The organism is uncultured Xanthomarina sp. (genome assembly GCF_963971605.1).
GTDB classification, from domain to species: domain Bacteria; phylum Bacteroidota; class Bacteroidia; order Flavobacteriales; family Flavobacteriaceae; genus Xanthomarina; species Xanthomarina gelatinilytica.
In genome coordinates this window covers 1-57,671 of record NZ_CAXATZ010000014.1, presented here as the reverse complement: position 1 = coordinate 57,671, position 57,671 = coordinate 1, and the positions used below count along the sequence as shown (strand labels likewise).

Sequence of the window (57,671 nt, the reverse complement as noted above, 5' to 3'; positions counted from 1 at the left end):
AAATAGGCATGGTGCCTGAACTCAAATCAATAATACTCAACCTCACACTACCCAAGCCCACGTAATCTGAAACATAAACACCACTTTGGTCTGGACCACGATGTTTAATTCTTGTAAGCATGTGTTTTAAGGTAGAAACAGATTGCTTTTTATTTATATCTCCATAAAATCCAGCGATACCACACATATTAAATTAGTTGTTGCTTGCTGAAAGGGTTAAACTTTTACAGAAAGTTTATTGGATACAAAAGAGACAATATTATTAATGGATTCGAAGTTTTTTGGGTTTAACTCATCATCACTTACTTCTACCTGAAAGGCTTCTCCCAAAAACTCAATAAGAAACAACAATCCCATAGAATCCAGCAAACCGTTTTCAAAAATCAGGGCATCATCATCAACATCTTTCACATCAGACAAAGAGGCTTCCAGGATGTACTTTTTAATTTCGGCTTTTACTTCGTTTGTATTTTTCATTTTTTTATAATAACATTTAATACTTAAATCAATTCCAATAGCCATTGAAATTTTATCTATACTATTAATATGTTTAGGGAGAAAATTAAATAGTTAGAGATAATAGCAAGTTAATGAGACTAATATATTCTATTTTTAGTAAACTATAAAACAGCTTTTTAAACTATTCGTTTAAGTTATAAAAAATCAGATTAAAGTTACAAAAAACCAAAACAATGCTACTTTGTGGATTGCTTAGTTTTTGTTAGTATCTTTAAAATCATTTAAAAACATGTTATATGAAAAAAGTCCTTGTTTTAACGCTTTTTATGTTTTCTGTTTTTGGTATGATGGCACAATCTTCCAAAAACTCTGAAAAAGAAGCTATTTTAAACGTTATGAAATTACAGGAAAAAGCCTGGAACAAACATGACCTGGAAGGTTACATGGAAGGTTATTGGAAAAATGATTCGCTTAAATTTTATGGCAGAAGTGGTTTAACCAAGGGATGGCAAAACACGTTGAACAATTATAAAAAAGGTTATCCCACACAAGCTGAAAGTGGCATTTTAAATTTTGTGATCAAGGATATATCAAGAATTGAAAGCCATACCTATTGGGTTATGGGAGAATATCATTTAACCAGGGATGCTGGTGATGCCAAAGGTGTTTTTATGGTTATTTTCAAAAAAATTGAAGGTGAATGGAAAATAATAGCAGACATGTCTTGTTGATTAAGCTGCGTCGTTGGATTTAAAATGATCGTATAAATCTTTGCAACCAAATCCGATAATGGATAACTGTTTGTTTAAGGCCAAAGACTCGTTATGCAGTTTGGCCAAGGCATTTACACCATCCCTATCAATACTTTGAAGTCCTTCAATACTAATGGTTACAGATTGGAGTTTTTTAAATACATCTTGAAATTCTTGCTGAAATACTCCAACAGACTGTTTGTTTAAAACGCCTGTAACTTTAAAGAAATTATTGTAGTGAGTAATGGTAAGGTTCATAATAACATAAATTAAGTTAATCAATCTGTTTATGCTATTAATCAGGTTCGATACTGTAAATATATAGTGAATAGCTATTTACATATAAAAAATTCGATAAAAACCCTAAGAATTAGATAAATGAAACATTGGTGTTTTTTTATCCGATTAACGACCTAATTTCTTACATTAATCTCTTAATTACTTGTATTTAAGAATTTTACATCTTAAGTTTTCTTGACAAATTTAGTAATTATCACAATATTTTGACCATCAACCTTCCCTTCAATATACTCGGCATTTTCATGATCTAAACGAATGTTTCTTACAGCAGTTCCTTGTTTGGCAACCATACTGGATCCTTTTACTTTAAGGTCTTTTATCAATACAACAGAATCTCCTGCTTCCAAAACAACTCCATTGGAATCCCTATGGATTATTTTATTGGCTTCATCTTCATGTTCGCCAGTTGCTCTTGCCAAAGCCAATGCGTCATCATCCAGATACATCATGTCCAATAAATCTTTTGGCCAACCTTCATGACGTAGTCTTTGCAACATTCTCCAAGACAGTATCTGTACAGCCACATGTTCGTTCCACATGCTGTCATTTAAACATCTCCAATGGTTTACATCCATCTCCACATGACCTTCTATTTGGCCCAGACAGGTCTTACATACCAAGATACTGTTATCTACATTTTCGTTTAATGAAGGAGGCAGGATATATTGGGTTAAACCTTCGGTAGAAGCACATAATTCGCAAGTGTTCTTGCTTCGTTCTTGTAGTGTTTGCAATACAGACATAATGACATTTTATTTGTTTTTGCAAACATACTGTTTTTATTGAAGAGATTCCCTCATTTTTTTGGGCATGCCTTTTACAACCATATCATACGAATGATCTATTAGTGCACAAATAAATTTGGGAGATAATTCCCCTTCTTGGATATAAAGGGTGTTCCAATGTTTTTTACTCATATGGTAACCAGCACGAATACTGCTGTATTCTGCTCGAAGTTCTTGGGCATATTCAGGATCGCATTTTAAATTAATGGCTTTTTCGCCAGCTTCCCATTTTTTCAATCCTACCAATGCAAACATTTTCCCCAAGACTTTAAAGACCAAAGTATCTATATCAAACGGAAAGTCTTCGGTAACACCTTTTTTTGAAATACAATATTTGCGAAGTTCTTCAATGTTCATAAAAAAAACACATTCAAGATTAACATTTTGAATGTGTTTAAAATTACACAATAAATTAAAGATTTTTAAACCATTCGGCATATTTATTTCCCAAAATCGGCACTACTTTTTCGGTTCCATTTATGGCATTTAACAGTCCCATAATCCACATGTAAACCAAAACAAAGATTCCAATTATATTAATAAGCCATCCTATTATAGGGATAATGCCTATAATTCCCAATGCAAATCCGGTTAAAGCCAAGCCCAAAGATTGTTTGATATGAAAAGCTGCAAATGGGTTTTTCTTGTCGTTATTCATCACAAAAGCAATAATTAGTCCTATAACAGTTATGTAAGCAATAATTGCTATGTTTTTTCCTTCGGTTACAGTTGTAGTGTTTTTAATAGATTCCATAGTTTCGTATTTGATGTTAATGAATATTTTCTCTTTTATGGAAGAAAACCCTCATTGGTTAACAACATAACAAGGAATTTTTCTGTAAACTGAATGAAAAAGAACTTCAGAACAACTTATGAAATCAAACCAAAAACCACCAAGCATAGTCCAATTGGGCAAAAGCTAAAATACCCATTATAAACATGAAGGGTTCCTCTATCTTTAAAGAGGTTTTATGATCAATCTAAAATATTATATAAAACAGGTTTGCTGGGAGTTGCATCATTTTCAAATGGAGCGATTTGTAAATTTAAAAAGTAAGTGCCATCTAAAACGGTATTTGGCACAAAAATAAATTCGGTAATCGTGGCATCCATTCTGGTTCTTCCTGCTGTATTCCAAAAGGCGTTATGTGCCAATAATTCGCCATTGTCCTGCTCTTTATCTACACTTGGCAAATCTATCAACAAGTGTTTCACACCTTTATCACGCAAATATATGGCAGCTTCGGACAGTAAATAAGGTGGATTGGTATGCGAATAGTGCTGGCTCAATTTCTCGATGGTATTGGGAATGGTCCTTATTACAACTGCATCGCGTTTTTTGTTCCCCAAGGCAAACTGAAGTTGTTTTTTTGAAATAACAAAATCTTTCCCTTTCTTTTCGGGAGCAACAGTAATGACTTCTGCCAAGAAGAAAAATTGCTTTAATTGCTGATTGATGGAGTGCACCTTTTTGGTAATGTGCCCAACACATTCTGTATGTGTACCATGAGCATGAGGATTGAACCAAATATTATTAAAATTCACATCGGCTCCATCTGCCACACTTGCAACCCATTCACCATCTTTAACTGGCTCTATTCTGGGTTGGTCAAGATACCAAGCATTTACGTTGTTTGTTGAAGCCCTTAATGGTATGGAAATATCTAAAGGTTTAGATAAATCAATTTGAAGTTTCTTTGAATTGTACTGTATGGTTGCAATCACTTTTATACTAATTTATATGATAAATAACTTATGAATTCTCTGTAAAGGGCTGTAATTCCTACAAAAGCAAGAAGTATTACCAAGGCTTTAAAAAACACCATTGCCTGTTTGCTTTTATATACATGCTTAAGAGCAAAAAATAAATATATAAAATTAACCAATACAATAAAAACCTGAACGGCTCTATTGCCTAAGCTTACAACTGATATGGCCAAAAGACAACTTATGAAAAAAAACGACAGGTAATGCATGGCAAAAATTAAATGCATCCCAAAGAGAAAGTGGTTTTTATAAAACAATATCCAAAACACCAATGCCAATACTGGTACAATTATAATTACTATAGATTTTGACAAGTTGGCTGAAAGTCCATCATACGCCTGAATTAATTCTGCTTGTGTACTTTCTGTCTGTAACAATTTTGTTTCAATATTTAAATCTCTCCCACTATTAAAATAATACTTTGCAGGAATCCTTAATATATCTGCTTGGGTAAGCAATAAAAAAAACAAGACGTTGGAAATTAAAAATACTTGAATGGGTTTCATAAAAGGTTTTCTTATTCCATCAAGATAATTGGTAGTTAACTTACCAGGTTTAAATAATAAATAGATGAAGGTTTGATATACTTTGGAATCGATATTAAATAGGCCATCAACCAACTGGTGAAATAATGTTTTTAAAGAAAAATCTGTTTTCTCTACCACTTTTTCACCACAGTTATGACAAAATTTGCCAATTAATGGTTGGTTGCAATTTTTACAAGACGCACTATTCATTTTTAATCCAACTTAAATAAATCTGAAGCAATCCCATCACTTAAAAACTTTCCTTTTTCAGTGACTGTTAATTTGCCTCCATCAAGATACAATAATTGTTGGTTTATATGCTTTTTGGATTGCTCTAAAAGATAGGTTTTAAACACAGTACCAAAATCCGTTTCAACTTTATCCAAAGAAACTCCCCAAATGGTGCGTAACCCTGTCATTACGTATTCGTTATATTGCTCTTGGACTGTTAAGGTTTCCATGGTGTGTGGCAGTTTATTTTCTTGGATACCCTTAATGTATTTGGTATTATTGGCCACATTCCAACTTCTTGTATTTCCATGGAATGAATGTGCCGAAGGCCCAATGCCCAAATAAGGTGTTCCTTGCCAATAACTGGTATTGTGTTTTGAGAAAAACCCTGGTTTTCCAAAATTGGAAATCTCATAATGGACAAAACCTTGTTTTTGGGTCTCTGCTATTAAATGCTTAAAGTGAAGTTGCGCCAAAGCATCATCCATGGGTGGATATTGTCCCTTTTTTATAAAAGTATCCAACGCTGTTTTTGGCTCTACCGTTAAGGCATAACTGGAAATATGGTTCACCCCAAAACCAAATGCCATTTCAAGGTTTTTGTTCCATTTTTCCAAACTCATGTTTGGAATGCCATAAATTAAATCGATGGTAATATTATTGAAATGACGAGTGGCCTCAGACAGACATTCTTTTGCTTCCAAGGATGAATGCGCACGATTCATGGCTATTAAATCGTCTTCAAAAAACGATTGAATCCCTATGGAAAGTCTGTTTATCCCTATATTTTTATAGTCTTCAAAAATAGTTCCCGACTGGTCACGAACAGACAACAGATCGTCTGGATTGGCCTCCAAGGTAATTTCCGGATTTTCTATTACTTGATAATTTTTATAGACCTTGGCTATTAAAAACCGTAGTTCTTCTATAGTCAATAAGGATGGTGTTCCTCCTCCAAAATAGATGGTTTCAATGGTATGGTTTTTTAGTTCGTCTTGTCGCAACTCAAGCTCCTTTCCCAAAGCTTGAACCAATTCGTCTTTTTTCTTTAAAGAGGTGGAAAAATGAAAATCGCAATAGTAGCAGGCTTGTTTACAAAAAGGTATGTGAATGTAAATTCCTGCAGTACTTTGCCTCTCCTCTGTTGGGTTTGAGATATTGCTTAAATGGTTATAATCCAAATCCTTTTTCATATTATTCCAACACAGATCAAACTGCTTACTATCATTAAATCCTGGCTACTTTTTTACACGTTCTTCGTTCTGTTTCACAAAACTTGCCCAACCAGAATAACTTTTGCCTATTTCTATTCTACCATCATTATAGAAATGACAAACAGCAGCACCCAAACCATCCATGGAGTCCAGATTTTTTGGAAGGGTTTTAATCCCCAACAGGCTTTGAAGCATTTTGGCCACTTGCTCCTTACTGGCATTTCCATTTCCGGTAATGGCCATTTTTATTTTTTTTGGCGAATATTCGGTAATGGGAATTTCCCTGCTCAAACCTGCTGCCATGGCCACTCCTTGAGCTCTACCTAACTTAAGCATACTTTGAACGTTTTTTCCAAAAAATGGTGCTTCAATGGCTATTTCATCTGGATGATGGGTTTCTATAAGCTCAATGGTTCGCTCAAAAATAAGTTTCAACTTTAAATAATGATCGTCGTATTTTTTTAAATCGAGTTCATTTAACTGCATAAACTGCATGGTTTTTCCAACCACTTTTATAAGACCAAATCCCATAATGGTTGTTCCTGGATCAATTCCTAAGATGATTTTTTCTTTGCTCATTAATCGCAATAATAACAACCACTTAAAGAGTAAGACACTCCAATGGTTGCAGTTAGTAAATTTCCGTTAAATGACCCATAGCCTTCTGTAACAGGGTCAAAATCGCCACTAAGTCCATATATATAAGAAGTATCCAAATAAATGGTTAACACATCTGTAATGCTGTAATGAAATTCAATGCCTGCCATGACATTTACAAACGAGGTTTTGTTTGCACCATATGTTCCCAAAGGTTTTATTATGCTAAAACCTGGTCCTGTATGAGCCACAATCCCCATGCCAATAGGTAAGAATCCCAAAACTGGTGTAGGATCGTAAACAAACTGGGCATTGATCCTGGAGTAATTTACCTTAAAGTATGGAGAATCTGCCTCATGAGCAATCCTATTGTAACCAAAATCCAATTTTGCCCCAAACTGTCTTTTGAACATGTGCTGAATCCCTAAATTAATAGTTGGAAAGTTTATAGGCTTGGCTACAAATCCTGTAACAAAACCATTATCACTTGGACTGTTAACACCTATGGCAAGCTGGGCTTTCCATTTGCTGGTTTCGGCTTGACCAAATCCAGAAAAAGCAATAAACAAAAAAATAATAAAAACCGAAGTTTGTTTGATGTTTATAAAATGTGTGTTCATAAAAGGATATTGTTTAATTTGCGGCTTAAAAAGTAGGTATTCCAAAAAAATGCTCAGAACCTTACCATACAAAACTAAACAATTCTTTTTTGTGCTTCTTAAAATAAGCTTGGTAGTTGGTGCTTTTTATTTTATTTATTACAAATTGACATCAAATAACCAATTGGATTTTCAGGTTTTTAATGGTTTTTTACAGGAAAATAAGGTTTTTAGCCTTAAAAACATCGGTTTATTGATGATTTTAAGTGTTTTTAACTGGTTTTTGGAAATTTTAAAATGGAAACAACTTGTCTCCATATTTAAGAAAATTTCTTTTAAAAAAGCAGTGCAACAAAGTTTAGGTTCTTTAACAGCATCTTTATTCACTCCAAACCGAATAGGGGAATATGGCGCCAAAGCTATTTTTTTTACCTCAGAATTTAGAAAAAAAATAGTCCTGCTCAATTTTCTTGGAAACATGATACAAATGCTTGTTACAACAGTTTTTGGAATTATTGGCTTATATTATTTTATTTCAAAATATCCTGTGGATATCGACTATCATAAAACAGTTAGGTTTTTAGGGATTATTTTAATCATCACTAGCATGGCTTTCTTAGGATGGAAGAAAAAAGAAGTCACTATAAAAGGAATTTCCATTGAAAAGATTATAAACTTCTTTAAAAACATATCTTTAAGACATTATCTCACTTGTTTGATTCTTTCCACAGGCAGATATCTTGTTTTTTCATTTCAGTTTTATTTGTTGTTGCATTTTTTTGGTGTGGAAGTGTCTTATAAAAATGCCATGATTGTTATTAGCTCCATGTATTTATTGGCTTCTGTTATACCATCCATTTTTATTTTTGATGTGGTTATAAAAGGCAGTGTAGCGGTCTATTTGTTTTCCATTGTTGGCGTAAACGAACTCACCACCTTAAGTGTTGTTACCTGTATGTGGTTGTTAAATTTTGTGTTTCCAAGTATAGTTGGCAGTGTGTTTGTGTTAAAATTTAAACTTCCTAAACCTGTGGAACCATGATTGTTTTTATTATTTTCATCACATGTTGTTACCTGTTTTTAATAGGATGTTTTATCTATGGGTTTGATAAGGTTCCCTACTTTTATTACTATGAAGAATCCCTAAAAAACAAATTTTCGGCAGTGATCCCTTTTAGGAACGAAGCCGAACATTTACCAGCATTGTTGAATACCATATTAAACTTAAAGTATCCTGTTTCACACTTTGAGCTCATTTTTGTAAATGATAACTCTGAAGATGCTTCAGTTGAAATTATTGAAAAATATTTATACAACACATCCATTGATTACAAAATCCTTCAGAATAAACAATGTTCAAAATCCCCAAAAAAAGAAGCCATTAAAATGGCCATTGAAAAAGCTCAATATGAATGGATCTTAACTACAGATGCCGATTGTTTGCTCCCTAAATTCTGGTTGGAATGTTATAATGGCTTTATCACAAAAACCTCTTGCCATATGGTTTGTGGCCCTGTTGCCTATACACACATCCATAAGTTTTTGGATCGTTTTCAAGCTTTCGATTTTTTAAGTTTGATTGGAGCGACCATTGGTGGTTTTGGATTAAAGAAACCCTTTTTAAGCAATGGTGCCAATATGGCTTACCGAAAAACATTTTTTTTTCACCTAAATGGTTTTGAAGGAAACGCAAACATAGCCAGTGGCGATGATGTGTTTTTATTGCAAAAAGCCATAGAAAAACAACCCAATGCTGTGGTGTTTTTAAAAGCCAAGGAAGCCATTGTGTTAACCAAACCACAACCCAATTTTGCGAGTTTAAAATCGCAACGGGTTCGTTGGGCTTCCAAAACCACAAACTATAAAAACACCTTTGGGAAATTAACGGGTTTGCTGGTTTTACTTATGAACGCTACTTTATTAGCCACATTGGTTTTCACTGGTATTGGTTCCATGGATGCCTACACGTTGGTATTGGCTTTTGGCTTAAAACTAACTATCGATTTTGTACTGCTTTTTAAAACAGCCTCTTTCTTTAAACAGAAACAGCTTTTTGGATCCTATCTCATTTGCGCTTTTTTGTATCCATTTTTTAGTGTATACATAGCAACCTTATCCCTTTTTTCAAACTATAAATGGAAAGACAGAGCCTATGAAAAATAGTGGATGAATCATTTATTTTTGTTAGATTTACAAGAATTGAAATCCTAAATCTAATGAAAAAGCTCATCTTAATTTTATGTTTATCTTTTAGCTTTGTTTCTTTAAAAGCACAAGAAACTTATACTGTTAATGGTGAAACCTTGGAACTTAAAACAGAAGTAGAAGGGAACCTGGATTTACTCTGGAACATTATTGATGGTCAATACAGGTATTTTGTTAGAACAGAAGATGGTTCCATAAAAGAATTGGTAAACACTAAAAATCCGGACACCAAAAAATATCAAAAAGAATACAGACACACTTTAAATGCCCTAACACAAGATTATGGCCTCTCGGCAGGGAAAGTAAACCTAACACTTGCCAGTTTAAAAGATTATATTAACATGTACAATTCTACCAGTGATTTGAGTTACAATTACGAACCAAGAAACAAGATCCAAGCCAGGTTGGGCGTTTTTGGAGGCCTTACCAATCAACCGTTTGTAAACAATCCCAACAATACATCTGTACCATTTTTTGGGGCAGAATTTGAAGTTTATAGCAACACACGATTAACACGTCATGCAGGATATGTAAATTTGAGAACTGCTTTGGAAGCAGATGATTTTGAATATTCGGCTACCCAATTGGGTTTAGGCTATAGATTTCGAGCCATCAATAAAGAAACTTTTAGTGTGTATGGAAATGTCACGCTTGTAACCTATACATTTCATAATGAAACCCTAAGCTACGAAGACCCTTTAAATCCTGGTACATATATTTCAGAAGAAAACTCAGATTCTGAGTTGGAAGTCCCTTTTATTTTTGGTTTGGGAAGTGATATAAAAGTCACTAAAAATGGATACGTCACTTTAGCTTATAACAATCTGTTTGCCTTATTTATTGATAATCAAGGAAATTTCCCGATAGATTTTGCTGTTGGCTTTAAATTGAACCTATAATACATGCGCTTAGACAAAACCTCCAATCCAGCTTTTAACGATTATTTTTGGGAAAATGATCCAACTGCTTCCAAAAAAATGAGCGTAACAGGCATCCTTTTAAAATCCTTGTTTTCATTACTCATTGTTGCGGCCATTGTTGTATATGTATGGAATTTATATATTTCTGGTACAGACATAAAATGGTTTGTAACAGGAGGCATGATTGCTGCCATTGTACTAAGCATTGTTATTTCAGTAAAAAACCAATGGGCTAAGTTTTTAGTGCCACTTTACGCCATTGCCAAAGGGTTTTTTCTTGGTGGCATTACCAGTTATGCGCATGCTAAATTTCCCAATTTACCTTTTCAAGCCATAGGAGTGACCATTATGACGTTTTTTGTGATGCTGCTGTTATACCAAACCCGAATTATTGTGGTCACGAAAAAATTGAGAAGCGTTATCATTACAGCTTGTGCCAGCATTTTTATAATATATCTTATGTCCTGGATCCTTAGCTTTTTTGGGATTGAAACCTTTATTTGGGGAACGTCCTGGCTTGCCATACTTTTTAATGTCTTGGCAGCTATTTTTGCCTCTTTGGCATTGCTTTTGGATTTTGATTATATAGAAAAACACAAAAACAAGGCTCCAAAAGAAAAAGAATGGTTGGCCACTTGGGGACTTTTGGTGACACTTATTTGGTTGTATGTTGAAATATTGAGGCTCATGAAAAAACTGGCCATTAGGTTTTAAACCTTAATCCACTTGAATGATTACAGGCAAAGTAAACGCTGTTTTTACTTGCTGTCCACGTTTAATGGCTGGATAAATCTCTGGCAAAGAGTCCAAACTGTTTTTGAGAAGCTCTTTGATGTTTGGGATTTCGTGAAGCGTTACCGAGTCTATTTTGGCTTCCATTAAGGATAGAATTCCAGTTTCAGAAATTTGAAATTTCATAAAAATGGTATCGTTAATATCTTGCGAAACCACAATGGTATCCCTTTGAATTTTATTGGTAATAATAGCTATTAAAGTGTTTTGGAAACAATGTTTTTTTTCTTCTTTGGAAACATCATCGTTGCAGGATGCAAAAGAAGGATATTCATCCACGTCGCTCCAATTAAATGTCTTTAATTCTTCGTTTAAAATAGCATCAGAGGTTGTCTTCTTGACATCAAAATAATTGCAAGAAACAAGCAATAAAAAACCAAAAGAAAGGTACAAATGTTTCATCTATCTAAATTTTATCAGATAGCTGTTGCTTAGCTATGTTATTACTTTGATTGGTAATCTCCATTTTTTTGCCCATTTGGGCTTTCATACAGATCTGAAACCGAAAAGTACAATTTTTTTAGATTTTAATCTGTATTCATAAACTTTTCTTGTTTCAATTGAGATAATTGGGCTGCTGCTACAGTCTTGAGAACACTGTCTGGAAATTCTTTTATAAACTTTTGGTACAGATTTATTTTTGTGTCGAAATCTTCATAATACGCGTTTTTTGATTGAAGCAAGTAAAATGCTGCAGTGTCGTTTTTAGGATTTTCTTGTCGTGCTTTATTTAAAACCTGTATGGCCTCTGCATATTTTTTTTGGTAATTTAAAACTCTTCCCAACTGTGTGTATTGAGCATCCAAAGGAGCATCTTCAATTTCCAATGCTTTGGTATAATAACTTTCTGCTTTGTCAAATTCCTTGCTTTTTTCGTAAAGGCGACCTTGTATAAATAAATTCTTAGTATTATTTGGTTCAAATTTCAAGGCTATCAATCCTTCCTCTATAGCTTTAGAAAGTTGATATGTTTTGTCATAACACAAACTTAGTTGTTCATGAATAAATTTTGATGACTCCCCTAAGGCCACTAATTTTTCAAACCATAGAATGGCTTGATGATAATCTTGTGTCCAAAAATAATTTTGAGCTTTTAAACTTATCAATTCCACATTAAATTGGTTTGTTTGCAAACCTATGTCCACTAATTTTTCTACTTTATCAAACTGCCTTTTTTGCAACTTATATTTTGCCACTTTATAAATGGCTTTTTGGTGTAAACTATCTAATGAAAATGCTGTTATATACTCTTCAATTGCTGTGGAATCATTCTGTTTTTCTAAAATCAATCCAAACTCAAAATGATAATTTGGGTTTAAGGAATCTAAAGTGATTAATTTATTAAATTGTGAAGCAACCGATTGAATATTGTTTGTTCTTGATAACAGTTTAGCATATTCGTACTTAAGCAACGTGTTGTTTGGATGTGCTTTAATGCTCTCTTGATAATTTAAAAGCGCTTGGTTGTAGTTCCCAATAGCAATAGATGCTTTGGCTATTTTTTCATAAACTTCCGAAGGCTTGTTGTAAACTTCATATTGTGCTATGGCTTTAGAGTAATAACCGTTTGCGTACAAACTATCTGCAAGCATTAAAACCGAAGTTTGCGCTTCGGTTTTAATAAAGGTTATTATGAAAAAAAGCACTATATATCTACTCATTAATTTCAAACTTAATAGGTAAATAATAAGGTACATTAACAGCTTTCCCTTCGTGCATTCCAGGAATCATATTTGGCAATAAATTGATTACGCGTTCTGCCTCTGCTTCCAATTCTGGATGTGGAGCTCTTGCTTTTGCTTCTAAAATTTTTCCTTGAAAACCGATTATAAAGAAAACAGAAATTTTGACAGTACCATTTAAGCCTATGGTTTTAGCTAAATCTGAATTAAAATTTTCAACAATAAAAGTACTAATCTCTTTGTTGAAACAGGCTTTTTTACCTGCTTCATTTGCTTGAGATTCACAACCTGGAAATACTGGAACTTCATCTAAATTTTCAAATGGAATTCCTTCTCTATCATTAAAACCAAATGGCTTAATCTGCTTTGTTGAAACATCCTGACCTTCAACATTAGCTTTAATAGCATCTAAAAAATAAGTTGTTAGCTCTTCCTTTTCAGAGTTGTTTAATTTCCCTTCTTTATCTAATGATTCGATTATCATTTTTAATTGTTCTTCCTGAGAAAGTTGATTTTCAACCATACTATCTTGGCTTGTATCACTACAGGAGGAATAAACAAGCATCCCAAATACCATAGGAATCAATAGGGCATACTTTACCAGTTGAACTTGTTTTGATTTTGATTTTTGTAACATAACGATTCGTTTTTTGATTAATGATTGTTTAAAAAATGGATTGATGAATGATACCTGTTTGGCATTGAAAACTTGCGACAACAGGTTTTGATAATATTGTGCTTTATTGTGTTTAACGGCTTCGGCATCTGCTAGAAATTCATGTACGACCGAAATCCTGTTTTGATACATATAGATGAATGGATTGAACCAAAAAAAGATACGTAGGATTTCGAAAAACAACATATCCAGACTGTGCTTTTGTTTAACATGGACCCATTCGTGTTTTAAAATGGTTTCCCGTTCTTCCTTTACCAATTGCTTTCCTATAAAAATGTAATTGAAAAAAGAAAAAGCATCCCGACTGTTTTCCAAGTTCACGATCTGCAAATTAGATTCATGATGTTTTGGGTTGCCATAAATTAATCGAATAATATTAGTCAGTTTATAGGCAAAAATGGAAAAAGCGATGGCAGAACCCAGATAAAACAGATACATCCAAGACCATGAAAAACTAGATGCCTGGTTGATACCTTCAATAAAAACTTCGTCTAAAACAATTGGGTTTTGCTTGCCAATTACAACTTCTGGAAGTGTGATGATATATTGCTGTGGCACGATATCCTTAAACCTGTCTATTTTAATAACAGGTAACATAAAAGACAATGCTGCAGTTATTAAAAGATAGGCTCTGTTCCAGTTAAAAAAAGTTTCTTTTTTTAAAAACACATCGTAAACCACTAAAAAGAAAAGCTGAAATGCGATGACTTGAATAACATAGTGTGCCATGATCAATCTTTTTTATTAATATCTTTTAAAACCGATTCCAGTTCTTTTAAGCTAATGTCATTTTTCTTCACAAAAAATGAGACCATGCTTTTAAAAGAGCCTTGAAAATAATTGTCTACCAAGGAATTTAAACTTTGATTGCTATAATCCTGTTTTTTTATAAGTGGAAAATACACATGTCCTTTGCCTTGCTTTTCATAATCCACAAAACCTTTGCTTTCCAAGATTCTTACTATGGTTGAAACTGTGTTGTAGGCTGGTTTTGGTTCTGGTAATTGCTCAATAATTTGTTTCACGTTGGCTTTTTCAAGTTGCCATAACACATGCATGATTTCTTCTTCGGCTTTGGTAAGTTGTTTCATAATATATTTTGTTTAAAACAATAATTTTATAATTGAGACTCTTCGGCAAGCTCAGAGTGACAAATAACTATGTCTTTAGGCGACTTAATTTAATGTGATTCTGAAATAAGTTCAGAATGGCGAAAACATGTAACTAAAAACTTAGTTGAACACAAATATAACTAAAAAATTAGTTTAAACTAATTTTTTAGTTATAAAGTTTTGTAACTTTCATTTAATATCTTCGTCTTATAAATAAAATTCTATGGATATACTATTGACCATACTTGGCTTCCTGTTCATGTTGCTTGGCATTTTAGGCAGTTTTTTACCTATACTTCCTGGTCCTCCTTTAAGTTGGATTGGTTTGTTGCTACTGTATTTAACCCATGCAGTACCCAACAATTGGCTATTTTTAGGCATCACCTTAGCTGTAGCACTTATAGTATTTGCCTTGGATTATATTATTCCTGCTTTGGGAACAAAAAAATTTGGAGGCAGTAAATATGGGGTTTTAGGGACTACCATTGGTTTATTGGTTGCTATTATTTTTCCTGTTTTGGGAGTTTTTGGTATCATTATCTGGCCTTTTGTAGGGGCTTTTATTGGTGAATTGTTAAACAGAACAGACTCCAAAACAGCTGTTAAGGCTGCCTTTGGTTCTTTTTTAGGCTTTTTAACAGGCACCTTTATAAAATTTTTGGTAGCAGTAATTTACTTAGGTTTTTTTATTATGAAAGCTTGGGAATATAAAGGCAGTATCTTTAGTTTTTAAAAAGAAGAAACCTCATGACTCTTATAAAAATATAAAAAGTCACGAGGTTAGTGTAAATGCTATTATCAACGAAATACTTCTGAGGGATTAATTAATATGCTGTTGATACTTCAAATATAAAGCGAACATTTAAGTTACAGTTACGGTAAAACCACAAATTAATTACGGAAAAACCGTAATATCCAATAAGAGCCTTATGTTAGAGCCTGTTTAGCAAACAGATTTTTTATGAATTTTAACAATTATTGATCCTTTTTTAAATAAACCCTTTGTTTCTTGCTTCAAATAATAAGGTTTCATCACTTCCATCTTCAATCTCAAAAACTTCCTTTAAATACTTTTTTCGTTTTTCAATGGCACTCATGGACAAATCTATATGATCTGATAAACTTTTTGTCTTCACACCCTGAGATAAGAGGTAAATAATTTTTCTGTTAATCTCATCTAGAACAATATCTGTGGAGATGGTCTTTCTAATAATTTTATTTACAGTTCCACTGTAAAAAGGAGGGTTGCTCAATACAGCCTGAAAAGCACTTGCCAATTCCTTGGACGTTAAGTCACTTTTAATTAAAAAGCCTTCTGGGTCTATGGTTTTTACAATGTTGTGAATCCTGTAGGCTTCATTAAACATAGTTAAAATAACTATTTTGGCTTTAGGCATGATGGTTCTGGCATATTTGGCCAGGTCTTCACCAGAAGTGTATTTTCCATCGCTTGAAGGAGGCAAGCTAATATCCATGAACAAAATATCGTATGGATTGTTTAATGACACTGCTTTTTCCATGAATTTTATAGACTCGTCGCAACTATTGGCTATGTCAATTATTAAATCTTGATTTTCTTTTTTGGTGGCAATTAATGTGTTTTGATATCCTTCAATAATCATAGGATGATCGTCTGTCATTAAAATGCGAATGGTTTGTTGCATAAGGCTTTTTAGATTTTAGATTGGGGTTTTTATACGTATTTCCGTTCCAGAATCCATGGTTGATTTTATATCCAGTTCTCCTTGAATTTCTTTTACCCTGGAGTTAATGTTTTTCAATCCAATGCCTTTCCTGGCTTTATTAACATCGAAACCCGAACCATTATCTGAAATGGACAAGCAAATTACATTATTTTTTTGTTTAAAGCTAATGTGAACTTCTGTTGCATTGGCATGTTTGTAGATATTTTGAAGCGATTCCTGAATGATCCTGTAATAATGGATTTTTGTTTTGTTATTGATGCTGTCCCAATCAATGTTGTCGTCGTTTCTTAACACATATTTCAGTTTATACGCTTTTGTTTGTTTTTCCAATAGAGATTTAATAATGCTTATATAATTTGAGCCAGATACAAAATCTGAATTCAATTCGTGCGACACCTTGCGTATGTCCTGTTCAATTTCTTTTAAATCTTCCAAATATTTTTCCCTGGTTTCTATTGCTTCTGGTTGCGTACTCATGTTTAGGCTATCCAGACTTAACCTTATCCCGAAAAGCCTGCCTAAAATACCATCATGTATTTCTTCTGAAATTCTCTTTTTTTCGGCTACCCTTGCTTCATCTATTTTATCTTGTTGAGATAACATTAGGTTGTATATTTCCTCGTTGGTTTCTTGTTGCTGTTGATTGAATCTCAGTTCCTTGTTTTTTGTTCTTTGTGTTACGATAATATACAACAACAATAAAGTAAAAATCAACCCAATGGATAAAAACAGCAACCAAAGCCTTTCTTTTGCAATTTGCTTGCTTCTTTCCACAATAAGGTCTGTTTCAAATTCAATTCTGGCAAATTTGTTTCTAATGGCACGCTCTTTATTTTGAAGGCTATCGCTTAATTTTACATATTCGGTTAAATAGGATTTGGCCTTGTCTGGTTCTTCAATATCCGATTTTAAAATAAGCGACCTTAAAATAACATCGTTGGTGTTGGTTTCCCTGGCAAGATGGTAAGCCCTATTTGCAAAGAAAAGCGCTGAATCCTTTTGGTTTATATCCTTATAAAATTCTGAAGCATTTAAACTAATGGACATCAGGCTGTAAATATCCTGTAAGCTATCGCTTATCTTATAGGCTTCGGTAAACATGCTGGTAATCTCGTCTGTTTTAAAATTCTTAGACAAGTGTTTCACATAGGCATAATCGCCTAAAATTATGGCGTAGTTGTAAGGCTCTTGGAGCAAGATCTCCTTGTTTTTAAAAAGATTTTTATAAATATCCAATGCTTTTTCATACTGTTTTTGTTCTTTATGAATTAAAGCAATGTTGCTGTAAGAGTATAAAGTGTATAAATAATTGTCTTCTATTTGATCACTGAAGGATAAAGCCTTATGATGGTATTCTATGGCTTTATCGAATTGTCCCAATTCGTCGGAAATAATTGCCAGTAAATTATTGATGGACCACAAAGTGTCCAAGTTATTTTCAGTTTTTGGAAGATTGCGTATTAACCGAAGGGCTGTAATGGCGTTTTCTTCGGCTCCCAAATAATCTTTTTCCTCAAATTGTATGTTGGCCAAGCTAAATAAAACTTCCCCTTCATTTCTGTCCCTTTGAAGTTTGCTGAACAGTTTGGATGCTTTATAATAGTAGTAATAGGCACTATCGTTCTTTGACAATGATTTATAAGCCCAACCTAAATTGTTATTGGCAAAAGCAATTAACAGAGAGTCCTTTAGGCTTTCGGCCAATTGAATGTTTTGAAGGTTTGTGGTTATAAGGGTTTCATAGTCTCCTTTTAAAATGTAAATATTGTTTAAAACAACTTTGCTTTTTAAAATGGTAGAGTCTTGATTGGTTTTTTTGGATAGTTGTATGGCTTTGTTGGCAAACTGAAACCTTTGGGTAGGGTCTAGATCTGAATTGTTTGCTTGGCTCCTATAATAGTATATACTGTCCAATGTTTGAATACTCTTGCTATTTTGCGCATGGGCAAACATTATAGGAAACAAGAGGGCTACAATTAAACAATATGATTTCAACCTTTTGGTTTTTTAAACGATTCTTTCAAATTTATAATAATTTTTAATAAAATATGAAATATTAAACCTAAGGTTGAAACAAAAAACAGAGAGCCTTTGATTAAAGGCTCTCTGTTGAAATGTCATCTTATTGGTTTGAAGGCACTTTGTCTTTTTTAATGTGCTTTCCAATCTTGAAGTTGTATTCAAAATTATCCACACTTGTAAATGTTTGTTTTTTAGATGGTTCGGTTACTACAGTATCTTTAAGGTTTACACCAGATACTGTTACACAAAATAATGCTACTAATAGTGTAATAGTTAGGGATTTCATATATTCTCAATTTTAAGTTATACAATTAAATTCATGTTTAACAAGTTCAGCGCTTTACCAAACTTAAATTGAGGGAATAAATGGATAATTAATTTTTTAAAATATGCGCATACAAATAGGACTAACATATTTTAACAACATGAGGGAAACAGACAAATAACTGTCTAAAATGGAATAATTAACCTTATTAAGCTGAATAAATCGATTTAGGGACTTAAGAAGGACTACAAACATAATGCTTATTAAGTCAAAACTATTAAATATCCGATTAAACGATTGTTTTTGTCGACAAAATACACATAACGAGGTTTATTCTTACAAAATTATGTTAATAAGTTTTTGAAAAATAACTTTTAAAACAACCAAAATGTTTTTTAAGTCACCTACTTATATTTAAAAATGTTGCTACCTTGTAAACTCAAAAGCAACCATATGAAATCACTTTACAACCGTTTTTTGAGTTTTATTAATACCATTCAAGGTAAAATAGCTTTCTATCCTACGTTATTTGGTATTGTAGGTTTTGGTTTTGCCATGCTCATGTTGTATTTGGAGAAGATTGGCATTTCGGCTTTTGTTATAGAACATGTGCCACAGTTGGTCATTAACAATGCAGATACCGCCAAAACGCTTTTAAGTTTTTTAACAGGTGGCATTATTTCCATTATGGTGTTTAGCTTCTCTATGGTAATGGTGTTGCTAAACCAAGCCTCCAGCAATTTTTCGCCTCGCGTATTGCCTGGCCTAATTTCCAATAGAAACCATCAGTTTGTTATAGGCATTTATTTAGCCACCATACTATACAACACATTTACATTGGTTGGTATCAATCCTCAAGAGAACAACAAATACCAACTTCCAGGTTTTTCGGTTTTAATAGGGATTATTTTAACGGTTGTATGTTTGGCTGCCTTTTTATATTTCATTCATTCCATTTCACAAGCCATTCAAGTAAACAACATTTTGGATGGTATTTACAAAAAAGCCAAAACGCGATTGGAGTATTTATTGGAAAAAGAATCGGATGAAGCTGTTTCTTTTCCAGACACTTCAAGCTGGAACTCTTATTATAGTACACAAACAGGTTATTATCAAAATATTGCAGTAGCAAACCTGATTAGTATTTGCAAAGAAGAAAAACTTCAAATGAAAATCCTGATCATTCAAGGCATGTTCGTACTGGAAGGTGTTCCAATCATTCAAGTAAGCCAAAAGATTGACGAGGCTTTGGTAAAGAAAATACTTTCAAATTTTAATTTTGCCAAAGGTGAATTTGTGGAAGACAATTACACATTGGCTTTTAAACAAATTACCGAAATTGGCATAAAAGCCATGTCTCCGGGTATTAATGATCCTGGAACTGCCATTAGTTCCATAGATTACCTAACAGAGTTGTTTGCCTTACGTCTTAAAAAAAACGACAAAACCATTATCACTTCCAATAATAAATCGTTTATTGCCATTACAACCACTAATTTTAAAGAACTGGTCTATCAAGTTATGGTTTCTTATCGTACTTACTGTAAACACGATATCATTTGTATCCAAAAACTATTTATCATGTTTAAATACTTACTGTTGCAAAAAGCCCAATTACCGGAATACCATGATGTATTGTTAGATGAAGCCAAGTTCTTATTCGAAGATGCACAGCTAAGCATACAAAACAAAACCGACTTAAGACGGATTGAGACATTGTACCAAACCTTGTCCAACCCATAGAAATGTTAACCAATGTTTCACAAAACCTATCCATTACAAACAAAAACATACCTGTCTTTCGACAGGCATGCCTTCAAATTTTTCACATATTTTAACCAAAGTTATAGCAAACAAAAAAGTTATTTAATACTTAAGTTTAACGAGAAAACAGTAATACTTGTGGTTCCTGAACCCACTAATCGTTGACCCCAAATTTCAATATAATCGTTTGGTGCCAATTCCACTGTTCCTGAAATGGCGTTGCTTGAGATGTCAGACGTATTATTAACCCTCATTAAGGTATTGGTTTCTATTAAGGTTGTACTTCCATTCTTTCGAATAAAAAAGGCATAATAATCTCCTAGTCCAGAATTCCCTCTAATGGATAAGGCTGCATCCACTTGGAATGTTCTTGTTTTTTTTCCTACATAGGTAATACGGTTGTCTTGAGTGGAATTGGTTCTCAATAAATTTACTGCAGTTGTGGTGTTGGAATTGGAGTTACCTGTTAAATTAAAAACATTATTGTTTGCAACGGTTTGGACAAATCCTGTGGTAATGGTTCCATCGTAATAAATATTAGCAGATGCAACTTCATCTGATTCCAATTTTATCCCTGGGCAATTTACGGTCCAAGAGTTGGTAAAATTATAATTAGGATAAGAACCTGTAGTATATTTTTTTACATATTCTGTGCTTGTTCCACTGAAACTCACACCTGTCAATACAGCTTTTGTAACAGTTGGGTTACTGCTTACATCTATCCCTTTAGCAGAACCATTAACAACCATAAAACCTCCTTGCTTTTCAATAAAATCAAAAGTTCCAGTATATGTTTCGTAGGTTCCTAAATTTGTAGAGAACCAACCTGTATTGCTTATAAGCAAATTTCCAATATTAGTATACGTCACCCCAGTTGTGTTACCAATATACTGCACAACGCTAAGAAACACCATGCCATATCCACTAATGGTCCCAACAGAGGAGGCATTGGCAATAACCAAATCCCTTATAATTAAGTTCTGTGCTGCACTTCCTGTTAAATTAAAAATGGTACCACCAGCTAAGGTTAAGTTTTTGATAGAACCTCCTTGGTTTCCAACAAATAAATTTCCACTGGCTCTTACCAACTTGTCTTCGTTTGTATCCAAGCCCATTACATAAGCATTATTGATGTCTATAGGATAAGCCAAGTTTATGGTTCCGTTGATTTCATAAAGTGTGTTGGAATTAAGCAGGTATTTGCTGCCACCACCAGCTGTTAATTCAGCACTCAAATCGGCAGCAGATTTTATTAACTTATAGTTATCCCTTACTTTAGAATCTAATTTGGTCCAAGTAGCAGATTTATAAAAATAAAAAGCATTTTCAGTCGTATCATACACCAACAAGCCATTGGCAGGGTTTGAGATGGCTGTTCTTTCTGCAGAAGTCATCCTTGGAGTCAACAAACCTTTGGTTGTAGACTCAACGTCCAACATGGCAGAAGCATTAGGTGTTAAAGTTCCTATGCCAACCTGTGAATATATATTTGCACTCAATAAAAAAAAGGCCATGCATTTTATTGCGAATAAGGGTAAATTTTTTGTTTTCATAATTAGTATTTTAAGATTTTAGTAGATTTTTTTGAGCTTTTTGAATTTATAACAACCAAATAAACACCTTGGCTGTTTGTAAAAGGAATTAAAATTTTATTTTGATTTTTTAAGTTTTCTGAAACAGATAAAATATGCTGTCCAAGCATGTTGTATACGTCTACACTATCGACTTCCAGGGAACTTGGCTTAGAAACTACTATATGGTTTTCGCCATTGTAATAAACCAACGTTTGTTCCAATTCTGGGTTGGATGTTGTTAAGGTCTCAGCCGGCTGGAAAACTATAGAGAACCTGTCCAAATAGTCTCCTGCTGGTAAATTAATTTCGAAATTAGACGCAGTTAAATCATGGGTTGTGTTCAATAGATTGTCCTTTAGATAAACGGTTTCTGTAAAATTTTCAACAGCATCCAACATTAGTTGATGGGTTCCTGCTTCAGAAATGACCAGTCCTATGGGAAATTCCATGAATTCCGAAAAACCATTAACACCTTGAATGGCATACTGTTTGTTGGGATTGTTGTCAATAATAAAAAACACATCGTCTTCCCTAGTCATTAACTGAATGGCATCGTATCCAGGATTATAGCTTAAATCTGCCGAAGAATTTGGCATAAAGCCCAACAATAACTGTCTATGAAAACCTTCAGGATCTTCATAACCTATTCTAAGATACTTATTGCCAGTATCTAAAGTATTAACAAGTCTGTTGGATTCTGTTTTAAAATAACGCTGTGAATTATTAAAAACAACATTTCCAGAACCTATGGCTAGCACAAAAAACCCTTTGGCAATTGGCACATATTGTGAAGGTGCAGTCACTGTTCCCGAGGTACCAATTCCTGAAATAAGTGGTGAAGCAATGGAAGGAGGTGTTCCTCCAGTAAGGTTTCTTATGGCATATCCTCCTAAATAATCTGAAAGCACATGAGACGTCGATCCTCCATCCACCCAAAAATAAAGGGACTCTACCACAGAAATGTTATCGTTCAGGAATTTTTCAGCATCTAATGCAGATGGATAAGGGTTTCCCAATAAAATACTTTCTCCAGTGGTTATTGCAAACTGATAATCGCCATTATTTGGCAGTCCATAATACACATAATTTTGCTTGGAAGTTAAAGCATTGGGACCTTTCATGGTGTAACCTTCCCCTGGAAGCAAGGTACTTGAACCATTTAAAGCAATCCATTCTGCATAAGAGCCAGAACCTCTAGAATATTTATAAAGCCATCTGGTATTAATGGTTAAGGCTGTTGTAACATTGCCTCCTCCATCCAATACAGATGGTAACCCATTGTAAGGCGAGCCAGAATTGAACAATATTTGTGTAGGATTAAAAGCATTGATTACGGCATCTGAGCCATCAAACTTTCCTCCAGAAAGAGAAAACATGCCTCCATTAGTTACTGGTGATGACCAATAATCATATTGAAAAGGAGACACAGTTCCTTGTTGGTCTACAAGCAATTTTCCAGAAACAGCCGTATTGTTGTCTGTTCCAGCATGCTCCTGTATAAGCTGGGCTTCTCCTACAAGCCTTAAATCGCCACTTTTAAAATGCACAGTATTTGCCACTTGCAATGCAAAATTATTTGCCACAGAAACCCCTTTCTTATCAGCAGCAGTGACATCAATTTCTAAATTGTAAAAATTGGCATTGTCGCTGGTTCCTGACAAGGTTAACAGATTGTTGGTGGCACTCTTAAAATAAGTGGTCCCAGAGGATGCAGATGTGGTTCCATTGTTTACAAAATTACTGTTTAGGTAAAAATTGCCATCACAAACATGATTGCCCGAAGTATCGTTTGTGTACTCATCCTGAACAAACACGTTTGTGTTTGTTGTAATTTTAATTATGCCATTGTTAATTATTTGTGCATTTGCCAGAGAGCAGATACCCAAAACAAAAACAGGCAATAGTTTAGGTTTTAAGTTCATTTTTTAAGATTTGGTTAATAATTGGTTTTTAGGTCTAGATTATTTTTTTGAATTTTTCATATTCCACATTATTTACAGATTTGTTAAACACATTTTCAAGTTTAGGGACTGTTAAGGGTTTGGTAATATATCCAGAACAATGGGTTTCCATTCGAGCTCTATAAATATCGTCTGGGCAAAGCGAAGAGGATAACATATAGATATCTATTTTACTTTTATCAATGAGGTTTAACCTGTTAAATTCTTTAAAAAAGTTAAACCCATTCATTTCTGGCATATTGATATCCAACAAAACAACATCTGGAACCGTTAAAGGTTTTATATTGATATTGAGTTCCAAAAGTTTAAAAAAACTTATTGCAGAAATGGCATTGTTAAATGTCTTTATACCTATTTCAGGATTGTATTTTTCAATAATTCTTTGATTGACAAATAAGTCTATTTTGTTGTCATCAATCAGCATCACATTTTTAATCATTATTTAATTCTCCTTCTTTTAAATTTGGTAAAATCACTTCAAACGAAGTGCCTTTGTTTATTTTACTGGTTACAGTAACATGCCCATTAAAATCGTCCACTATTCGTTTCACAATATATAATCCCAATCCAGCACCATTGGAGTTGACACTATTTGCCTTAAAATAAAGATCGAAGACTTTATCTATAAATTCATTACTAATTCCCAGACCATTATCTGCAACTATTACGCTCACATGTTTTTCTGAAACCTTTACCTTAATTTTTGTGATTGGTGTGTGGTTGTTGGTTTTTGATTTAGAGAAACAAATAGCGTTATGTATTAAGTTTTGAAAAACAGAATCCATGAGCTCTTGATTAAAGTAAAAATCTGTTTTTTGCTCTACTTGAACCTGGAATTTTATAGCATCAAAATTTTTAATCCCTTTAAAAGTTTCCAGGGTCGTGTTAATTTTGGATTTAAAATCTATAACCGTAATGCTTCTTCTTTTTTCTGAAATTATTGAAGCAAAAGCCAAATCATCCAGGAGCAAACGCCCTTTTTCCAAGGTTTCATCAAGCATGTTTATTAGAAGGGACACCCTTTTGCTTTGCTTCTCTTCTTTTAACAAAAGAAGTAAGCCTTCAGCAGAAGTAAGTGGCGCTTTTAACTCATGTGCAGAACGATATAAAAACAGTTCTAAATCTTTAGTGGTCTTTTTTAATTTTTCTTCCAGTTTTTTTCGTTTGGAAATATCCAACATAAAAGCACAGTAAAATTTTTCTTTGCCATTTCGCCAATGGCTCATGGCAAATTCTACTGGAAATTCTTCACCATTCTTTCTTTGGCCCAACATTTCTATGGTGTCGTCATACGTGTTATTGTCCAATTTGTTTTTGGCTTTCAGCAATTCTTTAACACCAACATCCACTTGTTTTTTAGACATTAAGATGGTTAATGGTTCTCCTATGATTTCTGAACTGGAGTAGCCAAAAGCCAACTCAGCTCCTTTATTCCATTCAATGATGTTTCCTACACTATTGGCAACAACCAATATTCCAACATTTATAGATTGAAATATGTTACTGTATTTGGTTTCAATAGCTTTAAGCTTATTATTGGCATTGATAATGTTTCTATGTTTTTTAGATTTTAAGGTGGCGTAGATAACCTCGTTATCTATATTAAACACAGGTTTGATCTTGGAGACATATAAGGTTTGGTTTCCTTTGGGAGACAATCCTACCGACTGATATTTACATTTTTTACCTTTATCAAACACCTTGTCAACCTGCTCTTTTATATATCCATGGTTGGCAGGATGAATAAAGTCATAGATATTGGATCCCACTATACTATTGTAGGTATTGTTTAAAATGTTTTCTGAGGTGTTGATTATTTTTCCATATCTATTTATGTACAGTACTTCCTTGGTGAAATTTTCTATTAGCTTCTTTTCTTTACAGTATATAGTATTGTTGTGAGTTTCCTTGCAATAATAATTAGTGATATCATTGCTTATGGTTACATACCTTACAATGTGTCCGTTTTCATTTTTAATGGGACTAATGGTTGTATCCAACCAATGATTTTTATTGCCATTCCCTTTATAGAACAAGATGCCTCTCCACTTTTCGCCAGCCAAGATCGCTCTCCAAACTTGACAAAAGAGTTCTTTGGTTTGCAAAAGGGATTTAAGCAATTCCTGAGCCTGCCCTACACTTTGATTGATTGGTTTATTTAACAATTTTAAAAAATTATCATTGGAATAAACAATGTTCCCTTGAGTGTCTGAAATGGAGACGATAAAATGGTTTTCAAAAGAATTCAATAGCATATTGTCCTGCATGTTCTAAGCCTTTAATTTTTTTGAGCTAAAAATTTATTTTTATATTCAATACAATATGCCAAAGCAGATTCAAAATCGTTAAATATCTTAACATGGGAGTCCTTGGTGTAAATCCTAACATAAGAACTGATAAGGAGTTTGCTATTTAACGTGTCTGCCACAAAAGCCTGTAACATCACATGATGTTTTAAGATGGGACTATTGGCAAACATTTTTGCAGCAGTGGGAGAAAAATTTCCTATAAAATTACGGATATCAATTAGTAAAGGCATGGATTTACCTTGACAGATTTTTTTTATGATAAGCAAGTAAGCTTTTGCTGCTTCTTCAGAAAGGTAGCAGTCAACCTGACTGAACTTACAAAACAGAATGTCGTTTTCAATCCAAAATTTTACTTTTTCAGATTGATCTAAAATAGGTGTATTCATATAAAGGCATCATTTGGGGATTTAATGCGAAAACACATCGCCAATATGTGTGCCAAACACTTCAAAAAAGACTAAATTGTCTTTTATTTAATTGTAAGTAATTGAAATATAGGTGGTTGCAAATAATAAAAAATAATGGTCGAAAAAAAATCGGTCACGGCATACCGATAAAAATATTCGACGAAAAGAAATTACACGGAATACCGTGTTTTTATTTAGGTCTTTCTATACCCAATTTTTTTATCCGGTCCCTTAAGGTGCTGGGTTTCATTTCCAGTAATTTTGCAGCTCCTTCTGGGCCGTCAATTTTGTAGTTACATTTTTTAAGAACTTTCTTGATATGGTTTCTTTGTACATCGTCCAAAGACAAAATGGTAGATGAGATTAAAGACTCTTTGGATGAGGATTTAAAATTGGGAATCACCAGTTTTTCATCATTGGATAAAATAACGGCTCGCTCCACCAGGTTTTCCAATTCCCTTATGTTACCTGGCCAATTGTAGGATTGTAAATTGCGTTTGGTCTCTTCAGAAATGTATTTGACGTTTTTATTGTATTGTTTACTGAATTTATTGACAAAATGTTCAATTAATATTGGTATATCCTCAACACGTTCTCTTAATGGCGGAATGGTAATGGGAAAAACATTCAGCCTAAAATATAAATCTTCACGAAAATTTTTTTCTTTAACTTCTTTTTCAAGGTTTCTGTTGGTTGCTGCAATAATTCTTATATCAACTTTCTCGGTTTTAGTACTTCCTATTTGTTCCACTTCCGATTCTTGAATGGCTCTTAGTAACTTAGGTTGCATGTCCCATGGCAATTCGCCTATTTCATCTAAAAACAAAGTCCCTCCATCTGCCAATTGAAATTTTCCCAGTTTATCATTAATAGCACCAGTAAAAGATCCTTTTTTATGACCAAACAGCTCACTTTCTATAAGTTCCTTGGGAATTGCAGCACAGTTTACCTTAATCAATGGTTTGCTTTTTCTAGGGCTAATATTATGTACAGCTCTGGCCAACAACTCCTTACCTGTACCAGACTCTCCCAATAACAAAACGGTAGCATTTGTGGCTGCCACATGCTCTACCTCTGTAAGCACTTGACTAAAAGACTTGCTTCCATAAACCATTTCTTCATAATTAAACACCAAATCAATTTCTTTACGTAAATAGATGTTTTGCTGTTCCAGTTCTTTTTTTAATTTACTTAATTCTGAATTTAAGGATACCAGTTTTTCATTGGATTTGATAAGCTCTATTTCGGCTGTTTTTCTTTTGTCACTTTCCACAGCCAATGATATGATACTGGCTATGGATGTTGCAAATTCCTCGTCTTCAATTGTCCATTCATCTGTAGATTCCAAACGCTCAAAACACAACACACCATAAGGGGAATAATGTCCTTGTATTAAAACATCCAGAGTGGATTTAATCCCATAAGGCTTAAAATAAGCATCTGTAAAATTCTTTGTTCTTTTATCTTCCAAAACATCATCAACCTTCATAATTTTGTTCTTAAAAAGCGAATTAAAATATTTTGGGTAATCGTGTGACTTAAGTTCAATATGATTGAAATATTTTTCATCTTTGGAATTGAAGGCACATTTACAGGAAATGTATTTTCTTTTGGAATCAAATTCCCAGATGGAAACCCGTTCCGTTTGCATGGTATTGGCAGCCAACTTGGTAATCTCTTCAAAAACATAATTTAGATCACTGCCAACCAATCCAGCCAGCTTTAAAATGGCATCTTTTTTCTCTATGGATTTTTTGGATATGCTTTTTAATTCCTTTTGATATTTTATCCTATCTGTAATATCGTTTATAACTTCAAGCAAAAACGCTTTACCATTAATAACAATTTTTTCATAGTTTAATATAACCCGTTTCTTTTCTGAAGATTTTAAAAAGACAATTCCATTATCTAAATTATGGGTGTGATTTTCTTTGGATTTTAAGTTCTCGACAAAACTTGTATCGAAGTAGTTGTGAATATTTAAATTTTCTGGTGTTTGGCCAACAACCTCCCTTTTATTGAAACCAATGAAATTTTCCCAAGCGTTGTTAACATCTATATATTGAAATGTATCCAAGCTAAATAGGGCTTTAGGAATGGGGCTGTTAACAAAAAACCATTTGAAACATAACTCGTTGTCCACAAATTCCTCAACTTCTTTAGGTAGAGGCAATAATTTAAAGACACATAAAAAATATGCTTCTTTGTTTTCTTGACTCTCCATCAAGGAAACTGTACTCATTAACTTTCGCTCTTGGCCATTTTGTTTTAAAAAATTAACATACCCATGCCAATGGTGAGTTTCTTTAATTGTGGTCCACCAATCTTTACTTTGATGCTTATTGACTGATGTAGGTTTAAGTAAGGTTATGTTTTTGTTAAACAAATCTTTTTCTTGATATCCCAATAGGGAACACAACGGGTCGCTTATATAAACAAATTTACCCTTTAGGTTTAGTAAACACATTAAGGTGTTTTCGTTTAATATTTGGGTAAACTCACTTGAGTTTAATCCACTCAATATTTCATTATTTTGTTTGCTCATACCATATTAAACCTACATTTTTTTGGATTTGAGGACAACTTTTTTATGCAGGTCTATCAATAAATTTACGGAATTTAATGGAGTTAAAAAAAAGATTGACTGAAACTTAAGAATGGAATTAATTATTATTGTAGAAATTAAATGACTGATTATTAATTTAAAAACAATCTTTAGTCATGGTGTTTTTTATAAAGCAAAAATGGTCTTAAAACAAAAAAGCATCCCAATTTTCAAACTCTTTAGCCAAGGCCATCAAGTACTGAAGAAAGGAAAGCTTTCCATTGGATAAAGCTGAAAAAATCAACTTTACTACCATTGACAGACTACTACACCTGTCAAAACAACACAACTAATTTTTATCGCTAAAAAAAGCTCCAACTTCTTGGAGCTTGAGCAATATTTGCGGTCTGGACGGTTTAATTTAAACTTATTAAACTACCAGTATAATAAAACCTGTATATCCTACGTCAGGATATAACACCTTATTTTCACCTCCTATAAAGACAAATAATTTTATTTTTCAAAATTATCAACCTCTTGTAACTTAATGATGCAAGTAAATAATACATTATCCTCATTCCACTTACCAATAAACATTGAATTGACAGAGTTATCATAAAACTCTAGATTTACAGTAGCTGCAGATTTAGCTTCATCAATATATTTCATTGAACCTGAGAATAAAAATCCATTTTCCGTTTTCAACCTAATGAGTCCACTTGAAAAATCATTTGTTTTTGAATGTTCTATTCGGAATGTGTTCTCACTATATATTGCTCTTGTAATATCAGCGGATAAGCTTGAGCCATCAATTTCAATCTCATAATATCCAGAAATCCAGAAAATTTTTCCAATATATTTTTTCATAATATCAGTTTGCATTAACCTGTATCACGACCATACAAATGCTCTTGAAATCCTATAAAGGTATTTCTGATAGACGGTATATCTCCTAGTTTTGCTTTTGCATCTGTAATTGCTTGATATTTTAATATTAATAAATCGCCTAGTTTATCTTCATCTAATTCTTCTACTCCAACTTTTACGTATTGTTCTAACACAAAGTTTAAGAACTCTTGTTGTGCATGGTTATAGTCGTTAAAATGAACTTTTGCTTTTTCTGCTCTGTTTAATCTAGGAACTAAAGAGGAACTATAAGCTATATAAGATAACACATCAAATAGGTCGCTGTCTTCTCCATGAACAAGCTTACGTAAATCATCTAATTGTGCTGTTGTGTAACCTAGTTCTGAAAGCTCCTCTAATAGTTTTTTTCGTGTACTTGGAATACTCCATATTTTACGTAAATCGTCTTCACTATTGAATAATTGTGGGATATCTCCAAACAGGCTTTTAATAAACTGCTCTGCTGAAATAGGTTTACCATCTGGACTCCAAAAAGAGGTTTTAATCATAGAGTCAATTTCTAATTCCTTTTGTTTGGATAATTTAATTTTAAGCATGGATTTAGGTGCCGTTTCACACACACAAGGATCATTCTCACACACATAACAAAGTGGTTCTGGTTCTTTAACACAAACGCATGGTTTTTGTCCACATACCTTGCATATACGAGGACTTCCTCCTCCAGGTGGATCAACAGGGTCTAGTGGTTCTCCATCCCATTCAGGGTCTTTAAAATGCTCATGAGCATTAACAAAATCGTATATAGTAAAATAGTCTTTACCATCAAATAAGCGAGTACCACGACCTACAATTTGCTTAAACTCAATCATAGAATTCACAGGACGCATTAAGACTATATTTCTTATTTCAGGAGCATCTACTCCTGTGCTTAATTTTTGTGAAGTTGTTAGTATGGTAGGTATGCTTTTTTCATTGTCTTGAAAATCTCTTAAATGCATTTCACCAATTTTACCATCGTCTGCTGTGACTCTGTGACAATAGTTAGGGTTTTTACTTGTAGCATATTGATTGATTAAATCTCTGACTGCTGCTGCATGAATTTGGGTTGCACAGAATACTAGTGTTTTTTGATTCTGATTGATACTTTCCATAAACAATTTGACACGATACTCTTCTCTTGCTTTTATTTCAATAATACGGTTGAAATCTACTTCTGTATATTCACGTTCTTCATCTATTTCTCCTGATTCAACCTCATCATCTTCTGTATAGGTGTAATCATCTAAGGTCGTGCTAATTTCTTTGACTTTGAAAGGTGTTAGAAATCCATCATTAATTCCTGCTTTAAGAGAATAGATATACACTGGATCACCAAAGTAAGCATAAGTATCACCATTAATATCACGTTTTGGCGTGGCAGTTAAACCTAATTGTACTGCTGGACTAAAATAATCCATAATAGCTCGCCATGAACTCTCGTCTTTATTACCACCTCTATGACATTCGTCTATAATAATGAAATCAAAAAAGTCCTTTGGATACTCTCCAAAATAGGGTGAATCGTCTGGACCAGACATAAAGGTTTGAAAGATGGTAAAAAAGATATTTCCGTTTTTAGGAACCTGTTTTTTCTTTTTTATTTCTGAAGGTGCTATACGTACAAGTGCATCTTCTTCAAAAGCATTAAAAGAATTAAAGGCTTGATCTGCCAAAATGTTTCTATCTGCTAAAAACAGAATTCTTGGACTTCTACTGCCATCACGACGTAGGTTCCATTTGGCATGAAACAGCTTCCAAGCTATTTGAAATGCAATGGCTGTTTTACCTGTTCCAGTTGCAAGGGTTAATAGAATTCTATCTTTCTTTTCTGCTATGGCATTTAATACATTTGTAATGGCATTTTCCTGATAGTATCTAGGTTGCCAAGTCCCAGATCTATCTTCAAAAGGAATGGCAAATAAACGTTCTTTCCAATTTGCTATTTCTACTTTATAATCTTCTTTAGGAGCTGGGAAGGTCATCTCCCATAATTCTTGAGGTGTCGGATATTTGCTGACATCGCCTTCTGTGGCTTCTTGCATATCTACACCATAAATTTTCAAACCATTGGTAGCATAGGTATAGCGTATATTTAAACGCTCTGCATAGTCTTTAGCTTGACCCAAACCATCTGTATAATATAAGTCACGTTTTTTAGCTTCTATAACGCCAATACGTCTGTTTTGATACTCTAACACATAATCTGCAAACAAGGCTTTATTACGTCTTCCTTGACCTATTAAACGTCCTTTAGTAATGGGAAACTCTAAACGGATACGACTGCCTTCAATAACTCCCCAACCTGCCTCACGTAAAGCTGGTTCTATTAAGTCGTGTTTGGTTTGTGCTTCGTTCAATTATTACGGATTTTTATAATTTAAATATACAAATGTCTTTTTATATATTCTTTTCTTTAACTGACAATTGGATCTAACAATTCAATTCTGTTTAATATTGGTAAAATATTAAACCTTTCTACAATAATGTATCTTTTTAGACTAACATAGGAATTCAATAAATCTCTATTGTTCTCCGTTTTATCAAATTTTGATTTCAAGTTAATTGAAATTGGATTATTATATTCATCTTTTTCTATATCAAATGGCACAAAAGGATATATATCAAAATATCTGTAATTATGATAAGCAACCGCCAAATTTACTATTGCATATATGAATAATGGTTGGTCTTGGTCATCAACATTTTGAAATATACTTTCTATTTCAAAAATAAGTTGCTGTACATCAAAAACTTTCTCTTTTATTTTAGAAAAAATCTCTCTTTTATTAATCTTTAAAAAAATTAATAACAAGAATAAATCTGGAAATAAATGATCATTTGGGTTTACAGTTTTTAAAGCAACTCTAGAAGCAGAAAATAGTTTCTCAATTCTTCTTAAATTAATTTCTTTTCCTTTTATAATAGCAGACGCAAAATTTTTAAAATTTGATGCTTCATGTTTCAAATGAGACTGTCTGCTACTTAAAAAGAATTCATTAAATGAGAAGTAATCATAAAAATAATCCACCAATTGCCTTTTATTTGGCTCTGGAATAACATATTCCAAATCAATAAATCTCCTTAAGTATTCATCAGCGTCAATATTTTCACTTCCATAAACACCCCTTACTGCATATCCTAATTGAATTTTATCAATAGATAAAACAAACACAATTCCTGGCACAGAAAACAGGTGTTTTATTTGTTCTAATACCTCTACTGCATAATTTGGTCTGCATCTGTCAAGTTCATCTATCATAAAGACAATAGGTTTTCCATTACCTGCTTCATTTACAAATGATTCTAAACTATCTTTAAAATCTTGTATACTCTTTTTACGTGAGGAATATTTTTTAGTTGCCTCTTTTAATTGGTCTTCAGTATATTCTCCAATAGTTTCAATTAAGTCTTCAACCGCTTCATCTCCAACTAACCTTTTTGCCAAATGTTTTCCAATAGATGGTAGCAGTGAACTTGTTAAAGGGACGACCTTTTTAAGGACGTCTTTAAATTTTTGTTCAGGCTTATTTTTAAGCTCTCCTAATTCTGAAATTAATGCAATTAAAACATCATTTTCAAAATCGTTCTCCCAGGCATTATAGTAGAGTGTCTGGAAACCATTATTAATCATATCCTGACGCCACATTTTCACAAACGTCGTTTTTCCTTCTCCCCATGGATTGTTTATTGCAAGTACAAAACCATCTGCATAACTTTCTACTATATTTGTTAAAATATCTGCATATTTCTTTCTATCCAGTTTACAATTAATAAACGGATTAGAACCATCTTCAGGAATTACTATGTCGTTGTTCTTTAACTTCATTAAGAGTGATTTATATTAATTTTTGAGCTCCAATCATTTAACATGTATTCAAACTTTTTCTCTCCTTTTGGCACTCTTGCTGCCATACTAGGTGATTTTAACTCAACTACAGTGCTTTCAATTTTTCCTACTTCACTTCTCCATTCTTTTAGTTTAGAGCCAGTACCCCATGTAGTATAAACTTTAACACCTTTGTTTTTAGCTATTACAGTATTAATTGATTCTGTATTATAAAACCTATCTAAACAAGTATTAATTATTTTAGAATCTTTATAGCCTTTTCCTTGTACATTGATTAATTTATTTTCAGGCACATCAAGTTCTTTAATCATGTCCATACAACCAATTCCGTATTTTTTTAATTCATTGAAAAAGGTTTCTTTATTATATAAATTAAATTCTCCACCAAATATTTCACGTAATAACGGCCAAAACTGATTTCTTTCACGACCATAATAATACTCAACTTCCTCTCCTCCTTTAGGATTAAAAGTCCCAATAAATAGATATTTAAGTGACCAAGTAGGGACATAAAACTCCTTATCAGCTAATTGATGTTTGACTGCTATCACACCTCAACCATTTTATTAGTTAACTCTCCTGCAAAGGCTTTTTGTAAGATGGATTTTTTGAGTTCTTCTAAATCTTCAAGCTTCCTATTATAGTTTGATTCTATTTGAAAAGTTTGTTTTCTTAATTCTTTCATTTTTGGAATAATATCCTTTTGCTCTTCTATACTTGGAAAAGATATTTTTATTTTTCTTAAATCATCATTATATAATCTTGAAATTGTAGCACCTTTAGATGGATTGAAATCACAAACACCATAAAACTGATATAAATATTCATTCGTTACTAATTCTTCATTATTATCAATCCAAACAATGTTAGAGTCTTGAAAATATGCAGGTAATCCATCATACACAACTCTTCTACCTATTGTGCCAGAAGCAGACAAAAGAATATCACCTTTTTTAGGAAAGGAATATTTAGACCTATATTCTTCATAAGTTTCCTTTCTTATGAAAGCATTTGGAGTTTTACCAAATGTGCCAATTTTATAAAAGGGTATATCTCCAATCGGTGTGGTTTGTTTTTTGAGTATCCTTTTGCACATAGATACTTTACCTAATTCCCCCAAACTCTTCTCCTCCCATCCCTCACCTTTTTGGCTAAAGATATCATTGAGTTTAGATTGAAACAGCTCTTTAGCATTCTCTATATTCCTTTCAATATTGGCTTTGGCTTGGTCTATGGCTTTAAAGGTTTGATCTAAAATGGCGACTATTTGTTGTTGTTCTGGGAGTGGTGGGATTGGGATTGGGAATTTTCTTAAATACCCTAACCCAACAAAACGTTGAGTAGACCCTTTAGCATCATTCATCATTTTATCTATAACAAATGGCGATTCAAGATAATACTTCAAAAATTTACTGTTTTGAGAATCATCAACCTTGAACAATGCAACATTTTTTATTGCATAATTAGGCTCCTCTGTAATTACTGTTGGATTACCAATCGTCCCAATCATAGCAAACAAGACATCTCCAATATCAACTTTGCTTCTTTTATTAATACTAATGTAATCTTCTTCAGATATGTATTTAATCTTATCAAATGTAATTATACCATCCTTCAGGTTTTTGGAAGTAATCAAAGGATATCCTTCATCTTGATATTTTGGTGAATCATGTGTTCCATCCCTAACATCATATACTTCAGACATTATTTTTATATCCCACTTTTCACTCATATCAACTCTTTAATAGATTTAAGAATAGTATTAGTTTCACTATCCAATCGTTCCATTTCAGCCAAAATAACTTCAGGTGTTCTTAATGGTGCTTCTTCTGGTGTGTTAGGGTTTTTAACGCTTAAATCACAGGTGGTTTCGTCTATATCTGCTACTTTTAGGTTCCAAGACTTTTCTGTTTCAGGCTTGGTTTTTTGTAGGCTTACAAATTCCTCTAAATCTTTATCATTCAATGGGTTTGTTTTACCCATATTACGTCCAGGATCTAATTGATAATACCAAATGTTCTTGGTTGGTTCTCCTTTTTGAAAGAACAGCACTACCGTTTTTACTCCAGCTCCTAAGAAGGTTCCGCTAGGCATATCTAAAACCGTATGTAGATTACAGGTGTCTAATAATAGTTGACGTAAAGCCACTGAGGCATTGTCTGTATTTGATAAGAATGTGTTTTTAATAATTACTGCTGCACGACCTCCTGTTTTTAGGCTCTTAAGAAAGTGCTGCATAAAGAGAAAGGCAGTTTCTCCTGTTTTAATGTCAAAATTTTGCTGTACTTCTTTACGTTCCTTCCCTCCAAATGGGGGATTTGCCAAAATAACATGGTATCTATTTTTTTCTTGTATATCGCGTATGTTTTCCCCTAATGTATTGGTATGAATAATATTAGGAGCTTCAATACCATGGAGTATCATATTCATAATCCCAATTACGTAGGCAAGGTTCTTTTTCTCCTTACCGTAAAAAGTGTCTTCCTGTAAGGTTTTAAGGTTAGAGGTGGTTTTCTCCATACGCTCATACATGTACTCGTAGGCTTCACATAAGAAGCCACAGGAACCTGCTGCACCATCATACACCTTTTCACCCATTTGAGGATTTACTACCTGTATCATGGCTCTAATAAGTGGTCTTGGCGTGTAGTATTGTCCTCCATTACGTCCAGCATTGCCCATATTTTTAATCTTGGATTCGTATAGGTGGCTTAACTCGTGTTTATCCTTAGAACTACGGAAAGGTAATTCATCTATATATCCTAAAATTTCACGTAGTATATATCCGCTTTGAATTTTGTTTTTAAGCTCTGAGAAGATTTCACCTATTTTATATTCTATGGTCTGTGGGTTATCGGCTCTTTGTCTAAACCCAGCCATATATGGATATAGTTTACTATCTACAAACTGAATTAAATCTGGTCCTGTTAATGCTACGTGGTGATCTAGCTCACCATTGGCATCTTTAGGCATTGCCCAATTGTTCCAACGGTACTCTTCGTCTAGTATATAACTGTATTCTTTCCCTTGTAAAGCGGCTTCATCTGCCTTGTCTTTTTCTAAATCATCCAGATAGCGCAGAAACATTATCCACGAGGTTTGCCCTATATAGTCTAATTCACTATCTGCACCTGAATCTTTGTATAGTAGGTCGTCTATATTTTTAAATGTTTGTTCAAAACTCATTATGTTTATTCGTCTTTTTTATGTAGTAGTTAGTGAATTGGTGTAATTTTATGTTAGAGATTTTAAAAATACGGAAATTCAGGTTGAATTTGACAGGGAATATGGATATATTTTATACCTTTTTCCTCTTATTTAAAAGACCAACCAAAAATGAAAAAACTAGTAATTGTATTTATTCTTATTTTTTCTACTGTAGGATACTCGCAGATTATTCAAAATCTGGAGCAACGTGAAACAATTCTTGATCTTCAAAAAAAAGAAATTTACAAAGGGAAAATAGGCTTAACTGAAGCTTACCCTATAGAGAACTATTATGCTATTATTACAGAGCATAGAGATATTAGGTCACAAGTTGTAAATATCTACTTTGATTTTGGACAAGCATCTGGTCACTTTGACATTGATTATATTTTAGATGAAAACGGTAATAAGTTTCAATTATATTCTATAGTGGATGCCATGAATTATATGAGAAAATTGGGTTGGACTTATGTAGATACTTCTGAACATGTTTGGCCAAACGTTCATGTAACTAAATATCTTTTTGAAAATAAAGGGGATGCTTTAATACCATACATTAAAGATTAAATGGTCTTACTTAGACCGCAATACAACCTTGCAAATACATACATATATTGAACTTCCTATCCTACACAAGAAGATAACACCTTATTCTTATACTCCTCTTGTAGGAACAGAAGTTTAAATCTAAAAAAAAATCTATTATTTTTCCTGAATTATTGTTTTACAGAGCTCCCTTTAAAGCCCTTTATTCATAGGGTTTTACAAAAAAAATGAGGAAGTTAAACCTCCTCATAATTTTATTTATATTAGTTATTTAACTAATTTGTTTTAAGATTCATTAAGCCATTCCAAAAAGAGTGTACGCATTCTTTTACTTGGAATAAATAAATTCATCGGCTTACCTTCACGAATACATCCTCTAAAAACCCATTGAACTAATTCAGCTAAAGCCCATTGATCTTCATTTACTTTAATTTTTCCTTGTTCAAAAAACCTTTTTATATTAGGATTCAGAAATCTATTTGCTAAGTAGATCATGGATTTTTTATGAGAGTACTTGTTTGTTGCTCTTTCATTTACAGGAATAAAACCTTTAGAATACCCAGCTCCTTTTAATTTTGACTTAAAGGCTTTAAAAGTAGTAAAACAAGTTTCTTTGGAATTAGTTTTGAATTCCCTACAAAGTAGATTTTTAATCCTTGTACTAATCCTCTTTAATTCTTTAGTTGATTTATTTTTCAACCAATTTACACTAAATGCATAATTTGAATTACCTATTTTATTGTTATTACCGTTATAAACATTCAACAAAGTTTTTATTTTAGCTTTCGCCATTAATTCTTGTTTTTTTGAAGCTTTATTAACTTTGAACTTAATATTGTAAAATTTAAAATAAGCAGCTAACAAACTACCTTCAAACAAATATGTTAATACAGTAACTGATTTAAAACTTTTAAAAATTTCAGGTGGAAATACCCAAACAAGCAACTTATCATTAACATAAACTACATTTGCTGTTTCACAATATTTTTTCAATTCTGCATAATACTTACCATCGTACTCATCTCCTGTATATGTAACTTCACCAGATATTTCATCTACAATAATTAGACCTTGATCCAGTGCTATTTTTATATCTGCTGGAGCAATTGACATAACTTTAATAGGAGTTATCACCTCATCTAATATTAAATCGTAATTTCTGAAAAAACTATAATCACTTTTATGTAATTTTTGAAATAAACTATGTGTAGTTGCCAAGTTTTGGCATTTATTCACACTTCTTAGTAAGTTATCTCTTTTATAAACAGCATTATACTCTTCTTCAATTTGGTCATAATCATAACTAACCATGGGTTCTATAACGCTTGGTACGTTTTTAATTATTCTACTAACTTCTTCTAGAAACGGTGTCACGTAAATAAAATTTCCAGAATGTTTTTTCATTTTTTCTATTGCATTATGGGTTTTACCGCTACCCATTATAGCGTCAATTATTTTTATTTTTTTCATTTATCATTTTCATTCCTATAATAATTAAATATTATAGTTACTCCTGTCCTTATAGCATGCAAAAATTTATTACATACTTCACATTCTTGTTAGCATTAAAAATGCTAATACTAATTTTTTAAACCAGAATATCTGATTCACTTTTAAAATAATTTGAAATTTTTGTCTAATAATGGAGTGATTCCATTATGTTGATGACGTAGTTTTAAGTTTTGTTCTACATATTGCCATCTAATTTTTATTTAGTAACAAAAACTAAACCAACCTTACATTTTAATCTATATTTTTTTTAAATAATTAATAAGAGCCCATAAACAGGGCTCTCACTAATACAGCTGACACTTTTTCAGGGGTTTTTTGATAAAGCTGAAACCGTCTCAAAAGCTTGGTTATTCAAAATACAGCATAACAGCTATTTCATTAGAATATTAAAATGGTAGTAGTAATAAGCATCACCCTTAATAATAAACACTGTAAGCATGGTTGTAGATAATTTAACCATTTCAACGGATTGTACCGTTCCTTTAATTAAAACACCTATATCATGCCTAAGCTCAACTTCAAAAGGACATTGAAGCTCAATAATTTTATTCCTACCCTTTATTACCAGAATGCTATAAGGTGAACTATACCGTAATAATTCTGCCCATTTTTTGGGATTCATATCTGTCTAGTTATTAATCATTAATTTATTTAGATACCAATTAGGCTTTTGGTTTTGTATGGAATTACATAGATCTTGTGTGAACTCATAAGCAAACAAACCTCTATCTAAGAAACTATCTATATAACTTGACTTGTTAGCACCTGTTATTAAATTATAAAGGTTCCACAAGTTTATTGCCCCATTCTCTTGCCTAGAGAAATCTCTACAATTAAAATAATCCCTAATAATGGTATTAATTTGGTTATCATTAATAGCAAGAGGAAAAGTAGTTTGTTGTTCCTCTCTAGGTAGATGCTGATACATTTTTAGCTTACCAACTAGATGCGCAAATTGTTCATTGTTTAATTCAAACTTAGACATCATTTCTAGAGTTCCAAGTTGCTTTTCTTTATTCCATTGAAGAGATAAATTATTTATAGTTTCCTCCAATTCTAGTATTGAACCAATGCGTATATCATTAGCATAACCATCTGTACTTACACATAGATTTGTGCATACTTTGTTTTGAAACCCAATAAAGACTTTGAATTTTTCAAGGCTTTTCTTAGCATATAAGTTTTCATGAGATAAAGAACGTACACCACCAATAGTTAAGTTTAATTTATTGCCATTTACCATTTCACTAATTTGTGGTATCTCTATTACAAATGCACAACGCTCATAATAAATGGTTTTTTCATGTTCTTGGAGTTCTTTAGCAGGCTTACCTACTGCACTAGGGATTCTCCCTTTTACAATATGTGATACTCTTACTTCAGGAGGATTTAATATGGCATCAGGAAATAGTTTTTGTGCAACTTCTACAGTTTTATTAATAAACTCGTAGTGGCTTATCGTAGATTCATTGTCCTTACTAAAGACTGGTATGATACAATCTTTTTTTAAATGATCTAGAGTAACAGGGATAGTATTAGCTTCAATAAAGTGTGAAGCATTCTTAATGACATCGTAGTCGTTAATGATTTGGTTGGGCTGTTGTATTTGATTCAGTAGTTCCATTGTTTATTATTTTATTATCTGTTATTACTTGGTTAGTTACATTTTCTAATTCTGCTTTCTTTTTAACTATTAAAGGATATATAAAATCTTTTATAGAATTATATTTTGAATATATATGTCTTAGTCCTTCTAATGTGGTACAAGAATTAACTTCTAGGGTTGCTTCCTTTTTTAAGGAGCTTGATTGACACCATTCTATTAATTTACGCCCAGTTGCACTATTAATTACAAATTCTGGTTTACCTACAAATAACCCTGTTCTATCTTTTGAAGGCATTGCCATGTGCTGGTTATTTATAAGCTCAAAATTCAAGGTCAATTCGTATTCATAGCCATCACGAGTAATTTCTTTAGTTCCGTGTTTAATTACTTTAGTTTTACCATTACTACCCACATCCATTGAATAATCAGTTTTTCGTCTAGTAGTAGTAATAATGTGACAACTAGAACTTAATATGGCATTAATAAACTCTTGATGTCTAGGTCCTAATTTTGCCCAGTCTTGGAAGCGACCACCCATTTTATCATGGATTTCTAGACAGCCTCCAGAGCCATTCCATTCATGGCTAATACTATCAATGATAATCACCTCTATAGAGGCATTTTCACAGGTTTTAATGGCTTCAATATATCTTTCTGGAGCATAAGGTTCATTTAGCTGTAAAACCCCATATACGCCTAGATGAGCGTATAAATTAGCACTACAATTTTCTGTGTCTATGACTGCTATTTTTGACCAATCATTAGTCATTCCATAAGCCATAAGCAATGCTGAATATGTTTTACCAAATCCACTAGCTCCACTTAGACCAATTCTTAATTTGACTTCAGTACGTTTTGCTTGTATTAATTTCATTTTATTTTGATTTAATTTGGTTATTGAATAAAAAAAAGAGCCTCCAAATGGAAGCTCTATGACGTATTATTTAATTTTTTTAGTGTCCTTGACCACATGGTCTTTTAACACCTGTAGATTTTCATCTACATACTCCCATTTATGGGAAAGTTCAATAGTTTCTTCTGTGTCCTGTATAGTATATTTGTAAGGATCACATTCAATTCTTTTAATAACACCTGGAAACTGTGTTCCAATAGCTGATTTACAAGTCTGTTCCCCAAATGTAGTTGGTACAGTTGCATTTCTTACTGTGAAATAAGTTCTACCTGTTTTTTGACTTAATACTGGCTCTATACCTCCTTCTAGGATTAATGCATAGAATTTTTCACCATCATCTTTTGTAATGGTTTTGTAGTTTTTAATAGTTACCATCTTTTAAAGTTTTTAAATTAATAAATGTACGGGGGGGATGTCCCAATTCTCTAAGATGGTGCGGGTGATGTAGGGATTATTTGGCTTTTACAGGGATGGTAAATTTTTTATTCTATTCTTCTATAGTACCTAACAAAAATAGTATCGTCATCACAATTATTATTAGAGCAACTTTTTCTGGCAATGAAATAATCATTAGTCATATTATAAACTAACTTGTACAGCCAAGTATCTTCAGGTTCCCATCCTGAAAAATATAATTTATTCCCTTCAAAATAATACTCTTTTGTGTATTCTTCTCCCCATTCATGAACAAAAACTGTTTGATCAGCTCTAAATAAAAATGTAGTTTCTTCAGATAATATTGTATAGTCATCCGTGTTATCTGGGTCTGATTCAGGAAGACCAATATAGTCTTCATAATTTTGCTTAGGAGCACCGTGCCATTGATATTCAACAATCCATTTACCTTGAATCATTTCACTGTAATTGCTATTATTAGCATTGTTGTCATCGTTGTTGTCATCATTGTTTGAACAATTAAAAAACAAAGTTGAAATTGTTATAAATATTAAATAAAGTGTTCTATTAACTATCATGTTTTTAGTTGTTTGATTAATAATAATTATATAAAGTTAGTGAAATAATTTCTATTGCGGTCTTTAGTCCGCGCAATTCATTGTGAGAACTTATTCCTTTGTGATATGGTTGATATCAACAAAAAAATTTGTAATTACATAGCTTCAGAATGGGTTATTAAGAGCAAATCCAATAGAAGTTTTGCTATTGACCATAATTTAGATGAAAAGACCGTAAGAAAAATTCTTCAAAAGGACGGTTATAGGATGCCTGTTAAAACACTCCAAAAGATTTGTGTAGCTAAAGAGATTAAGATATCAGATTTTTTTCTGCTTATAAAGCAATAATCTATTTCAGGTTAAATTTAGTAGAATACTTATTTAAACTATCTCCACATTTAAAACTCTGTATATCTACAATAGCATTCTTCTTACTATCATAGTAGACTTCAACAAAGAATTTATCATATTAAGGATATCAGGTCTAAGGACTCTTTCACTAGAAGCATAAAAACTATTACAATCTACAGATATTATACATATAATTGTAATTGACATTTAAACTTTTCATTATTGGAAGTTGAATATATTAATAATTTTTCAACTTTTCCATTTGTTCAGATACACTCCTTTGAATTATCTCACCATAACTATCTTGTGTAGTCTGTATCTTAGAATGTCCTAATAACTTACTTACAATCTCAATAGGAACATTATTATAAAGCAATACAGTAGTAGCAAATGTCTTTCTAGCTATGTGATGCGTTAAGTTAAACTCTATACCAACTACATTAGCTATTTCCTTTAAATAAGCATTGAATTTTGGGTTAGACATTCTAGGAAATACATATTCAGAATCTTCATTTATATACACTTCCATTATCTCTTTTGCTTTAGGAAGTAATGGCACTTTATAGAATCCATTAGTTTTATTTCTTAACACATGAATCCATAGATTACCATCAAATTCTGTAACAATATTAGACTTCTTTAAATTACTCATTTCACTAAACCCTAATCCAGTGTAACAGCAGAAAACAAACATGTCTTTTATCTGTTGTATTCTATTGATTTCAAAATTGGTTTGTTCTAGTTTTTTAAGTTCCTCTGGAGACAGAAACAATATCTTTTTTTTAACCGTTTTAGGCTTATACATAATGAAAGGGTCTTTAGCTAAATAGTCTTCAGATAAAGCGTATTTAATCACTCTCCTAAACCTCTGTATCGCCTTGTTTAAGGTGCTCTGCTGGAACTTCTTCTCTGTTTTAAGGAAATACTCATAATGGGTTACAAAACTGCTTCTAAGAGTCTTTAATTTGATGTCATTTGACTTGAATTTATACTTAATAAAACTCTTTAAATGCCTGCCAGATTCTACATACTTATCATAGGTTACCTGCTTAATATCTATACCAATTAATTTCTTGATTCTTAACAGATATAAGTTGTAAACTTCTACTACTCCATAATCCTTTTTTAGAGGTTTACCTTTGTATTGTAGGTAGATATCATTCACATCATATTCTACTTCATTAACTTGTAGAAATAAAAAAGCCTGATGAAGTTTAGTTCTTATCAGGCTCAATTGTGTATTGGTTAGTTCTGCATCTGGTTCAGATAGTTTTACAAGTTGTAGTTTACTGTTCCAATTTGATGGATTTACAGTAATGCCGCTTGAAAATTCTTTACGTTGTTTATTGTATGTTATTCTGCATTTAATTACAGACTTGTCTTTTGTATTAAGTCTATATTTAGACACGACAAACAACACGTGTATTACACTGTTATTCATAATTTTATGTTTTTAAATTACTAATTGATTTTTTAAAAGGTGCGCATTTTAGAGAAGTGAATTGACACCGTATTGGACACCTTTTAAGGTGTGAAAACTAGATATATTGACTATTTAGAAATAGTCCTAAAACAAAAAAGCATCCCAATTTTCAAACTCTTTAGCCAAGGCCATCAAGTACTGAAGAAAGGAAAGCTTTCCATTGGATAAAGCTGAAAAAATCAACTTTACTACCATTGACAGACTACTACACCTGTCAAAACAACACAACTAATTTTTATCGCTAAAAAAAGCTCCAACTTCTTGGAGCTTGAGCAATATTTGCGGTCTGGACGGGACTCGAACCCGCGACCTTCGCCGTGACAGGGCGACATTCTAACCAACTGAACTACCAGACCGTTGCTTTATTGCGAGGGCAAATATACATTGCAATTTTAACTTCACAAATATTTTTTGAAGTTTTTTTTGTTTTTTTCCCTTAACCAAACTTTTGACGCTCTACCATATATGTTGTTAAGATGTTATCAAATTTTTTATTGATGTCTGCTTCCACATATTTTATCCGATACTGTCCACACTTTAATTTTATGGCTTCAAAATAGGTTCTTACAGCTTCCTTATAGTTGTCTCTAATGTTTTCGGCATAAAGGTTAATATGCTCTCCTGTTTCTACATCCACATAGCGCTTGGGTGAGTTATCAAAATCGAATAAAACTTCTTTCTCTTTATCGAATACATGAAACAAAACCACTTCGTGTTTGTTATATTTTAAATGACGTAAAGCTTCAAATAATTTTTCTTGATCTACAGATGTTTGCAACATATCAGTAAAAAAGAAAATAAGAGAGCGTCTTTTAATTTTTTCAGCTATTTGGTGCAAAAAAGTATAGGTTTCTGTTTGTTTGTTTTCTGGTTTGCTAACCACCAGTTCGCTTAATTGGTGCAACAGCATTTGATGATGTCTTTCACTTCCTTTTTCTGGTGCGTAATAGGTATAACTATCGCTGTAAACACTCATGCCTATGGCATCTCTTTGTTTTTTTAAAATGTGCATTAACGATGCCGAGGCCAAAGCCGTAAAAGCGATTTTATTTAAATGGTCTATGGAAAACGTCCTTAATTCTGGATAGTGCATGGAACTGCTGTTGTCTATAATTAAGTGACAGCGCAAATTGGTCTCTTCGTCGTAACGTTTTGTGAATAATTTATCGGTTTTGGCATACAGTTTCCAGTCTATGTGTTTGGTGCTTTCGCCTTGATTATAAATCTTATGTTCGGCAAATTCTGCTGAAAACCCATGAAACGGACTTTTGTGCATGCCAGCAATAAAGCCTTCCACCACTTGTTTGGCAAGTAAGTCCAAATTTTTAAACCCGCCCGTTTTATTGAGTTCTTTTTGTAAGTCCATTAGCCCATCTGTCTCAAGAGACATCTTCCCATATTCCGACCGTGTTCAGTACAAGAAAGGAAGAATTCAACATTTTAAATTAGTTCATATGAATCTTCTAAACTAAAAAAGGTTTGCCGTTAAAGCAAACCTTTTATCTTTTCTTTTAGAAAGTAATTTTTATAAAAGTGAGTCGATTGCTTCAGTATAAGCACTTTTTTGTGCCACACCTACTTGGCGACCTACTACTTCTCCATTTTGAAACACCAATACAGTAGGAATGTTACGCACACCATATTTGGCAGCAAACTCTTGATTTGCATCTACATCTACCTTTCCTACCACAGCTTTACCCTCATATTCTTTACTGATTTCATCAATAATTGGTCCAACCATTCTACATGGTCCACACCAAGCTGCCCAAAAATCTACCATTACAGGCTTATCACTCTTTAAAACGGTTTCTTCAAACGTTGCATCTGTTATCTCTAATGCCATAATTTATAATTTAATATGTTCTACTTCTATTTATATTACAATATTAGTCAAAAATTTTGCCAAAGCTTACAACCTGACAATTTGTTTTGTTTATGTGTGTATTGGTTTCTGTTATTTTTTGGTGTTTTGGACGTTTTCTTAAATGCCGTAAGTATTAATCTTTCAGTATTAAAAACTTTAAATGTTTACAATCAAGCTATATTATTAAATGAAGTTTGTCAATTCAACTTATAAAAAACCCCATCCGATTCCAGTTCGTCCAATAGTTCTTGGGATATTTTTATTTTTTGTTTTCTACTTGGCATGTTCAATTTTATCTGCTCTTCGGTGTCGTAAATTATAAAATTCAACAAGTGATCGCCTTTATGCATGTTAAAAAGCTCTTTTAATCTGTTGACACGTGCTTCCTGTAAATCGGAAATCTGCAATTGTACAGACAATTTTTTGGCATAGGCGTCCATGACATCATGTAACAACTGGAAGTTGTTAAACTGAATTCTAGGTTCTGATTTATTCCCTGTATCTCTATTGATCCATCCTTCCCGAACAAACATTTTCACATATACAAAAGAATTTTTTAACAGAAAGTGCCTAAACTTTAGGTATTCTTCTCCAAAAATCCGAAACTCATGGCTATCTGTATAATCTTCAACGGTAAACAAGGCCCAGCCTTTTCCTTGTTTGCTCACACGATGCTGCACATCTGTAACCACACCTCCAAAAGTAAGTTCTCTATTTACAAATGGCTCTAAATCTTTTAACAAAGCCAAATTGGCATTGCAAAAGGTTTTCATTTCTATTCTAAAATCGTCTAATGGATGTCCAGAAATATAAATTCCAACTACTTCTTTTTCTTTTGCAAGTTTTTCCATGGTACCCCATTCTTCGCAAGGTGGTACCAAAGGTTCTGCTATTTGCACATCACTGGCTTCGCCAAACAAACTCACTTGGGCCGAATTTTCATTTTCTTGATGTTTGGCACCATATTTAATGGCCTTTTCGAGAAAAGTAATTCCGTCTCCATCATCATGAAAATATTGCGCTCTATGTGTGTCGCTAAAGCAATCAAAGCCTCCAGCCAAGGCTAGGTTTTCAAACGCTTTTTTATTGGCTGCCCTTAAGTCTATACGCTTGGCAAAATCAAAAATGGACTTGTAGTGACCATCTTTTTTTCGGTTTTCCACAATGGTTTTTACGGCTCCATGACCTACCCCTTTAATGGCTCCCATTCCAAAACGAACGGCATTGTTTTGGTTTACAGAAAATTTATAATAACTCTCGTTGATATCTGGCCCAAGAACATTTAATTTCATGCGTTTACATTCTTCCATGAAAAAGGTAACCTGTTTGATATCGTTCATGTTATTGGACAACACAGCTGCCATATATTCTGCTGGATAATGTGCTTTTAAATAGGCTGTTTGATAAGCTATCCAAGCGTAACAGGTGGAATGTGATTTATTGAATGCATAACTGGCAAATGCTTCCCAATCTTTCCAAATTTTCTCCAGTTTATTGGCATCATGACCTTTGGCTACGGCTTGTTCAATAAATTTTGGTTTCATCTTATCCAATACAGCTATTTGCTTTTTACCCATAGCCTTTCTCAACACATCAGCTTCACCTTTTGTGAAATCTGCCAGTTTTTGCGACAGCAACATTACCTGCTCTTGGTAGACTGTTATCCCATAGGTTTCTTTAAGATACTCTTCCATGGCTGGCAAATCGTAGTCTATTTCTTCTAAACCATGTTTACGTTTGGTAAAACTTGGTATATATTCCATAGGTCCTGGTCTATACAAAGCATTCATGGCTATTAAGTCTTCAAAAACGGTTGGTTTAAGTTCTTTTAAATGTTTTTGCATGCCAGGCGATTCGTATTGGAACACCCCAACGGTTTCACCTTTTTGAAAGAGCTCATATGTTTTTTCATCATCCAGAGGGAAGCTATCTGGATCCAGTTGGATATTGTGCTTGGCTTTTACAATTTTTACTGTATCCTTAATTAAAGTAAGTGTTTTTAAACCCAGAAAGTCCATTTTTAACAAACCTGCATCTTCCACCACAGAGTTGTCGAATTGTGTCACATACAAATCAGAGTCCTTGGCAGTTGCCACTGGCACAAACTTGGTAATATCATCTGGAGTGATAATTACACCACAAGCGTGAATTCCTGTATTTCTAACCGAACCTTCCAATGTTCTAGCCAAATTGACTGTTTCAGCTTCTAAATCTTCACCTTCTGAAATGTTTAAAAGCTGATTGACCTTTTCCAAGTCTTCAGATCGAAACATGTTTTTCAAGCTTTTTTCGTCCGCTCCAAAAATTTTGTGCAGTTTGGACATGGTAGGAATCAATTTGGCGATCCTATCAGCATCAAAAAGTGGCAAATCCAGTACTCTAGCTGTATCACGAATGGAAGATTTGGCTGCCATGGTACCATAAGTGATGATTTGGGCCACTTGATTGCTACCATATTTTTTGATAACATAATCCATGACGCGACTTCTGCCTTCATCATCAAAATCGATATCGATATCTGGCATACTGATACGATCCGGATTTAAAAAACGCTCAAAAAGCAAATCGTATTTTAAAGGGTCTATATTGGTTATCCATAAGCAATAAGCCACAACCGAACCTGCAGCCGAACCACGACCAGGACCTACAGAAACATCCATGTTTCTAGCTTCCCGAATAAAATCTTCCACAATTAAAAAATATCCTGGATAACCTGTGTTTTCAATAACTTCCAGTTCAAAATTCAACCTTTCTGTAATTTCATCGGTAAGTGTGCCATAACGTTTTTTGGCACCTTCAAAAGTTAAATGTCTTAGATATGCATTTTCCCCTCTTTTTCCTCCATCTTTGGCATCTTCGTCGTTTTTAAATTCGTCCGGAATATCAAAAGCAGGCAATAACACTTCCCTGGCCAGTTGGTAATGTTCTATTTTACCTACAACCTCTTGAATGTTTGAAATAGCTTCGGGCAGATCTTTAAAGAGATCCTTCATCTCTTTTGAAGACTTAAAGTAATATTCCTGATTTGGCAATCCGTAACGATAGCCACGACCGCGACCAATAGGTGTCGCCTGCTTTTCGCCATCTTTTACACACAGCAAAATATCATGCGCATTGGCATCTTCCTGCTTGGCGTAATAGGTGTTGTTGGTGGCAACCAACTTTACATTGTGCTTTTTGGACAATTCTATTAAAACAGCATTCACCCGATTTTCATCTTCTTGATTGTGACGCATAATTTCTATGTACAGATCGTCTCCAAATGCATCTTTCCACCAAAGCAAAGCTTCTTCTGCTTGATTTTCTCCTATGTTCAACACTTTGCTTGGCACTTCACCATATAAGTTTCCGGTGAGCACAATGAGGTCTTCCTTGTATTGAAGAATTAATTTTTTATCGATTCTGGGCACGTAATAAAATCCATCTGTATAGGCATGAGAAGATAATTTAGCCAAGTTGTGATAGCCTTTTTTGTTTTTGGCCAAAAGCACAATTTGATAACCATTGTCCTTTCTGGTTTTATCCAGATGGTCTTCGCAAACAAAAAATTCGCAACCAATAATAGGTTTTATTTCTTTTAAGCTTGGCGTCTTACCTGCTTCCAGAGCCTCTTTGTTTTTGGCCTGAACCGTTTTGTTATGGTTGGTCACTGCTTTTACAAAATGAAATGCTCCCATCATGTTTGCATGATCTGTTAAGGCAACAGCTGGCATATTGTGCTGGGCTGCAGCTGCTACCAATGCTGGAATGCTTATGGTGGATTGCAACACCGAAAACTGGGAATGGTTATGCAGGTGAACAAATTCTGCATCGGCAAGTTCTGAAATATTTTCTTTTATTTCGGCATCAGACAAACTGTCCTTTTGTTGCTCTTGTAAACGCTTATTTATTTTTGCACTCTCCTGTTTTAAGTTGATGTGCTTTAAACCAATAAGTTGAATTTCTTTAGGGTTGGCCTCTTTAAAATTCTTAAAATAATCTGGTTGAACATCCAGTTCTTCTTTGGTATATTCCTGTCTTCTTATCAGTTCCAAGAAGCAACGTGTGGTAGCTTCCACATCTGCAGTGGCATTATGTGCTTCTGCAAAGGGTTGGTTAAACAAATACTGGTGCAACTCGGTTAAGGTTGGGAGTTTAAACTTCCCGTAACGTCCTCCAGGAATTTGGCAAAGTGAGGCTGTATGTTCTGTACAGGTATCCAAAACCGGTAGCTCCTGTAAAGGGTTGACGATGTTTTCCCTAACAAATTCAGCTCCCATAATATTGAGATCAAATGACACATTTTGTCCAACCACAAACTTGGTTTTGGCCAATGCCTTATTGAATTTCTCCAAAACCTCAACCAAAGGCTTTCCTTGTTCTTGGGCCAATTCGGTAGAAATTCCATGGATTTTTTCGGCATCGTAAGGAATGTTGAAGCCATCGGGCTGAATCAAATAATCTTGATGCTCTAAACAATTTCCCATACCATCATGCAATTGCCACGCAATTTGTATGGCTCTTGGCCAATTATCTGTATCTGTAATTGGAGCATCCCAACGTTTAGGTAATCCTGTGGTTTCTGTATCAAAAATTAAATACATCTAATAAATGTTAAGTTGTTTTTGTATTTGGTCGTTAAACCGACTTTTGACCCACAAATTCACGAATAATAAAATACAAATCCCTGAATATATGGCTGATTTTCTTTAGATGAAAAGTTTTTAAAAATACAGATAATTATCGCTTTTTTAAAGGGAAGTTATAAACAGTTATAAACAAAAAAACGCAGTCTTAGAACTGCGTTTTTAAATTTTGTTTTAGAGGCTACAATTAATTATTATCTAGATAGTCTGGAACGCCATCACCATCGGTATCATCATTGGTTGGATCACCATCTCCATCAACATCCTCATTAATGGTTAAAATGCCATCACCATCATCATCATTGTCTAAATAATTTGGCACATCATTCATGTCTGTATCATCATTAGTAACGTCTCCATCTCCATCAACATCTTCATTCATTGTTAAAATTGAGTCTCCATCATCATCATCATCCAAGTAATTGGCAATGCCATCACCATCAGTATCATCATTTATTAAATTCCCATCTTGATCAAGATCTTCATTAATGGAAAGAATTCCATCATTGTCATCATCGTCACAATACAAGCCATCAATAATTCCTTGAAGGATTCCGGTATCGTCACCACACGCCACCTGTTGGTCCATCAAAGCATTTTTGTATGTGTTACATACAGTTGAATATTGTGAGTCTGTAGTGCTAGTTGTCTCATAAACCAATTGTGCATCTTCTGTTGCTGCCACAGCCTCGTCGCAAGACATTAAACCAGGGCCAGAGCTAAATGGAATTGGAATATTGTAAAAAATACCTTGACTGAAATTAACTGTTTGGGTTCCTGATGCCGAGTAAGCATTGAACCAAAACTTTCCAGAAATGGAATTATTGACTTGGTTAAACTCTGTTATTTCTATAATACCATCTGGCGGATACAGTTCAATGTCTTGATCTGGCAAGTTATTTGTGGAATACTCCTCTAGGTTGGACCCTATCAATGTAGCTATGTTTGAGTTGCTTTCTCCTAACAAATAAGTGCCAACAGAAAACGAAGAAACTTGTAAATTTATGGTTTCGTAATTATTGTGACCTGTAATAATGGACTTTCCGTTTTCATCAATATAAGCTCTATAAGACACAGCTTTCCAAGTAGTTCCATCCTTTTTACCTTGCATGGCTGGAGAGTTGAATTCCACTTCATCACCACAGCTTACCATGGCCAATATGGCAATTGCCAACACAAATAATTTTTTCATATTTTACTTTAATCATTAATATAAGAACTCAAAAATAAGATAAAAAAAAACAACCTATTAGTTTTTACATAAAAAGTTGAAAATTAAAAAATAATCGTATCTTTGCACCCTTATTAATAATCGAGGTCGCGAACCTCACTAATTAATTTATATGTCAGTTAAAATTAGATTACAAAGACACGGAAAAAAAGGGAAACCTTATTATTGGATCGTTGCTGCAGATGCTAGATCTAAAAGAGATGGTAAATACCTAGAAAAATTAGGCGCTTACAATCCAAACACAAATCCAGCAACCATTGAATTGGATGTTGATGGAGCTGTTAAATGGCTACAGAATGGTGCACAACCAACAGATACTGCTAAAGCTATTTTGTCTTACAAAGGCGCTTTGCTTAAAAACCATCTTGCTGGTGGCGTAAGAAAAGGGGCTTTAACCGAAGAGCAAGCAGAAGCTAAATTTGCTGCTTGGTTAGAAGAAAAAGCTGGAAAGGTAGATGCTAAATCACAAAATTTAGCAAAAGCTGAAGCTGAAGCAAAAGCGAAAGCATTAGAAGCTGAAAAAGCTGCCAACGAAGCTCGTATGGCTGCCAATGCACCTGTTGAAGAAGAAGCTGCAGAAGAAGTTGCTGAAGAAGCAACAGCAGAAGATGCTCCAGCTGTGGAAGCAGAAGCTACTAAAGAAGAAGAATAAAAACAGTTATTTTTTATACTTTTGAACCCAGACCTTAAAAGTCTGGGTTTTTTATTGCCTTAACCCGAAAAAAGGTATGGGCAACATTTCCCACGCCTGCCACTTAACAGGTAAGGAAATTAAAATTTCATGATTTTTTGAATTGAATTAAGACTCCCGTTTTCAAGGGAAATAAATATGAAAAAAGAAGATTGCTTTTACTTAGGTAAAATAGTATCCAAATATAGCTTTAAAGGAGAACTCCTTATAAAGCTTGATACAGACGAACCGGAATTATACGAAAACCTGGATGCCATGTTTATTGATTTACGCAATAACCTGGTGCCTTTTTTTATTGAATCGTCACAATTGCATAAATCCGATTTGTTGCGTGTTCGCTTTGAAGATGTCGATACAGAAGCCGATGCAGATGCCCTGATTAAATGTGACGTATATTTACCTTTGGAATTTTTACCTAAACTTGAAGGAGATAAATTTTATTTTCACGAAGTAATTGGTTTTAAGGTAGAAGATATCAACCATGGAACCGTTGGAACCATTGTGTCCATTAACGATTCCACAGCTCAAGCCCTTTTTGAAATTGACAGGGATGGCATTGAAATTTTAATCCCAATGAATGATGAGTTCATCCATAAAATTGACAGAGCAAACAAAACCGTTTTTGTAGAAACTCCAGAAGGGCTTATTGAACTTTATATTCAATAAATTCCAAACCTTGCTATTATGGATTCTGAGAAAATTCATGATGTCGAGTATCGTAGATTGAAAAAACCTATAAAATATTATCTGCTATTTTTAACAAACCATAATCCTTTTTAGTGTATTTATGGACAAGCCATTCAAATTTAAACAATTCAGTGTGAACCAAAACCGTTGTGCCATGAAAATCGGTACAGACAGTGTGTTACTTGGCGCATGGGCCTCTATTGAAAAACAACCATTTTCTATTCTAGACATTGGGTCTGGAACTGGTGTTTTGGCCCTGATGTTGGCCCAAAGGAGTTCAGCAGAAGTAATTGATGCGCTTGAAATAGACGCGAGTGCTTTTGAACAATGTGTTGAAAATTTTGAAAATTCGCCTTGGGCTGATAGACTTTTTTGTTATCATGCCTCTCTCAAAGAATTTGTTACTGAAATAGATGATACATACAATCTGATTGTATCTAATCCTCCGTTTTATTCAGAAGATTATAAAACCGAAAACACTCAAAGGGATTTGGCGCGATTTTCTGTAGCCTTACCATTTAACCATCTATTGGAAAGTGCTTCAAAACTACTATCCCAAGACGGTTTGTTTTCTGTAATTATTCCGTTCAAGGAAGAAGAACCGTTTATCGCTTTGGCTTCAAAAGTAAAATTGTTCCCAACTAGGATTTTACATGTCAAGGGCTCGTCCACTTCCGAAACTAAAAGGAGCCTCCTGGAATTTTCATTCCACAAAACCAAAACAGACATTACAGAACTTACCATTGAAACTGCAAGACATCAATACACCACAGACTATATAAATTTGACTAAAGATTTCTATCTAAAAATGTAGCATTTTGTTACATTTGCTATTCTAACAAAACGATATAACAATGAAGCCTGATTTATTTGAAGCTCCTGATTATTACAATCTAGACGAATTATTATCCGACGAACATAAATTGGTGCGCGATGCTGCCAGGGAATGGGTAAAGCGCGACGTATCTCCAATTATTGAAGAGTACGCTCAAAAAGCAGAATTTCCAGAACAAATTATTGGTGGCCTTGCAGAAATTGGGGCTTTTGGACCTTATATTCCTCATGAATATGGAGGAGCAGGATTAGACCAAATTTCTTATGGTTTAATCATGCAGGAAATTGAACGTGGCGACTCTGGTGTAAGAAGTACAGCTTCTGTTCAGTCGTCTTTAGTCATGTATCCTATTTGGAAATATGGAACTGAAGCACAACGTCAAAAATACTTGCCAAAATTAGCTTCAGGTGAATGGATGGGCTGCTTTGGACTTACAGAACCTGATCATGGTTCCAATCCTGGAGGTATGGTAACCAATTTTAAAGACAAAGGAGACCACTATCTTTTAAATGGTGCCAAAATGTGGATAAGCAATGCGCCATTTGCTCAAGTGGCTGTTGTTTGGGCAAAAGATGAGTCTGGTAGAATTCACGGACTAATTGTTGAACGTGGCATGGAAGGTTTTACCACACCAGAAACACATAATAAATGGTCTTTAAGGGCTTCAGCAACTGGTGAGCTTATTTTTGATAACGTAAAAGTGCCCAAAGAGAATCTTTTACCTAACAAATCTGGACTGGGAGCGCCACTTGGATGCTTGGATTCTGCCAGATATGGCATAGCTTGGGGAGCCATTGGCGCTGCCATGGATTGTTATGACACGGCCTTACGCTACAGCAAGGAACGCATGCAATTTGGCAAACCTATTGGACAGTTCCAATTACAGCAAAAAAAACTGGCAGAAATGATTACCGAAATCACCAAAGCCCAATTATTAACCTGGCGACTTGGCGTATTGCGCAATGAAGATAAAGCCACTTCTGCACAAATATCCATGGCGAAACGCAATAATGTGGATATGGCCATAAACATAGCCCGTGAGGCCAGACAAATGCTAGGAGGTATGGGAATTACTGGTGAATATTCAATCATGAGACATTCCATGAACCTGGAAAGTGTGATTACCTACGAAGGAACCCATGATATTCATTTATTGATAACCGGTTTGGATATTACTGGCTTAAACGCTTTTAAATAAAGCCTGAGGCTTATTTAATTATTTCACTCGAACAGAATCTGTGTGAAATTAAATAATAACTAAATGCTTCTCTAATTTGAGAAGCATTTTTTTATTGAAATTTGTTTACATTTACTTTATGTGGTCATCCAAAAAACGATTAGATAGAGCCTATAAAAACGCTAAAGTCATCCCTTTTGACGACTCTAGCAAGTTTATTTTGTTTAGCGATTGCCATCGAGGGGACAATAGTTTTGCAGATGATTTTGCCAACAACCGGAACATTTATTTTCATGCCTTAAAGCATTATTATGCTGAAGGATTTCAGTATTGTGAATTAGGTGATGGCGACGAGCTTTGGGAAAACTTATCTTTTCAGCCCATTTTTGAGGCCCATAAAAATGTGTATTTGGTCATGAAACTTTTTCATGAGCAAGAAAGACTACATCTAATTTGGGGAAACCATGATATGGTATACCAAAACCCTGAATATGTAAAAAAACACCTATCTACTTATTTCGATCCAAAATTGGAAAAAGAAGTTGATTTGTTTTGCAACGCTTCATATCACGAAGGCATTGTTTTAAAACACAAAAACACACAACAAGAAGTGTTTTTAACCCATGGACACCAAGCAGATTGGTGGAATTATACCTTTTGGAAATTAAGTCGTTTTATGGTTCGTGTACTTTGGAAACCATTGAACGTTATGGGTATTGCAGACCCAACTAGTCCTGCAAAAAACTACAAAGAACTGATTAAAGTGGAACGAAGGACCAAAAAATGGATTATTGAAAACAACAATATCCTTACTGTTGTGGGACACACTCACAGGCCTCGCTTTCCCAATCCTGGAGACATTGCTTTTTTTAACGATGGCAGTTGTGTACACCCTAGAAGCATTACAGGAATAGAGATTGAGAATGGTGAAATTTCTTTAATAAAATGGTATATAGACACCACTGAAAATGGAACCCTTCAAATAGTTAGGGTTTTGCTGGAAGGACCTAGAAAGTTGATGGACTATAAAACGGAATAAGTAAGCGCCATGATATTGAAGGAGCAACAACTTAAAGAATGTTTTTGTATTAGTTTCTTTTAGTGCTAGAGTTGAAATGTTTTAATAAGCAACAAGATAAGCTTTAAGATTCAGGAGCCAATTCCACCTCCAAGCCTTCCATGTCTGGAGTTATTGGAATCTGACATCCCAAACGGGAATTTTCTTTTACATAAAACGCTTCGCTCAACATGGCTTCTTCGTCGTCTTGCATTTCTGGAAGTTGGGTATCACTTAACACATAACATTGACAAGAAGCGCACATGGCCATGCCACCACATATACCTATGGTTCCTTCAGGAGCCAACTCGTAACTACGCACCACTTCCATAAGATTCATAGCCATATCCGTTGGCGCAACTATGTTATGGGAAACCCCTTCCCTGTCTATTATTTTAATGTTTACGTCTTGTTCCATTTTTTAAAAAAGATATGTCATTTCACTAATGTAGCATTCATCGATTAGTCTATAGCTTTTACTACAGCTTTTGGGGCTTCTTTTCTGGAACCATCAAATCCATCAATTCCACTTACAGTTGTGTATTTAAGCACATATTTTTTTCCAGGATTGATAATTTGATACGCAGCTTGGCACATTAATGTTGCCTCATGAAACCCACATAAAATCAGCTTTAATTTTCCAGGATAGGTATTGACATCACCAATAGCGAATATCCCTGGAATATTGGTTTGATAATCTAAGGCATTGTTCACTTTAATGGCATTTTTTTCAATCTCCAATCCCCAATTTGCAATGGGACCCAATTTTGGCGACAAACCAAACAGAGGGATGAAATGGTCACATTCCACTTCAAATTCTGTTGGAATGTGTTCTGCCTGACTTACCACAACAGCTTTTACATGACGGTCTCCCAAAATACCAGTAACTTCAGCTGGAGTTATTAAATTTATCTTTCCAAGATTTTTTAACTCTTGAACTTTTTCCACGGAATCCAAAGCGCCTCTAAATTCATTTCTTCTGTGTATTAAGGTCACTTCAGAAGCAACA

The 57,671-nt window shown here is 33.7% G+C and carries 56 protein-coding genes and 1 tRNA gene (1 of these 57 running past the window's edge); 13 read left to right on the top strand and 44 right to left on the bottom strand.

The features are described 5' to 3' along the window. Together asnB and AACY93_RS07265 are read right to left on the bottom strand one after the other, a co-directional pair. On the bottom strand, positions 1 to 187 hold the beginning of the coding sequence (gene asnB, locus AACY93_RS07270; protein WP_287006518.1) for an asparagine synthase (glutamine-hydrolyzing). Its footprint begins 1,787 nt before the window's first position; only the first 187 of its 1,974 coding nucleotides appear in the window; the start codon lies at positions 185 to 187; its stop codon lies beyond the left edge, outside the window. Positions 188 to 216: 29 nt separating this feature from the next. Then, on the bottom strand, positions 217 to 477 hold the full coding sequence (locus AACY93_RS07265) for an acyl carrier protein (RefSeq protein WP_040491732.1): 261 nt from the start codon (positions 475 to 477) through the stop codon (positions 217 to 219). 278 nt (positions 478 to 755) lie between these two features. Here AACY93_RS07265 and AACY93_RS07260 point away from each other — a divergent pair, with 278 nt between their 5' ends. Next, positions 756 to 1,190 (top strand): nuclear transport factor 2 family protein, encoded by a 435-nt coding sequence (locus tag AACY93_RS07260; RefSeq protein ID WP_007648970.1) that lies wholly within the window; start codon positions 756 to 758, stop codon positions 1,188 to 1,190. On the opposite strand, the gene AACY93_RS07255 is transcribed toward AACY93_RS07260, so the two are convergent. The 9 genes from AACY93_RS07255 to AACY93_RS07215 form a co-directional block, all read right to left on the bottom strand. Then, positions 1,191 to 1,469, bottom strand: coding sequence for a hypothetical protein (locus AACY93_RS07255; protein WP_287006520.1), 279 nt, complete (start codon positions 1,467 to 1,469; stop codon positions 1,191 to 1,193). A gap of 206 nt (positions 1,470 to 1,675) precedes the next feature. After that, complete coding sequence (locus AACY93_RS07250) at positions 1,676 to 2,254, bottom strand: alkylphosphonate utilization protein (protein ID WP_007648978.1); 579 nt, start codon at positions 2,252 to 2,254, stop codon at positions 1,676 to 1,678. Between the two features lie 36 nt (positions 2,255 to 2,290). Next, complete coding sequence (locus AACY93_RS07245; protein ID WP_286853832.1) at positions 2,291 to 2,653, bottom strand: MmcQ/YjbR family DNA-binding protein; 363 nt, start codon at positions 2,651 to 2,653, stop codon at positions 2,291 to 2,293. A gap of 55 nt (positions 2,654 to 2,708) precedes the next feature. Next, entirely contained in the window at positions 2,709 to 3,050 is a 342-nt protein-coding gene (locus tag AACY93_RS07240; protein WP_286853834.1) for a hypothetical protein, read from the bottom strand. A 221-nt stretch (positions 3,051 to 3,271) separates the two neighbouring features. Next, positions 3,272 to 4,021, bottom strand: a complete 750-nt coding sequence (locus tag AACY93_RS07235; protein WP_286853838.1) for a cyclase family protein — start codon at positions 4,019 to 4,021, stop codon at positions 3,272 to 3,274. A 2-nt stretch (positions 4,022 to 4,023) separates the two neighbouring features. Continuing rightward, the gene (locus AACY93_RS07230; RefSeq protein WP_007648987.1) at positions 4,024 to 4,800 is read right to left on the bottom strand and encodes a DUF3667 domain-containing protein; all 777 of its coding nucleotides are present in this window, start codon (positions 4,798 to 4,800) and stop codon (positions 4,024 to 4,026) included. Between the two features lie 2 nt (positions 4,801 to 4,802). Continuing rightward, positions 4,803 to 6,014, bottom strand: a complete 1,212-nt coding sequence (gene hemW, locus AACY93_RS07225; RefSeq protein WP_286853843.1) for a radical SAM family heme chaperone HemW — start codon at positions 6,012 to 6,014, stop codon at positions 4,803 to 4,805. Positions 6,015 to 6,059: 45 nt separating this feature from the next. Next, complete coding sequence (ruvC, locus tag AACY93_RS07220; protein ID WP_007648991.1) at positions 6,060 to 6,614, bottom strand: crossover junction endodeoxyribonuclease RuvC; 555 nt, start codon at positions 6,612 to 6,614, stop codon at positions 6,060 to 6,062. Continuing rightward, the gene (locus tag AACY93_RS07215; RefSeq protein WP_286853846.1) at positions 6,614 to 7,252 is read right to left on the bottom strand and encodes a cell envelope biogenesis protein OmpA; all 639 of its coding nucleotides are present in this window, start codon (positions 7,250 to 7,252) and stop codon (positions 6,614 to 6,616) included. Before AACY93_RS07215 ends, ruvC begins: the two co-directional genes overlap by 1 nt. Positions 7,253 to 7,343: 91 nt before the next feature. Between AACY93_RS07215 and AACY93_RS07210 the strand changes: the two genes are divergently transcribed. The 4 genes from AACY93_RS07210 to AACY93_RS07195 are packed head-to-tail and all read left to right on the top strand — an operon-like array spanning position 7,344 to position 11,070. After that, the gene (locus AACY93_RS07210) at positions 7,344 to 8,273 is read left to right on the top strand and encodes a lysylphosphatidylglycerol synthase domain-containing protein (RefSeq protein ID WP_339611570.1); all 930 of its coding nucleotides are present in this window, start codon (positions 7,344 to 7,346) and stop codon (positions 8,271 to 8,273) included. Beyond that, entirely contained in the window at positions 8,270 to 9,394 is a 1,125-nt protein-coding gene (locus AACY93_RS07205) for a glycosyltransferase (RefSeq protein ID WP_286853849.1), read from the top strand. The genes AACY93_RS07210 and AACY93_RS07205 overlap by 4 nt, the downstream gene beginning before the upstream one ends. 53 nt (positions 9,395 to 9,447) lie before the next feature. After that, the gene (locus tag AACY93_RS07200; protein WP_286853851.1) at positions 9,448 to 10,335 is read left to right on the top strand and encodes a hypothetical protein; all 888 of its coding nucleotides are present in this window, start codon (positions 9,448 to 9,450) and stop codon (positions 10,333 to 10,335) included. Positions 10,336 to 10,338: 3 nt separating this feature from the next. After that, the gene (locus tag AACY93_RS07195; protein ID WP_286853852.1) at positions 10,339 to 11,070 is read left to right on the top strand and encodes a Bax inhibitor-1/YccA family protein; all 732 of its coding nucleotides are present in this window, start codon (positions 10,339 to 10,341) and stop codon (positions 11,068 to 11,070) included. 3 nt (positions 11,071 to 11,073) lie between these two features. Here the strand turns inward: AACY93_RS07195 and AACY93_RS07190 are convergent, their stop codons facing one another. The 4 genes from AACY93_RS07190 to AACY93_RS07175 all read right to left on the bottom strand — a co-directional run bounded on the left by AACY93_RS07190 (position 11,074) and on the right by AACY93_RS07175 (position 14,597). Beyond that, positions 11,074 to 11,550 carry a hypothetical protein gene (locus tag AACY93_RS07190; RefSeq protein WP_286853854.1) on the bottom strand — a complete coding sequence of 159 codons (477 nt, stop codon included), beginning with the start codon at positions 11,548 to 11,550 and terminating at the stop codon, positions 11,074 to 11,076. Between the two features lie 125 nt (positions 11,551 to 11,675). Further along, on the bottom strand, positions 11,676 to 12,809 hold the full coding sequence (locus tag AACY93_RS07185) for a tetratricopeptide repeat protein (RefSeq protein ID WP_286853856.1): 1,134 nt from the start codon (positions 12,807 to 12,809) through the stop codon (positions 11,676 to 11,678). Next, positions 12,802 to 14,235 (bottom strand): M56 family metallopeptidase, encoded by a 1,434-nt coding sequence (locus tag AACY93_RS07180; protein WP_286853858.1) that lies wholly within the window; start codon positions 14,233 to 14,235, stop codon positions 12,802 to 12,804. Before AACY93_RS07180 ends, AACY93_RS07185 begins: the two co-directional genes overlap by 8 nt. Positions 14,236 to 14,237: 2 nt before the next feature. Continuing rightward, a complete protein-coding gene (locus AACY93_RS07175) occupies positions 14,238 to 14,597 on the bottom strand; it encodes a BlaI/MecI/CopY family transcriptional regulator (RefSeq protein ID WP_286853861.1) in 360 nt (119 codons plus the stop codon). A 244-nt stretch (positions 14,598 to 14,841) separates the two neighbouring features. Here AACY93_RS07175 and AACY93_RS07170 point away from each other — a divergent pair, with 244 nt between their 5' ends. Continuing rightward, positions 14,842 to 15,351 carry a DUF456 domain-containing protein gene (locus AACY93_RS07170; RefSeq protein ID WP_286853862.1) on the top strand — a complete coding sequence of 170 codons (510 nt, stop codon included), beginning with the start codon at positions 14,842 to 14,844 and terminating at the stop codon, positions 15,349 to 15,351. Positions 15,352 to 15,607: 256 nt separating this feature from the next. On the opposite strand, the gene AACY93_RS07165 is transcribed toward AACY93_RS07170, so the two are convergent. From AACY93_RS07165 to AACY93_RS07155, 3 genes are all read right to left on the bottom strand, one after another. Further along, positions 15,608 to 16,282 (bottom strand): DNA-binding response regulator, encoded by a 675-nt coding sequence (locus AACY93_RS07165; RefSeq protein WP_286853863.1) that lies wholly within the window; start codon positions 16,280 to 16,282, stop codon positions 15,608 to 15,610. 15 nt (positions 16,283 to 16,297) lie between these two features. Beyond that, positions 16,298 to 18,238 (bottom strand): tetratricopeptide repeat-containing sensor histidine kinase, encoded by a 1,941-nt coding sequence (locus tag AACY93_RS07160; protein WP_286853864.1) that lies wholly within the window; start codon positions 18,236 to 18,238, stop codon positions 16,298 to 16,300. A gap of 208 nt (positions 18,239 to 18,446) precedes the next feature. Continuing rightward, positions 18,447 to 18,632 (bottom strand): hypothetical protein, encoded by a 186-nt coding sequence (locus AACY93_RS07155; RefSeq protein ID WP_007649035.1) that lies wholly within the window; start codon positions 18,630 to 18,632, stop codon positions 18,447 to 18,449. A gap of 432 nt (positions 18,633 to 19,064) precedes the next feature. Between AACY93_RS07155 and AACY93_RS07150 the strand changes: the two genes are divergently transcribed. Beyond that, a complete protein-coding gene (locus AACY93_RS07150; RefSeq protein ID WP_286853867.1) occupies positions 19,065 to 20,354 on the top strand; it encodes a DUF2254 domain-containing protein in 1,290 nt (429 codons plus the stop codon). A gap of 119 nt (positions 20,355 to 20,473) precedes the next feature. On the opposite strand, the gene AACY93_RS07145 is transcribed toward AACY93_RS07150, so the two are convergent. The 12 genes from AACY93_RS07145 to AACY93_RS07090 all read right to left on the bottom strand — a co-directional run bounded on the left by AACY93_RS07145 (position 20,474) and on the right by AACY93_RS07090 (position 37,110). Beyond that, entirely contained in the window at positions 20,474 to 21,928 is a 1,455-nt protein-coding gene (locus tag AACY93_RS07145) for a hypothetical protein (protein WP_286853870.1), read from the bottom strand. Positions 21,929 to 21,930: 2 nt separating this feature from the next. Next, positions 21,931 to 23,871, bottom strand: coding sequence for a T9SS sorting signal type C domain-containing protein (locus AACY93_RS07140; RefSeq protein WP_286853871.1), 1,941 nt, complete (start codon positions 23,869 to 23,871; stop codon positions 21,931 to 21,933). 34 nt (positions 23,872 to 23,905) lie between these two features. Further along, positions 23,906 to 24,349, bottom strand: a complete 444-nt coding sequence (locus AACY93_RS07135; RefSeq protein ID WP_286853874.1) for a response regulator — start codon at positions 24,347 to 24,349, stop codon at positions 23,906 to 23,908. Beyond that, the gene (locus tag AACY93_RS07130; protein ID WP_286853875.1) at positions 24,342 to 26,177 is read right to left on the bottom strand and encodes a PAS domain-containing protein; all 1,836 of its coding nucleotides are present in this window, start codon (positions 26,175 to 26,177) and stop codon (positions 24,342 to 24,344) included. Before AACY93_RS07130 ends, AACY93_RS07135 begins: the two co-directional genes overlap by 8 nt. An 11-nt stretch (positions 26,178 to 26,188) precedes the next feature. After that, positions 26,189 to 26,605, bottom strand: coding sequence for a hypothetical protein (locus AACY93_RS07125; RefSeq protein WP_286853878.1), 417 nt, complete (start codon positions 26,603 to 26,605; stop codon positions 26,189 to 26,191). A 211-nt stretch (positions 26,606 to 26,816) separates the two neighbouring features. Beyond that, complete coding sequence (locus tag AACY93_RS07120) at positions 26,817 to 29,171, bottom strand: sigma 54-interacting transcriptional regulator (protein WP_286853880.1); 2,355 nt, start codon at positions 29,169 to 29,171, stop codon at positions 26,817 to 26,819. A gap of 513 nt (positions 29,172 to 29,684) precedes the next feature. Then, positions 29,685 to 30,038, bottom strand: coding sequence for a hypothetical protein (locus AACY93_RS07115; RefSeq protein ID WP_286852852.1), 354 nt, complete (start codon positions 30,036 to 30,038; stop codon positions 29,685 to 29,687). A 14-nt stretch (positions 30,039 to 30,052) separates the two neighbouring features. Continuing rightward, positions 30,053 to 32,434, bottom strand: coding sequence for a type I restriction endonuclease subunit R (locus tag AACY93_RS07110; protein WP_286827885.1), 2,382 nt, complete (start codon positions 32,432 to 32,434; stop codon positions 30,053 to 30,055). Between the two features lie 56 nt (positions 32,435 to 32,490). Continuing rightward, on the bottom strand, positions 32,491 to 33,903 hold the full coding sequence (locus tag AACY93_RS07105) for a P-loop NTPase fold protein (RefSeq protein ID WP_286827884.1): 1,413 nt from the start codon (positions 33,901 to 33,903) through the stop codon (positions 32,491 to 32,493). After that, complete coding sequence (locus tag AACY93_RS07100) at positions 33,903 to 34,475, bottom strand: hypothetical protein (protein ID WP_286827883.1); 573 nt, start codon at positions 34,473 to 34,475, stop codon at positions 33,903 to 33,905. Before AACY93_RS07100 ends, AACY93_RS07105 begins: the two co-directional genes overlap by 1 nt. After that, on the bottom strand, positions 34,472 to 35,656 hold the full coding sequence (locus AACY93_RS07095; protein WP_286827882.1) for a restriction endonuclease subunit S: 1,185 nt from the start codon (positions 35,654 to 35,656) through the stop codon (positions 34,472 to 34,474). Before AACY93_RS07095 ends, AACY93_RS07100 begins: the two co-directional genes overlap by 4 nt. Next, entirely contained in the window at positions 35,653 to 37,110 is a 1,458-nt protein-coding gene (locus tag AACY93_RS07090) for an N-6 DNA methylase (protein WP_286827881.1), read from the bottom strand. Before AACY93_RS07090 ends, AACY93_RS07095 begins: the two co-directional genes overlap by 4 nt. A 150-nt stretch (positions 37,111 to 37,260) precedes the next feature. On the opposite strand from AACY93_RS07090, the gene AACY93_RS07085 reads away from it, so the two are divergent. Continuing rightward, on the top strand, positions 37,261 to 37,698 hold the full coding sequence (locus AACY93_RS07085) for a hypothetical protein (protein WP_286827880.1): 438 nt from the start codon (positions 37,261 to 37,263) through the stop codon (positions 37,696 to 37,698). Positions 37,699 to 37,962: 264 nt separating this feature from the next. On the opposite strand, the gene AACY93_RS07080 is transcribed toward AACY93_RS07085, so the two are convergent. The 12 genes from AACY93_RS07080 to AACY93_RS07025 all read right to left on the bottom strand — a co-directional run bounded on the left by AACY93_RS07080 (position 37,963) and on the right by AACY93_RS07025 (position 52,176). Then, positions 37,963 to 39,147 (bottom strand): hypothetical protein, encoded by a 1,185-nt coding sequence (locus AACY93_RS07080; protein WP_286827879.1) that lies wholly within the window; start codon positions 39,145 to 39,147, stop codon positions 37,963 to 37,965. A 412-nt stretch (positions 39,148 to 39,559) separates the two neighbouring features. Beyond that, positions 39,560 to 39,811 (bottom strand): hypothetical protein, encoded by a 252-nt coding sequence (locus tag AACY93_RS07075; protein ID WP_286827878.1) that lies wholly within the window; start codon positions 39,809 to 39,811, stop codon positions 39,560 to 39,562. A 6-nt stretch (positions 39,812 to 39,817) separates the two neighbouring features. After that, complete coding sequence (locus tag AACY93_RS07070) at positions 39,818 to 40,813, bottom strand: DUF3871 family protein (RefSeq protein WP_286827877.1); 996 nt, start codon at positions 40,811 to 40,813, stop codon at positions 39,818 to 39,820. Further along, positions 40,770 to 41,669: an AAA family ATPase gene (locus tag AACY93_RS07065; RefSeq protein WP_286827876.1), complete on the bottom strand. Its 900-nt coding sequence runs from the start codon at positions 41,667 to 41,669 to the stop codon at positions 40,770 to 40,772. The genes AACY93_RS07070 and AACY93_RS07065 overlap by 44 nt, the downstream gene beginning before the upstream one ends. 66 nt (positions 41,670 to 41,735) lie before the next feature. Beyond that, complete coding sequence (locus AACY93_RS07060) at positions 41,736 to 42,083, bottom strand: hypothetical protein (RefSeq protein WP_286827875.1); 348 nt, start codon at positions 42,081 to 42,083, stop codon at positions 41,736 to 41,738. Between the two features lie 107 nt (positions 42,084 to 42,190). After that, positions 42,191 to 42,682, bottom strand: a complete 492-nt coding sequence (locus AACY93_RS07055; RefSeq protein ID WP_286827874.1) for a hypothetical protein — start codon at positions 42,680 to 42,682, stop codon at positions 42,191 to 42,193. 568 nt (positions 42,683 to 43,250) lie between these two features. Continuing rightward, complete coding sequence (locus AACY93_RS07050) at positions 43,251 to 44,453, bottom strand: site-specific integrase (protein ID WP_286827873.1); 1,203 nt, start codon at positions 44,451 to 44,453, stop codon at positions 43,251 to 43,253. Between the two features lie 324 nt (positions 44,454 to 44,777). Continuing rightward, positions 44,778 to 44,851: transfer RNA gene (locus AACY93_RS07045), tRNA-Asp, on the bottom strand. Positions 44,852 to 44,931: 80 nt separating this feature from the next. Then, positions 44,932 to 45,861 carry a DUF58 domain-containing protein gene (locus AACY93_RS07040; RefSeq protein ID WP_286827887.1) on the bottom strand — a complete coding sequence of 310 codons (930 nt, stop codon included), beginning with the start codon at positions 45,859 to 45,861 and terminating at the stop codon, positions 44,932 to 44,934. Between the two features lie 159 nt (positions 45,862 to 46,020). Then, positions 46,021 to 46,338, bottom strand: coding sequence for a thioredoxin (trxA, locus tag AACY93_RS07035; RefSeq protein WP_007649058.1), 318 nt, complete (start codon positions 46,336 to 46,338; stop codon positions 46,021 to 46,023). A 218-nt stretch (positions 46,339 to 46,556) separates the two neighbouring features. Then, a complete protein-coding gene (gene dnaE, locus AACY93_RS07030) occupies positions 46,557 to 50,942 on the bottom strand; it encodes a DNA polymerase III subunit alpha (RefSeq protein WP_287006033.1) in 4,386 nt (1,461 codons plus the stop codon). Between the two features lie 229 nt (positions 50,943 to 51,171). Continuing rightward, on the bottom strand, positions 51,172 to 52,176 hold the full coding sequence (locus tag AACY93_RS07025; RefSeq protein WP_286852856.1) for a DUF6252 family protein: 1,005 nt from the start codon (positions 52,174 to 52,176) through the stop codon (positions 51,172 to 51,174). Positions 52,177 to 52,327: 151 nt separating this feature from the next. Here AACY93_RS07025 and AACY93_RS07020 point away from each other — a divergent pair, with 151 nt between their 5' ends. The 5 genes from AACY93_RS07020 to AACY93_RS07000 all read left to right on the top strand — a co-directional run bounded on the left by AACY93_RS07020 (position 52,328) and on the right by AACY93_RS07000 (position 56,644). Beyond that, on the top strand, positions 52,328 to 52,867 hold the full coding sequence (locus AACY93_RS07020; RefSeq protein ID WP_007649064.1) for a 30S ribosomal protein S16: 540 nt from the start codon (positions 52,328 to 52,330) through the stop codon (positions 52,865 to 52,867). A 177-nt stretch (positions 52,868 to 53,044) separates the two neighbouring features. Then, a complete protein-coding gene (gene rimM / locus AACY93_RS07015) occupies positions 53,045 to 53,572 on the top strand; it encodes a ribosome maturation factor RimM (RefSeq protein ID WP_286852857.1) in 528 nt (175 codons plus the stop codon). 121 nt (positions 53,573 to 53,693) lie between these two features. Continuing rightward, entirely contained in the window at positions 53,694 to 54,407 is a 714-nt protein-coding gene (locus tag AACY93_RS07010; protein WP_286852858.1) for a methyltransferase, read from the top strand. 40 nt (positions 54,408 to 54,447) lie between these two features. Further along, positions 54,448 to 55,626 (top strand): acyl-CoA dehydrogenase family protein, encoded by a 1,179-nt coding sequence (locus AACY93_RS07005; RefSeq protein ID WP_007649071.1) that lies wholly within the window; start codon positions 54,448 to 54,450, stop codon positions 55,624 to 55,626. Positions 55,627 to 55,744: 118 nt separating this feature from the next. Next, a complete protein-coding gene (locus AACY93_RS07000) occupies positions 55,745 to 56,644 on the top strand; it encodes a metallophosphoesterase family protein (RefSeq protein WP_040491744.1) in 900 nt (299 codons plus the stop codon). A 103-nt stretch (positions 56,645 to 56,747) separates the two neighbouring features. On the opposite strand, the gene AACY93_RS06995 is transcribed toward AACY93_RS07000, so the two are convergent. Both AACY93_RS06995 and AACY93_RS06990 read right to left on the bottom strand, forming a co-directional pair. Then, the gene (locus AACY93_RS06995; RefSeq protein WP_007649078.1) at positions 56,748 to 57,080 is read right to left on the bottom strand and encodes a 2Fe-2S iron-sulfur cluster-binding protein; all 333 of its coding nucleotides are present in this window, start codon (positions 57,078 to 57,080) and stop codon (positions 56,748 to 56,750) included. 44 nt (positions 57,081 to 57,124) lie between these two features. Beyond that, positions 57,125 to 57,671 (bottom strand): NAD(P)/FAD-dependent oxidoreductase (locus tag AACY93_RS06990; RefSeq protein WP_339611540.1); only part of this gene is annotated, 547 nt, incomplete at its 5' end.

Bases quoted from the DNA above. Each gene is read 5' to 3' on its own strand.
- AACY93_RS07265 (WP_040491732.1), bottom strand. From the start codon at position 477: ATGAAAAATACAAACGAAGTAAAAGCCGAAATTAAAAAGTACATCCTG.
- AACY93_RS07260 (WP_007648970.1), top strand. From the start codon at position 756: ATGAAAAAAGTCCTTGTTTTAACGCTTTTTATGTTTTCTGTTTTTGGT.
- AACY93_RS07255 (WP_287006520.1), bottom strand. From the start codon at position 1,469: ATGAACCTTACCATTACTCACTACAATAATTTCTTTAAAGTTACAGGC.
- AACY93_RS07250 (WP_007648978.1), bottom strand. From the start codon at position 2,254: ATGTCTGTATTGCAAACACTACAAGAACGAAGCAAGAACACTTGCGAA.
- AACY93_RS07245 (WP_286853832.1), bottom strand. From the start codon at position 2,653: ATGAACATTGAAGAACTTCGCAAATATTGTATTTCAAAAAAAGGTGTT.
- AACY93_RS07240 (WP_286853834.1), bottom strand. From the start codon at position 3,050: ATGGAATCTATTAAAAACACTACAACTGTAACCGAAGGAAAAAACATA.
- AACY93_RS07230 (WP_007648987.1), bottom strand. From the start codon at position 4,800: ATGAATAGTGCGTCTTGTAAAAATTGCAACCAACCATTAATTGGCAAA.
- hemW (WP_286853843.1), bottom strand. From the start codon at position 6,014: ATGAAAAAGGATTTGGATTATAACCATTTAAGCAATATCTCAAACCCA.
- ruvC (WP_007648991.1), bottom strand. From the start codon at position 6,614: ATGAGCAAAGAAAAAATCATCTTAGGAATTGATCCAGGAACAACCATT.
- AACY93_RS07215 (WP_286853846.1), bottom strand. From the start codon at position 7,252: ATGAACACACATTTTATAAACATCAAACAAACTTCGGTTTTTATTATT.
- AACY93_RS07205 (WP_286853849.1), top strand. From the start codon at position 8,270: ATGATTGTTTTTATTATTTTCATCACATGTTGTTACCTGTTTTTAATA.
- AACY93_RS07200 (WP_286853851.1), top strand. From the start codon at position 9,448: ATGAAAAAGCTCATCTTAATTTTATGTTTATCTTTTAGCTTTGTTTCT.
- AACY93_RS07195 (WP_286853852.1), top strand. From the start codon at position 10,339: ATGCGCTTAGACAAAACCTCCAATCCAGCTTTTAACGATTATTTTTGG.
- AACY93_RS07190 (WP_286853854.1), bottom strand. From the start codon at position 11,550: ATGAAACATTTGTACCTTTCTTTTGGTTTTTTATTGCTTGTTTCTTGC.
- AACY93_RS07185 (WP_286853856.1), bottom strand. From the start codon at position 12,809: ATGAGTAGATATATAGTGCTTTTTTTCATAATAACCTTTATTAAAACC.
- AACY93_RS07180 (WP_286853858.1), bottom strand. From the start codon at position 14,235: ATGGCACACTATGTTATTCAAGTCATCGCATTTCAGCTTTTCTTTTTA.
- AACY93_RS07175 (WP_286853861.1), bottom strand. From the start codon at position 14,597: ATGAAACAACTTACCAAAGCCGAAGAAGAAATCATGCATGTGTTATGG.
- AACY93_RS07170 (WP_286853862.1), top strand. From the start codon at position 14,842: ATGGATATACTATTGACCATACTTGGCTTCCTGTTCATGTTGCTTGGC.
- AACY93_RS07165 (WP_286853863.1), bottom strand. From the start codon at position 16,282: ATGCAACAAACCATTCGCATTTTAATGACAGACGATCATCCTATGATT.
- AACY93_RS07155 (WP_007649035.1), bottom strand. From the start codon at position 18,632: ATGAAATCCCTAACTATTACACTATTAGTAGCATTATTTTGTGTAACA.
- AACY93_RS07150 (WP_286853867.1), top strand. From the start codon at position 19,065: ATGAAATCACTTTACAACCGTTTTTTGAGTTTTATTAATACCATTCAA.
- AACY93_RS07145 (WP_286853870.1), bottom strand. From the start codon at position 21,928: ATGAAAACAAAAAATTTACCCTTATTCGCAATAAAATGCATGGCCTTT.
- AACY93_RS07140 (WP_286853871.1), bottom strand. From the start codon at position 23,871: ATGAACTTAAAACCTAAACTATTGCCTGTTTTTGTTTTGGGTATCTGC.
- AACY93_RS07135 (WP_286853874.1), bottom strand. From the start codon at position 24,349: ATGATTAAAAATGTGATGCTGATTGATGACAACAAAATAGACTTATTT.
- AACY93_RS07130 (WP_286853875.1), bottom strand. From the start codon at position 26,177: ATGCAGGACAATATGCTATTGAATTCTTTTGAAAACCATTTTATCGTC.
- AACY93_RS07125 (WP_286853878.1), bottom strand. From the start codon at position 26,605: ATGAATACACCTATTTTAGATCAATCTGAAAAAGTAAAATTTTGGATT.
- AACY93_RS07120 (WP_286853880.1), bottom strand. From the start codon at position 29,171: ATGAGCAAACAAAATAATGAAATATTGAGTGGATTAAACTCAAGTGAG.
- AACY93_RS07115 (WP_286852852.1), bottom strand. From the start codon at position 30,038: ATGAAAAAATATATTGGAAAAATTTTCTGGATTTCTGGATATTATGAG.
- AACY93_RS07105 (WP_286827884.1), bottom strand. From the start codon at position 33,903: ATGAAGTTAAAGAACAACGACATAGTAATTCCTGAAGATGGTTCTAAT.
- AACY93_RS07095 (WP_286827882.1), bottom strand. From the start codon at position 35,656: ATGAGTGAAAAGTGGGATATAAAAATAATGTCTGAAGTATATGATGTT.
- AACY93_RS07090 (WP_286827881.1), bottom strand. From the start codon at position 37,110: ATGAGTTTTGAACAAACATTTAAAAATATAGACGACCTACTATACAAA.
- AACY93_RS07085 (WP_286827880.1), top strand. From the start codon at position 37,261: ATGAAAAAACTAGTAATTGTATTTATTCTTATTTTTTCTACTGTAGGA.
- AACY93_RS07080 (WP_286827879.1), bottom strand. From the start codon at position 39,147: ATGAAAAAAATAAAAATAATTGACGCTATAATGGGTAGCGGTAAAACC.
- AACY93_RS07075 (WP_286827878.1), bottom strand. From the start codon at position 39,811: ATGAATCCCAAAAAATGGGCAGAATTATTACGGTATAGTTCACCTTAT.
- AACY93_RS07070 (WP_286827877.1), bottom strand. From the start codon at position 40,813: ATGGAACTACTGAATCAAATACAACAGCCCAACCAAATCATTAACGAC.
- AACY93_RS07065 (WP_286827876.1), bottom strand. From the start codon at position 41,669: ATGAAATTAATACAAGCAAAACGTACTGAAGTCAAATTAAGAATTGGT.
- AACY93_RS07060 (WP_286827875.1), bottom strand. From the start codon at position 42,083: ATGGTAACTATTAAAAACTACAAAACCATTACAAAAGATGATGGTGAA.
- AACY93_RS07055 (WP_286827874.1), bottom strand. From the start codon at position 42,682: ATGATAGTTAATAGAACACTTTATTTAATATTTATAACAATTTCAACT.
- AACY93_RS07050 (WP_286827873.1), bottom strand. From the start codon at position 44,453: ATGAATAACAGTGTAATACACGTGTTGTTTGTCGTGTCTAAATATAGA.
- AACY93_RS07040 (WP_286827887.1), bottom strand. From the start codon at position 45,861: ATGGACTTACAAAAAGAACTCAATAAAACGGGCGGGTTTAAAAATTTG.
- trxA (WP_007649058.1), bottom strand. From the start codon at position 46,338: ATGGCATTAGAGATAACAGATGCAACGTTTGAAGAAACCGTTTTAAAG.
- dnaE (WP_287006033.1), bottom strand. From the start codon at position 50,942: ATGTATTTAATTTTTGATACAGAAACCACAGGATTACCTAAACGTTGG.
- AACY93_RS07025 (WP_286852856.1), bottom strand. From the start codon at position 52,176: ATGAAAAAATTATTTGTGTTGGCAATTGCCATATTGGCCATGGTAAGC.
- AACY93_RS07020 (WP_007649064.1), top strand. From the start codon at position 52,328: ATGTCAGTTAAAATTAGATTACAAAGACACGGAAAAAAAGGGAAACCT.
- rimM (WP_286852857.1), top strand. From the start codon at position 53,045: ATGAAAAAAGAAGATTGCTTTTACTTAGGTAAAATAGTATCCAAATAT.
- AACY93_RS07010 (WP_286852858.1), top strand. From the start codon at position 53,694: ATGGACAAGCCATTCAAATTTAAACAATTCAGTGTGAACCAAAACCGT.
- AACY93_RS07005 (WP_007649071.1), top strand. From the start codon at position 54,448: ATGAAGCCTGATTTATTTGAAGCTCCTGATTATTACAATCTAGACGAA.
- AACY93_RS07000 (WP_040491744.1), top strand. From the start codon at position 55,745: ATGTGGTCATCCAAAAAACGATTAGATAGAGCCTATAAAAACGCTAAA.
- AACY93_RS06995 (WP_007649078.1), bottom strand. From the start codon at position 57,080: ATGGAACAAGACGTAAACATTAAAATAATAGACAGGGAAGGGGTTTCC.